We start from the raw sequence: 57671 nt of genomic DNA, 5'->3' as shown, positions 1-57671 counted from the left end.
TTTTTATTAGAATGGTGGACACTTGCTTTTTACCATTTGGAAAGATTACTCATTTGGGTTTGAGCGTCTGGGTAAAATAACGACTGTACAATAAAATAAATAAGGCATCACATGCACAATTCAGAATGGGATTCACCACAACAAGCAACGCCATCTTCCCCGTTTTTTCCAGCGGAGCCTACGACGCCACCCGCACGGAATCCATTACTTGGACGGATTCATCATTTTCAATTTCATGGTAGTGCCTCAGAGTATTTTGGCATTTGGATTGTTAATATTTTGTTGATGATCATGACCTTTGGGTTGTATGCACCGTGGGCAAAAGTGCGTCGTTTGCGCTATTTTTATGGCAATACCGAATTAATCAAACGTCGTTTTGATTTCACGGGTATCCCACATAAAATTTTATTAGGACGTTTAATTGCCATCGGAATTTATGTTGTGATCTCGGTGATTTCCAATTATTCAGTCAAAGCCATGGTTATTGGCGTGGTGGTTTTATATTTGGCTGTGCCATGGTTGATTCGAGCGACCATCCGTTTTAAGGCGCGAAATAGTAAATTTGGCAATGCGCGTTTTTATTTTTCAGGCAGTAACAAAGAAGCCTATTGGGTATTTTTAAAATGTATCGTGATTAATCTGTTTACATTGGGCTTATTTTTTCCTGTGTTGGTGTGGATGTATAAGCGTTATTGCTTAGACCATTTATATGCAGGACAGCTTAAATTTAAGCTGAAAGCAGATTGGCCAGCGTATATGCGCGCGATGTATATACCTATTTTATTGTTCTTTGGCATTTTGCTTGCAGTCGGGATAATGTTGGCTTTGGCAGGACAGTTGAGTCGTAATCCTGCGCAGTTGGTTTGGTTATTTCTAGCAGTTTATCTTTTGGGGGTGTTTTTAATTTGGCCACTAATGTCGGCGCGAATTTTTATCACTACATGGAACAATACCAGTATCAGTCGTAGTGAATTTCAGACCGATTGTGGGCAGTGGCACTATACTTGGATTGTGGTGACCAATTGGATTGTGAAAGTCCTGAGTTTGGGTTTAATGACCCCATGGGCAGCTATTCGTTTATATCGCTATCAGGTTGAGTCTTTAAGTCTACATTTAAAAAATGATCCAGATTTGATGATCAATCAACTGCAAGCTGAACATAGCGCACTAGCAGAAGAAATCAGTGATATTTTTGATATTGATGTATCGCTGTAAGCTAGGAGATGAAGATGGCGGCGCAGATCGTGGATGTGGTGTTTTATGATGGTGTGGTGTCTAAACCATGGGCAGCCAAAATCTCTCCTATAGATGCTCAGTCGGTACTTATCCGCTATGGTGAAAATTTACAGCAACAACGACGTTATCATTATCAAGACATGATGTTGGTGGGCGCACTAGGTAAAATTCAACCTGTCATTGAACTCAAAGATGATGCGCGTATTGAATTTTCCCAAGCCTTGCCTGAATGGTTTCAACTGCGAAATAAACAGGTGCAGCATTCTATTTGGAAATTGGAACGTACGCCAAGCCTAATTGTATTTAGTCTGGTTTTTGTGTTGTTGATGGTATTTGCCACAGTGCAATGGGGCATCCCAAGTGCATCCAAATACGTTGCTTTTCAGTTGCCTGCGAATACCTTAAAGCAAATTGGTGATGAAGCAGAGCGTTATATCTTAGACATGACAGCGCCAAGCCAACTGCCCGCAGCGCGTCAGCAGAAAATTCTAACAGATTATCGACAGCTTATTGCAGGAGATAMACCTGCCAAAGTGCTGTTTCGACAAGGTGATCGCTTAGGCGCGAATGCTCTGGCAATTCCGAATAACACCATTATTTTGACCGATGAATTGGTGGAATTGGCACAGAATGATCAGGAAATCATTGGCGTGTTGGCACATGAGCAAGGACATTTGGCCGAAAGACACAGCTTGCAACAGGCTTTATCGAGCTTAGGGTTTAGTATTATTTTGCTCGCGATTACAGGAGATGGTACAGATTTAGTTTCGACCTTGCCTGTTGCGCTCGTAGGGGCAAATTATTCACGTAATTTTGAATCTGAAGCAGATCATTATGCTTTAAATACGATGCACGCTCAGGGCATTCCAACCATTCATTTTGCACATTTTTTGGAGCGTTTGGCAGAAGATGCAGGTGAAGACATCGCCAAAAGCCCTTTGGATTTTTTGCAAAGCCATCCTGCAACACAAAAACGTATTCAAGCGGTTAAGGATTTTGAACAGACGCAGCGTTTAGCGCCTTAACATGAAACAGTTAGTAGCGTTGCCAAACTGCGCTCAATACTGTTTGTCCCATACAACTTAAATGATCAAGCACGACTTGTTCAAGGTAACTTAAATCTGTTTCAGTATTTTTTACTTGAATTTTAACCACAAGCTCATCTGTTTGAGGCGTAAGCAGAATTGTGGCACTTGGCATCATAATTTGGTATTGGGTTGCGTTTTCTGCAACATCAAATTTATGTTTCCAGTGGTTGAGTAGACGCTTGGCAATACGGCTTGCTTGCGTTGTTTGAATATGGGCAGAACTGTTTATCATCTGTTGAAACCAGCATTTTGTTCAAATGAGTAATGGTGTTCACCATAACAAAGCTAGACTGAAAGAACAGTGGAATGCTGCAACAGAGCGTTGCGGAGATAGAATTATTAAATTGGATGATCCAACTGAATCATCGAACTGAATGATCCAATCGTAACAGAATCCACCACATCAAGCAGTCTTTGCTATAATGCGCCACAATCCCAATATTCAGCTAGGTTCTCCCATGTCCAAGCCTTATTTAATTGCGCCGTCTATTTTATCTGCAGATTTTGCTCGTCTAGGCGAAGAAGTGGAAAATGTACTTCAGGCAGGTGCCGATGTGGTGCATTTTGATGTGATGGATAATCACTATGTACCGAATTTAACTTTCGGTGCAGGTGTATGTAAGGCATTGAAAAACTATGGTATTACTGCACCAATTGATGTGCACTTAATGGTAAAACCTGTAGACCGCATGATTGGTGATTTTCTAGAAGCGGGCGCAGACATTATCACGTTCCATCCTGAAGCTTCAGAGCATATTGACCGTTCATTGCAACTGATTAAATCGGGTGGGGCAAAAGCGGGTTTGGTCTTTAACCCTGCTACACCGCTGCATTATTTAGATTATGTACTTGATAAAGTTGATCAGATTTTACTCATGAGTGTGAACCCAGGTTTTGGTGGGCAAAAATTCATTCCAATGACTTTAGAGAAATTACGTCAGGCACGTCAAATCATTGATGCTTCAGGTCGTGATATCCGTTTAGAAGTCGATGGGGGTGTGGGACCTGCCAATATTCGTGAAATTGCAGAAGCGGGCGCAGATATGTTTGTTGCAGGCTCAGCAATTTTTGGCAAGCCAGACTATAAAACGGTGATTGATGAAATGCGTGCTGAATTGGCAAAAGTTGGCGCAGTCGAAGTATAAATTTCTACAATCACAAGTGCTTATGCTGTGGATAACTTTGTAGATAACCGTATGGATATCTATGTTGATAACACTATGGATAAACAGATTAATTTATAAACATTGGTACATCAGTGGTTTATGAATTATACAAAATAAGTATAAAAAGGATTCAATCGAATCCTTTTTGTTTATTTTAAATACACTGAATTTATTGAGTATTTACTCAGTTAATTATAAAAATAAGTTGCTTAATATATAACTTGATTGTTTTAGTTGGCTTTCAAATCGCACGGATTCATTCTGTTTTTCAATGTAGAACATATTGTGTATAAGTGGAGCATGAATTATATTGAGTGAATTGTAGATTGTGGATTGCACTTGGCAAAAATGTTCAATTCTTGCGCAGGTTTGAGTCTAGATCTTTCATACTCAGGAATTCATTTAGTGCTGACTCAACCCTACAAACAAATGTGGTTTGTTGTCCTGATGGCATTTGTCATGGGGTGGAGTGGTATTGTCAGTGCTGCGGTCAAACCTGCACATGATTGGATGATGTCAAATCAGGCAGCAGGGTCTGAGATTCGACATTCTGCAACCGCAGCGAGTGAAATGACATCTTTACCAGATTGTCATACCACAGCTTTACAAACGCATCCTGAAACCAAGCAGCATTTATCTGGGCATGATCCCAATGCCAACCAGCACCTCAGTCAGCACACATCTGCAACTGAACCCAATTTAAATGCGGCAGATTGTTATGGCTCGGCTGATTTTTCTGCTACTGACATGAATTGTCAAGACTGTGTGCAGTTGCATTGTCAAAACTTAAACAGTGTGTTGCATGTGCAAGTCCCTGAACTGATTCAACCTGTAGCACTCTCATCTGTCAATATTCTATTGCCTGCTTATCACGCTCAACATTTACTTGGGCATTGGCAGCAAATTTTACGTCCACCCAAAGCTTAATCCTGAATTCAAAACACTTTTACGTTTTATTTTAAGGATTAAGTCATGTCTAAATTTTATCAGCCTGCGCTGTTTTTAACAGTCTGTGCATTGTGTTCGAGTTCTGCATTTGCTGCGGTCAAGGAATATCACCTGACCATTGCAGAACAAACGGTCAATATCACGGGAAAACCTGTTCAACGTATTACAGTCAATGGACAATTTCCCGCGCCTGCACTCGAATTTGAAGAAGGCGATGAGGCGGTAATTCACGTTAATAATCAATTAAAAAATCAGGACTCATCTATTCACTGGCATGGTTTATTGTTGCCCGGTTTGATGGATGGTGTGCCTGGATTTAATGGTTTTCAAGGGATTAAGCCACAAGGACATTTTGTTTATCAATTTAAAGTACGTCAAAGTGGTACCTATTGGTATCACGCACATTCCAAAGGTCAGGAACAAGATGGTCTATACGGCTCTTTGGTGATTCATCCTAAAGCCAAGCCAGCCGTAAACGCACATGAATACACAGATCGTGATTATGTGGTGATGCTGTCAGATTTTCATGAAAAATCTAGCAATCAAATTCAGAAAGATTTAAAAATTTCAGCCGAGTTTTATCAAAATCAGCGTGAAACCTTAGGTGATGTTTGGCGTCAAGTACAGCGTGATGGGTTAAAAGCCACATGGTCAGACCGCAAAATGTGGAATCAGATGCGCATGCTGAAAACCGACCTTTCCGATGTCACAGGCTATACTTTTTTAATGAATGGCAAGACACCTGAACAGAACTGGACAGGTGTATTTAAGCCAAATGAAAAAGTGCGTTTACGTTTTATCAATGCCTCTGCCATGTCGTTTTATGATGTGCGGATTCCAAACTTAAAAATGACAGTGGTCAGTGCCGATGGTCAGCCAGTCAAACCTGTTACTGTGGATGAATTTCGTATCGGCACTGCAGAAACCTACGATGTGATTGTTGAACCTCAAGCAGCGCATTATCAAATTGAAGCGGAATCAATAGACCGCTCAGGTTTTGCTGTGGGTAGCTTGCAGAGTGAACTTCATTCTGCAACATCAAATCTACAGCTACCGGCAGCGCGTCCACGTGCTTTACTCACCATGCAAGATATGGGGCATGCCACAGAGCATTCAGGTGATGATCATTCCAAAATGAATCATGCGGCAATGTCGGAAATGGATCATTCGAAAATGAATCATGCTGCGATGTCTGAGATGGATCACTCCAAGATGAATCATGGGGCAATGCCTGAGATGGATCATTCCAAGATGAATCATGCAGCGATGTCTGAAATGGAGCATTCGAAAATGAATCATGCATCAATGTCTGAGATGGATCATTCAAAAATGAATCATGCGGCGATATCTGAAATGGATCACTCTAAAATGAACCATGCAACGATGTCTGAAAACGCGAATACCCAACATCGCATGCCTTCAGCAGAACACAAAAATGTAGTGGTATATGGATGGGCAAATGCTTCTACACCTGCGGGGCATAAGGCCTTGAATTATGAGGATTTGAAATCGCTGCAGCCACAAGCAGATACACGTGAACCCACCAGTGAATTGGTCGTGCGTTTAGGCGGTACGATGGAGCGTTACATCTGGACAATCAACGGCAAGAAATTTAGTGATGCCACACCGCTCAAGGTGAAATATGGTGAGCGTATTCGGATCAAATTTATCAATGACAGCATGATGGCGCATCCAATGCATTTACATGGCATGTTTATGCAGTTGGAAAATGGTCAAACGGCAGCAGAAATGCCGAATAAACACACATTAATTGTKCCGCCAGGTCAAACTGTAACTGCACTGCTTACTGCAGATGAATTAGGTGAATGGGCAATACATTGTCATTTGCTCTATCACATGAGCGCGGGAATGATGAATAAATTGATTGTAGCGCAGGTGAGTGAAAATGAACCGCTTTCAACCACAGCAATTCAAGCCACTCAAACCTCTTCAGCGACAGCGCAAAAAGGAGCAACACATGCACAACATTAATCTTTTTGCGAAAACGGTTTTAAGTATTTCTGTCTGCTGCATCAGTACAGTTGGGCTGGCAGCGACAGAGGAACATAGTGCACATGCTAGTTCCGCAGAGGTTGCAACAATCGCTGCTCAGGAAGATACTCAATCGCATCAATCGCATCAATCGCATCAATCGCATCAATCGCATCAATCGCATCAATCGCATCAATCGCATCAATCGCATCAATCGCATCAATCGCATCAATCCGCCTCGCCCGTACAAGAGTTGCAGTCACATGATCATCGTAAAGAACATGGTGCGCAAATATATACGGTGAGCACTTTAGATACACAATGGCAAGTGAACGACCATGCCGAGGGAGTACTCAAATCTGAATTACAAACTCGTATTGGAACTGATGAAAACAAGTTGTTTGTGAAAATTCATAGCGATAAGCACGAATCACAAGCGACTGAATATGATGCCAAGTTGTTATACAGTCGTATGATTTCAGATTTCTGGGATGTGCAAGCAGGTGTGCGTTATCGACATGAAGTGAATCAGCAAGCGCATCAAACAGACCGAGAAAATAAGTTTGACGCTGTGCTTGGCTTACATGGTTTAGCTCCATATTTTTTTGAAACCGATGCTTATTTTTATTTGGGTGAGGATCAATATGCGGCTTTGAGTTTGGAAGCCACACGGGATCTGTTATTGACTCAGAAATTGATTGCACAGCCTTATTTAGATGTAGATGTTATTCTGCAGGATGATGCCAAATATGCGAAAAAAACAGGACTCAACCGCGCGGCTGTGGGTGTGGAAATGCGTTATGAAATCAGCAAGAACATCATGCCGTATATCAGTGCAGGTTATGAATATACGAAAGGCGATCAACACACTGCTTGGCAGTCTGCAACCGATTCCGAGCAGAGCGGCTTATATGCGATAGGCTTGCGTTTCAGGTTTTAATGATTAGGGGTATTTATCAATGATTAAGTCAATGGATCGTTGCTGCTTCTAAATAGAATAGATTGTCCCTAAATACATAGGCTTGGTTTATACTGAGCCTATTGTATTTTTGGGTGTGGCGTATGTCTTCATCAACTCAAGATCCTCAATCGAATCAAGATAAAAACTTAGAAAACCAAAATCTAAACAATACTGGCTGTGGTTGTGATACGCAAAAAAATGTAAACCAGCCTTGTGCAACTGCGCCTACACACTCCAAGTCATGTGGCGATACAGGCTGTGGTTCGTCTTGCGATACAGAAAAAAGCTGTGCTGATCAAAATAGCTGTACATCTGCAACGACTGCCAAGACAGATAAATCAACAGTCGTAGGTTCTGAACTTTTGAGTCCGTGGGTGAGTGCGTACCATATTCCTAAAATGGATTGCGGTGCTGAAGAACAAATGGTGCGAATTGCTTTGGCAGACCATAATGATATTGCTGCCTTATCTTTTGATTTGCCTGCACGACTTTTAAAGGTTTATCACAACAATCAATCTGCCACAGAAATCACCCATAAATTAGAAGCATTGGGTTTGGGTGCTGTGTTACAACAAACTGAAGCCAATACACAAACCGAATTGCCTGTATCTAACAGCGCTGCACAACTAAAAGTGCTGTATGCCTTGCTTGGCATTAATGCTGCTATGTTTTTGGTGGAATTGATTGCAGGTTTAATTGCATCTTCTACAGGGTTAATTGCCGACTCCTTAGATATGTTTGCCGATGCCGCCGTGTATGGTTTGGCACTATTTGTGGTGGGACAATCGGCTAAAAAGCAACTTAAAGCTGCACATCTTTCAGGTTGGGTGCAATTGGCTTTGGCCGCATTGGTGATTGTGGATGTACTGCGTCGTTTCGTCTTGGGCAGCGAACCAGAATCTATGTTGATGATGCTCATTGGCGCTGCTGCATTGGTAGCGAATGTCACTTGTTTATGGCTGATTTCAGGGCATAAGGATGGTGGAACCCACATGCAGGCTAGTTATATTTTTTCGGCCAATGACGTAATTGTGAATTTAGGCGTGATTATCGCGGGCGGTTTAGTGATGCTCACAGGCTCGAATTATCCAGACCTGATCATTGGCTTAATTGTGGCCATGTTTGTGTTGAATGGTGCGCGCAAAATTTTAAGTTTAAAATAGGTACGGGTACAGTATCGCTGTGCGGTAGCTTAAATTGCAACAGGAGGAACGACCTCCCTTGTTTGGGTTTTTGGAAATAGTCAAAGCGACTAAATACTCGACAAGAAAAATCTTCAGGACGGCCTGATTTCATGATATTGAAGGAGGGCGTTATGGCCTGGATGATGTTGATATTGGCGGGKATTTTTGAAGTGGTTTGGGCATATTCCATGAAGTTGTCTGACGGCTTTAGTAAATTAACGCCCAGTATCGTGACTATCTTTTTTATGATTTTAAGTTTTGCGCTTTTGGCCTATGCCATGCGTACTTTGCCATTAGGCACGGCTTATACGATTTGGACAGGTATAGGCGCAGTCGGTTCATTTTTAGTGGGTGTTTTTGTGTTAGGCGAACCTGCCAGTGCTATGCGTATGTTGGCAGCTGTTCTGATTATTTCAGGTTTGGTCCTCATGAAGGTATCGTCAAGTTAGTTATTTTGGCTTTATTTAATCAATTGTTTCAACACGGCATATTCAGAGGAGTGGGGCATGCAATTGCTATTTACTGAAATGGACACGCCTGTGGGTGTGCTTAAATTGGTGGCTCACGATCACGCATTGGTTGCGGTAATGTGGGATAACGAAGATCATAAACGGGTACGTTTAGCCAGTTTAGTTCGACAAGATGATCATCCAATTTTGCTCAAAACTCAGCAGCAACTCCAAGAGTATTTTGCAGGTCAGCGTCAGCAATTTGATGTGCCTCTTGATTTTGAAGGCACTGAATTTCAGAAGAAAGTCTGGCAGGCGTTATTAAGCATTCCTTTTGGAGAAACTCGTAGTTATAAGCAAATTGCAGAACAAGTCGGTAGTGTGAATGCGATGCGCGCCGTAGGTGCGGCAAATGGTAAAAACCCAATTTCGATTATTGCGCCGTGTCATCGGGTGGTGGGTGCAAGCGGAAAACTGGTGGGCTTTGCAGGCGGTTTGGATAATAAAGCGATTTTGTTAAAGTTAGAATCATCAACTTAAAAATTTTAAATAACTGAGATTCAATAAAAATTTTTGATCTAAATAAAATAGAGCAGAGGAAATGTTAAAAACATTATTGTTACAGTTTTGGTGGCTTATTCTGCTTGTTGCAGGTGTAGGACTGTTCAAAATTTTCAAACCTTTTCTAAAGGGAAAGGCGGGGGAACTCGCAGTAAGTATGCATGTGAAGTTGTATTTAGATGAACATTATATTTTGTTGAATGATGTAACTCTGCCTGATGAGTCCGCAGGAACAACTCAAATAGATCATATTTTATTGAGTCCTTTTGGAGTTTTTGTGATCGAAACAAAAAACTATAAAGGCTGGATTTTTGGTGGAGAACGCCAAAAAGTATGGACACAAAAAATTTATAAAAAGAGCTATAAGTTTCAGAATCCTGTCTATCAGAACTATAAGCATATAAAAGTTTTGGAATCAGTATTGAGCGATATTGTCGAGCCTGAATATCTGCATTCTGTGATTGTATTTATGCCAGACTGTGAATTTAAGACTTCCTTGCCTAACAATGTTTTTAAAGGCAGTGCATGGGTTGAGTATGTCAAAGGTTTTCGGAATGAAGTTATTTCACCGATGAAACTGAAACGTATCCAACTGAGAGTTGAAAAAGAATTACTTGATAAGTCTTGGAAAACCAATCGTCAGCATGTTGAAAATTTAAAGCAAAGGCACGAACGTTAAAAGTTGCAATAAAAAACCCTGATACAGTGTGATCAGGGTATGAAAGAGTTGAACGTTAAATACTAAAACCTTTTCGGAATTTTCTGTCCATTCGGTACAGGCGTTTCCGCATTTTTAAGCACACCAAACAACCAAGTTTCAGCATGTTGTACCGCTTGTTTCAGTTGATCGCCTAATGCCAAGCGCCCTGCAATAAAACTTGCCAATGAACAACCTGAACCGTGATATTCACCTTCAAGACGTGGACAGCGGGTTTCTGAAACTATTTCATTGTCAATATACAGCACATTACGAATATGATCAGGCGTATCTTCATGTCCACCTTTGACCAAAACAGCCTGTGCCCCCATTGCAAATAATTTAGCTGTTGCACGTTCTAAATCATCTTCACCCGTTAAAGCGCGTAATTCCACAGTATTTGGCGTGATTAACGTCGCCAGTGGAATTAACTCGACAAATGCCTGAACCAAAGTCGCTTGATCACCTAAAGACCCTCCGCTGTTGGCAACCAAAACAGGGTCAAGCACATATAAATAATCAGGATGTGCACGTAAAAAATTTGCCAGTGCTGCAATAWTATCCGTGGTGCCTAACATGCCCGACTTTACGACTTTAATGGGCAAATCATTCACCACTGCATTGGCTTGTGCCAATAACAATTCTTTAGAAGTGGCTTCAAAGCCAAACACTTGCTGAGAGTTTTGAATAGTCAGTGCTGTGCAGGCAATTGCTGCATGTGCACCGCTATTGCCAATGGCTTCAATATCAGCCTGTAAGCCAGCGCCACCCGAAGGGTCTAAACCAGAAAAACAAAGTACTGTTGGTCGCACACACATATCCTTAATTGCTTCTATTTACGTTAGTATAGGCAACTTTGGAATAACTCTCGATAGTCATTTAGACACATAGGCTGACATTGTGATAAAGAACCTTTTAATTGACTTGGATGGCACGCTGACTGACCCGAAAGAGGGCATTACCGCTTCTGCGCGTTATGGTTTGGCTAAGGTTGGACATCCTATTTCAGATACGGAAAATATTGATTGGATTATCGGGCCGCCCTTAAAAGCCTCTTTGGCAAAATTACTTCATGTGGATGTGCATGACGTATTGGCAGAGCAAGCCTTAGCAGGCTATCGAGAGCGTTTTGCTGCAACAGGCTTATTTGAAAATCATGTCTTTGAAGATGTTGCTGTAACATTGGCAGATTTAAAACAGCAAGGCTATCGACTGTTTTTAGCAACAGCCAAACCTGAAATTTATGCACGCCAAATTTTAGATCACTTCGATTTATTGCAATATTTTGAATATCCCTACGGTAGCGAACTAAATGGTGAGCGTACCAATAAAGCGGATTTAATTGCCTATATTTTGCAGCAAGAACAATTGCAACCTGAACAATGTTTAATGATTGGAGATCGTGAACACGATATTTTAGGTGCACGAGCCAATGGAGTCGATTGTGTTGCAGTCGAATACGGCTATGGTTCGGCTCAGGAGTTAGACTTGGCTGCACCAAAACATAGAATTCAGTGTTTTGCGCAAATTTTGTCGGTGCTTGAACAGTTATCTTGATGAGTGAGATGCTTACATCTGTTTGCATTTCTAGCGCAGTGTTATTGCAAAGATCGTGCTTCAATATTTAATTTGAATATTTAATTTTAATATTGAAAGAGGGTATGTGATGAAGATATTTAGTCAATCTATTGCAGTAGTAGCGGTTTCAATACTGATGACTGCATGTGCCAATCATGCTGCTACATCCACAACACCTACTGCGCAGGTCGAAATGTACACATCATTGCAACATCGACAGTGTGAGCCAGATTCAGGTTTAACCCTTACGGAAATTGTTCAGCGTTTACAGCAAGCACAGATTCAGGTGAAGCGGGCCAGTGTAGGTTCAGATGGGCGGATGTATGCACAGGTCTGTGGTGGTGCAGATGGAAAAATTGCTATTGTCACGATTCCTCAATCTCAGCAGAAACAAGCAGCGGCATTGGGCTTTCAGCCTTACTCACAAATACGTTGAATTAAAGCATAAGTGCTGTTTTTAGTTGTCACCCATAAAAAAACCTCAGTTCTTTGCACTGAGGTTTTTTTACAACCGAATCAGGTTGAGATGTCAGGATACTTGGCGTTTCAAATTTTAGAACTGTGGTTTTACCACGACTAAAATTACAATCGCTAATAGCAGCACAGTCGGCATTTCATTGAAGAATCGCCAGAACTTGTGTGATTTATAATGCGCATTGCCAATCAGTTTTTGGCGGTAATAGCCACAAACTAAATGGTAAATCACCAATAAACCGACCAATGCTACTTTCAGGTAAAACCATAACGCATCGTGGTAATTGCGGGTCGCATCGCCCCAATCTACCAAAAAGTGTGCCGTGATGAGGGTGGCAATCATAGACGGCCACATAATCCCTCGGTACAACTTGCGCTCCATGATTTCAAAACGCTGATGGCTCAGTGTATCTTCACTCATGGCATGGTAAACATATAAACGTGGTAAGTAGAACAATGCAGCGAACCAGCAAACCACGGCAATAATATGTAATGCTTTTACCCATAAAAAAGCATCAGAAGGTGCATCCATCGACTATCCTATAGGAGATTATTCATCCCACTTCTTGAAAATAAGGCAGGCATTTACACCGCCAAAACCAAAACTGTTACTCATCACAGTATTCAATTTTGTGTCGCGTTTTTCAAGTACGATATCAAATGCTTTCGCGCCTTCATCAAGTTCAGTGACGTTGATGTTTGGTGCAATGAAGTCATTTTGCATCATCAAGACAGAATAAATTGCTTCTTGAACGCCTGCAGCACCCAAGCTGTGACCAGTCATTGACTTCGTTGAGCTAAGAGCAGGCACTTTACCTTCACCAAACGCACGTTCCATGGCTTTCAATTCAGTCACGTCGCCTGCTGGAGTAGAAGTACCATGTGTGTTCACATAGTCAATTGCGTCTACACCGTGTTGTTTCGCTTCGTCTAAAGCCATCAAGATACAACGTGTTGCACCTTCACCGCTTGGTGCAACCATGTCTGCACCGTCAGAGTTTGCAGCATACGCAACCACTTCAGCTAAAATATTTGCACCACGTGCTTGTGCGTGTTCAAGTGATTCAAGAACCACGAAACCACCACCACCTGCAATGACGAAACCATCACGGTCTGCAGAGTACGGACGAGATGCTGTTTCTGGTGTGTCGTTGTATTTAGAACACAAAGCACCCATCGCATCAAACAATAAKCTTTGTGACCAGTGATCTTCTTCACCGCCACCTGCAAGCATTAAATCTTGTTTACCCAATTGAATTAGGTTGTAGGCATAACCAATTGCATCGGCAGAAGTTGCGCATGCACTGGTAATTGAGTGCGCGATACCTTGTAATTTGAATGCAACGCCCAAGTTTGCCGTAATGGTGTTCGACATGTTACGTGGTACGAAGAACGGGCCAATTTTACGTGCGCCTTTTTCTTCAAGTAGCTCAATCATTTCTGCAACAGATGCAGTTGAGTTACCGCCTGAACCACCCGCGATACCGTAACGTGGGTTGCCTGCTAAATCTTCTTGCTTTAAGCCCGCATGTTCAATGGCATCTACTGCAGCGTTGTAAGCGTACATCGCACACACGCCCATAAAGCGTTTTAATTTACGGTCAATGTGGTTAAAGTTTTGTTCTGCTGCTGCACTTACGTGGCTTTTGAAATTAAGTTCAGCATAAGTTGGGTTGGAACGTGTCCCAGAAATACCGTTTTGTAAAGAATGAGTCACAGCTTCTAAAGTATTACCAATGCACGAGTTAATGCCCATGCCGGTGATTACAACACGTTTCATCTACAGATCCCTTTTATGGTGATAATGTTGAGCCGAACACCGTGACTGCCAAGCAATCGCTGATACGGTATGACTCATGTCTTACAATTGCGTTCATAATAGCAGAAAGAATTTTGAATTCTTATGGCAAATATGATGCCACTTTGCAGGGAAGATCAAACCGCAGCGAAGCGGTAAATGAGATGCAGGAAGCCAACCAAAAGATACACAATCATATTGAGATAAACTTAGACTACACCTAGTATCTACCCATAAATCATAGAAATTAAAAATGAGGAGTAAGAATGTCAGATTCCAACAATAAACAATCAAGCGGATTCTTCTCGAATGCGATTGGAGTGGCTAAAAAGCTCAGCAGAACAGGCATCCATGTTTTGCAGCAAGTTGCACCAAGTGCTGTAGCGCAGGATGAGCACAGTGCAAAATCAGGTCAAATTATTGAAGGTCAGGCGCGTAGCTTTAGTGCTTTTCAAGCACGTCAATATGACAATCCTCAACACATGCTCAGACAGCATGTGCCACAAGTTTCACGTCAGCTTTTAGGTCGTCACTATAACCGCGTCAATCAGGTGGCGAGTTTTGTGTCGCCCGATTTTTCAGACAAAATTTCAGATTATTTATTTGATCAGTTGAATAGTTTTACTTCCAATATTAGCTCAGTTGATGATGTGCTTGATCAGGCTGGTGTACGTGATTTAGAAGAATTGACTCAAGATGTGGACCGTTCTAAGCGAATTAGTCAAGCACTCGCAGAACAAAATAAATGGATTGCATCACTGCAAGGTGCATTGACAGGTGCAACAGGAGTAATTGGTTCAACCATTGATGTGCCTGCATCTATTGTGATGTCTTTGCGTACCATTTATCAGGTGGGGCGTGCCTACGGTTTTGAACTGAACAAAGACACCGAGCAAGAAATTGTTCAGTTTATTTTTAAACAAATTGATTTTGGTGTCATTGCAGAAAAGCAAGCAGTGCTGATGGGGTTAAAAACCTTAACTAATATGCTACAAACTCATGATGTGCATCAATTACAAAATATGCTCGGTTCAAGCAATGATTATGAGGCTTTAAAGAAATACTTCTTGAATGAGCAAGGTCAAGTCAAATGGCCTTGGTTGAATCATGTACCTAAGTTTTCCATGTTGAATAAACTCACGCCTGTGGCAACTGCATCGGTGAGTGCCGTATACAGTTGGAAATTGGTGGACGATGTACATCACAAAGCGCAGCAAGTGTTTTCCAATGCCCGTAGCTATTTAATACAGCATAAAGACAGCAATTTATCGGCTATTCATGCGTATGAAAAATCATTGGAATTGCTGGCACAGGCTGCGCCTAAACTCTTGGAGCAATTGAAGGGCAATGAAGCCAAACATACGGAGCAAGATAGATTAGTAGAGGGGCAAGAGAGCGCAGAATCTGCGCCGTCAGATGCTTTAGAGCAAACCGTATCAGACCATGAAAGTATCAGAACGGTAAAAGTGCAAAAAAAATCGGACAAAGTGGAAACAACTGCAGCACAGCGTGATGAAAATATTCAGCAGGGTCTAGAAGAGTTGGCAGATCAAATGCTAGAGCCACATGCTGAAGTTGCACCACAAAAACCTGCTATACCTGCTGAAGAAATTGATGAATATATGCAGGAAGATGCTTTAGAGCCTGTGAAAGATTCAAGCCAAGTGGCTGAAACTGTTTCTGAAAATTCAGTAAAATCAAGCACAGAAACAGCAAAGCAGGTTACAAAAAAGCCGAGAACTCGTACAAGTACTCGCAAGCCAAAAGCTGAATAAAAACAAGTGATAAGTAGAAATATGGTTGGTATTTTAACTGCCTATGAAATATTGACCATTTTTCTATCTTCGCTTACAATTGCATGCCCTCAAAAAGTAGTATGTTTTGGGGCTTTTTATTAACGGGAGAATTGCCACATGGCAACAACAAATCAGTTGATCCGTAAGGGTCGTACGACTTTGGTTGAAAAATCAAAAGTTCCTGCGTTGAAGGCTTGTCCACAACGTCGTGGTGTTTGTACACGTGTTTACACAACTACACCTAAAAAACCTAACTCAGCAATGCGTAAAGTTTGCCGTGTTCGCTTAACTTCAGGTTTTGAAGTTTCTAGCTACATCGGTGGTGAAGGTCACAACCTACAAGAGCACAGTGTTGTTCTTATCCGTGGTGGTCGTGTTAAAGACTTACCAGGTGTACGTTACCATACCGTTCGTGGTTCTTTAGACTGTGCTGGCGTGAAAGATCGTAACCAGGCACGTTCTAAATACGGTGCTAAACGTCCTAAGAAATAATCTTTTGAAGATTAACCGCTTAGTTCATAGAACTGCAATCCTTTATCGTCTCGCTTGTCTGATTTCTGCATTTAATTTTGTGAAATTCAAGCGACGTGTAGTAAGGCCAGCGAAATGCACACGACACTTTGTGCTACGGCTGGATCACCCTGAAGTGTCATATTTATAGGTAGTTTAAAATGCCAAGACGTCGCGTAGTCGCTGCTCGTGAAATCCTTCCGGATCCTAAATTCAGCAGCCAAACAATCGCTAAATTCATGAACCACGTAATGCAAGATGGTAAAAAATCTATTGCTGAAAGTATCGTTTACGGTGCTTTAGACCGCGTTCAAGAAAAATCTAAAGTAGACCCAGTTGAATTTTTTGAAGCTACGCTTGAAAAAGTTCGTCCAATGGTCGAAGTAAAAGCACGCCGTGTTGGTGGTGCTACTTATCAAGTTCCTATGGAAGTACGCCCATCCCGTCGTACTGCTCTAGCGATGCGTTGGTTGGTAGATGCTGCTGCTAAGCGTTCTGAAAAAACTATGGCGTTACGTCTTGCTGGCGAGTTGCTTGATGCATCTGAAGGTAAAGGCGCGGCGATCAAAAAACGTGAAGATGTGCACCGTATGGCTGAAGCCAACAAAGCCTTCTCTCACTACCGTTTCTAAGCGGATAAAACAGGCCCTAATCAGGAGGGTGATGAATCGGTTGTCACTGAATTGTCATCAAATCGCTTTAAGTTGCTAGGCAGCTTAAAGCGTCCTGTTTTAAACAACAAAATTTAGGAATGCTAGAAATCATGGCACGTCAAACCCCAATTTCTCGTTACCGTAACATTGGTATCTCTGCGCACATCGATGCGGGTAAAACAACTACTTCAGAACGTATTTTGTTCTATACAGGTGAAAGTCACAAACTTGGTGAAACTCACGAAGGTTCAGCAACAACTGACTGGATGGAACAAGAGCAAGAACGTGGTATTACTATTACCTCAGCAGCTGTAACATGCTTCTGGAAAGGTATGGGTAACCAGTTTGATCAACACCGTATTAACGTAATTGACACCCCAGGACACGTTGACTTCACCATCGAAGTTGAACGTTCTATGCGTGTTCTTGACGGTGCGTGTATGGTTTACTGTGCTGTAGGTGGTGTACAACCTCAGTCTGAAACTGTATGGCGTCAAGCAAACAAATATAAAGTACCTCGTTTAGCGTTCGTGAACAAAATGGACCGTACGGGTGCAAACTTCTTCCGCGTAGTTGAACAAATGAAAACTCGCTTGGGTGCAAACCCAGTGCCTATCGTTGTTCCAATAGGTGCAGAAGATACATTCACAGGTGTTGTTGACTTAATCGAAATGAAGTCAATCATCTGGGACGAAGCTTCACAAGGTATGAAGTTTGAATACGGTGACATTCCAGCTGACCTTCAAGCAACTGCTGAAGAATGGCGTACTAACATGGTTGAAGCTGCTGCAGAAGCATCAGAAGAACTCATGGACAAGTACCTAGAAAGTGGCGAACTTTCTAAAGAAGAAATCATTGCTGGTTTACGTCAACGTACATTAGCGGGTGAAATTCAACCTGCAATGTGTGGTTCTGCATTCAAAAACAAAGGTGTTCAACGTATGTTGGACGCAGTCATTGAATTCTTACCTGCACCAACTGACGTTGAAGCGATCAAAGGTATCTTAGACGACAAAGACGAAACTGAAGGTTCTCGTGAAGCGTCTGACGAAGCTCCTTTCGCAGCGTTAGCGTTCAAAATCATGAACGACAAATTCGTTGGTAACTTAACGTTCGTACGTGTTTATTCTGGTGTTCTTAAAGCGGGTAGCCCGGTTTACAACCCAGTGAAAATGAAGCGTGAGCGTATTGGTCGTATCGTACAGATGCACGCAAATGACCGTCACGACATCGAAGAAATTCGTGCAGGTGACATCGCAGCGTGTGTAGGTCTTAAAGATACAACCACTGGTGATACATTATGTGACGAAAACCACGTAATTACACTAGAGCGTATGGAATTCCCAGAGCCAGTAATTGCATTAGCTGTTGAACCTAAAACTAAAGCTGACCAAGAAAAAATGTCAGTTGCTTTAGGTCGCTTGGCGAAAGAAGACCCATCATTCCGCGTTCGTACAGATGAAGAATCTGGTCAAACGATCATTGCGGGTATGGGTGAACTTCACCTTGACATCATCGTTGACCGTATGAAGCGTGAATTCAACGTTGAAGCAAACATTGGTAAACCAATGGTTGCATACCGCGAAACGATCAAAAAGACGATTGAACAAGAAGGTAAATTCGTTCGTCAAACTGGTGGTAAAGGTAAATTCGGTCACGTATTCGTACGTTTAGAGCCGCTTGATCCTGAAGCTGGTAAAGACTACGAATTCGCTGAAGAAGTTGTAGGTGGTGTAGTACCTAAAGAATTCTTCGGTGCAGTAGACAAAGGTATCCAAGAACGTATGAAGAATGGTGTCTTGGCTGGTTACCCAGTTGTAGGCATTAAAGCGACATTATTCGACGGTTCTTACCACGATGTCGACTCTGACGAATTATCGTTCAAAATGGCGGGTTCTTACGCGTTCCGTGACGGTTTCATGAAAGCAGATCCTGTTCTTCTTGAGCCAATCATGAAAGTTGAAGTAGAAACTCCAGAAGACTACATGGGCGATATCATGGGTGACTTAAACCGTCGTCGTGGTATGGTTCAAGGTATGGACGACTTACCTGGTGGTACTAAAGCAATTCGTGCAGAAGTTCCACTTGCAGAGATGTTTGGTTACGCAACACACATGCGTTCTATGTCTCAAGGTCGTGCGACTTACTCTATGGAATTTGCTAAATATGCTGAAACTCCACGTAACGTGGCAGAGGGCATCATTGCTAAATTCCAGTCTGGTGGTAAAAAAGGTGACGACGAGTAATCTTTCGATTACTATAAGCGCAAACTAATTTATAGTTAAAAAACCTAATGCTCATGGAGTGATCCTCCATGAGTTGTTTTAAAAAGGAAGATCTCATGGCTAAGGCTAAGTTTGAACGTAATAAGCCACACGTTAACGTGGGCACAATCGGTCACGTTGACCATGGTAAAACAACTTTAACAGCTGCAATTGCAACTGTATGTGCAAAAAAATTCGGTGGTGAAGCGAAAGACTACGCTGCAATCGACTCTGCACCAGAAGAAAAAGCACGTGGTATTACAATTAATACTTCACACGTAGAATACGACTCTCCAACTCGTCACTACGCGCACGTAGACTGCCCAGGCCACGCCGACTATGTTAAAAACATGATCACTGGTGCTGCTCAGATGGATGGTGCGATCCTTGTATGTGCTGCGACTGACGGTCCAATGCCACAAACTCGTGAACACATCCTTCTTTCTCGTCAGGTAGGTGTACCTTACATCATCGTATTCTTAAACAAATGCGACCTTGTAGACGACGAAGAGCTTCTTGAACTGGTTGAAATGGAAGTTCGTGAACTTCTTTCTACTTACGACTTCCCAGGTGATGACACTCCTGTAATCCGTGGTTCAGCACTTGCTGCACTTAACGGTGAAGCTGGTCAATACGGTGAAGATGCTGTAGTTGCTCTTGTTGAAGCGCTTGACACTTACATCCCAGAGCCAGTACGTGCAATTGACCAAGCATTCTTAATGCCAATTGAAGACGTATTCTCAATTTCTGGTCGTGGTACAGTGGTAACTGGCCGTGTAGAAACTGGTATCGTGAAAGTAGGCGAAGAAGTTGAAATCGTAGGTATCAAAGACACAGTTAAAACAACTGTAACTGGCGTAGAAATGTTCCGTAAACTTCTAGACGAAGGTCGTGCGGGCGAGAACTGTGGTGTTCTTTTACGTGGTACTAAGCGTGAAGACGTACAACGTGGTCAAGTACTTGCTAAGCCAGGTACAATCAAGCCACACACCAAATTCGATGCGGAAGTATACGTACTTTCTAAAGAAGAAGGTGGTCGTCACACTCCATTCCTTAACGGTTACCGTCCACAATTCTATTTCCGTACAACTGACGTAACTGGTGCAATCCAGTTGAAAGAAGGCGTTGAAATGGTAATGCCTGGTGACAACGTTGAAATGTCAGTAGAATTAATCCACCCAATCGCAATGGACGCTGGTTTACGCTTCGCGATCCGTGAAGGTGGTCGTACTGTAGGTGCGGGTGTTGTTGCTAAAGTAACAGCATAATCACTTTATAGTGTGAAAAAGTGCTCCGTTTGGGGCGCTTTTTTTATGGCTGTATTTTGCGTGCTAGTTTCCAGATGGATGAAAGCTTGCTGTATTGATGGTTGAAATAACGCTCTTTGAACCTTGAATCAATCTACAAAATATTTTATGACCTTCTTTTGCTATGGTGTTAATAGCTTATTTTTTCTCGTAAATAAAAAAATAATTTCACTTATCTTTATTTTTTGTTGCTCATGTCCTGAACTGACAATTGGCTGTCCTTAAGTGCAGTTAAATAACGCACAGAAAACCGTAATATGAAATCATACCGATAAATAAAAAAAAGTGGGTTACAGCGTGAGTAACGTCATGGATGTATCCTCAGGAGTAAGTAACATGAATGCTAAGTTGAGTGTAAGTGAACGTGCTGGTGCGAGTTTTCCTGTCCGTCGTATGAATTTCAACTTTGATGCTGTACCTGAATATTGGATGAGTGGTAATGCAGGCTTAACTCATTTTATGACTGCTTTATCTGCATTATTCCCTGCAGGTGAGAAGTTTTTTATAGATAGTGTACGTGCGGTGCGTTATCACCCAATGCTGAAAGACAATGCAGATTTACAGAAAGAAATCAGTGCATTTATTGGACAAGAAGCCATGCACACGCATGAGCATGTTAGTTTTAATGCCGCTGCACAGAAATTTGGACATGATGTAGATACTTTAGATCGTTATACAGATATCGTGATTCAAACCAGTCGAAAATTTATAGCAAAGTTAGCTAAACCGATTGGTATTACGCAGGAAATGGTAGATTTAACTTCAACTACTGCGCTAGAACATTTCACAGCAACGATTGCTTCACAATTATTGACCAATTCACATATTCAAGAATTAATGACTGATGACACCATGAAAGCTATGTGGTTGTGGCATGCCATTGAAGAAAATGAGCATAAAGCTGTGGCTTATGATGTGTTTGAAGGTGTGTTTGGCAAAGGTGTGAAAGCCTATGCACTCCGGACAAGTTCTTTGGTTATCTCGATGCTGACTTTGTTTTTAGTTCAAAACTATTTTCTATTGCGTTTGTTAAAACAAGACAAGCAATTGAATCTAAAAAATTTACGTATGATTTATCGTTATGCTTATAGCCCATCAAAAGGGATTATTACCGGCATGGGCAAAGAAATGTTGTTCTATTTCAAGCCGAATTTTCATCCTAACGATTTTGACACCACAACTTTATTAAATACTTGGAAAGCTAAATTAGGCTTTTAAACTTTTCCCTTTGGTCTGGCAACGTAAGTTGCCTTTTTTTTTGCTCGATTTTTTTGTAGTGAAATCTATAATGCCTACATCTTAGAACAGCACAAGATCATTCTTATGATTCGTTTAATGCAGACCCATGATGTCGCTGATGTGGTTGCGATTGAAAATTTGGTACAAAGTCATCCGTGGAGTACCAAACAATTTGCCGAAGCGGTGGACAGTTACCACAGTACCGTGATTGAACACGCAGGGAAAGTGGTGGGTTTTTGTATTTTACAACCTGTGTTGGATGAAGCAAATTTGTTGTTGATGGCGGTACACCCAAGCCAGCAAGGCAAAGGTTTAGGTTATCAACTGCTAGATCATTCTATTGCGGGATTGAAGAACCAACCTGTGCAGATTTTTTTAGAAGTGCGTGAAAGTAATTTAGCCGCGATAGCCCTGTACGAAAAGTCAGGTTTTCATCAAATTGATTTACGTAAAAATTATTATCCTAAAACGGATGGGACACGCGAGCATGCCATTATTATGGTGAAATCTTGTAGTGATGATTTTGCCAGTTTGTTTAAGTAAATCTGATGAAGGTAAAAACTGGTCTTGTGCGAATTCGGTTTATTTGATGATGGAGTTATTCCAACCTAAGGGCAGCGTGGTCATTAAGGAGTTTCCCAACTGCTGCACCTCATCGTTATTTAGGCTGCGGTTAATACGGCGCCATTGACCATCAAGCAGTAGCTCAAGGGGCACATATTGTGATTTATAATTCATTTTATTGGAATGTGGTACCCAATAGCCTAAGTAAACATATTGCAGTCCCAAATGCTGTGCCTGTTCAATTTGTTTTAATACCGCAAATGTTCCGAGTGAGCGACGACTTTCGTCTGGGTCAAAAAAGGTATAGACCGCAGAAATACCATCATCTAAATAATCACAGGTCGATACCGCAATTAGGCGATCTGCTTGCCAAACTTCTAAAAAGAAGCTGCTGGTACAACTGTGGATTAAAAATTTTTCAAATTGGTCACGGCTGGCAGGGAACATATCGCCATCGGCATGTCGTTCATTGATATAGCGTTCATACAGTGCATAATGCAAATCGCCAGCATCTTGTGGCTTTGTAATTTTGATCTGTAAATCGTGATTGCGTTTCCAAGCTTTCTTTTGGGTGCTATTCATTTTAAATTCAGCGACAGGAATACGCGAAGAAAGGCATTGACGGCATAAATGACATTCAGGACGATAGACAAAATCGCCACTGCGACGAAAACCGACCCGAGAAAGTTCAGACAAGGTTAGCACATCAATTTTATGTGCAGGGTCTAAAAAAACCATTCGCGCAGATTTTTCAGGTAAGTAGCTGCAATCGTGCGGCGGAGTAATGTAATACTGCAAATCATTTAGCAGGGATTTTGGGTGATATGAATTCATTGTCAAGATCCCTCTCTGTTATTGTCATTCAAGTAGGCGCGCATATTGCGCTATTGTTTTACTTGAAAATACACTGTCCTGATATTTTTTCCAATTGATTGCAGGTTGTTTTACAACATCTTGTAACGATTTAAGATAGTCTTGGCGAGAAAGTGTACATGCTCCGAGACTGATTAAATGGTCATTGACCAATTGGCAGTCAATCCAAGGCAATTGTTGTTCTTGTCCGAGCAGCATCAAACTATAAAATGCCATTTTGGAGACATCGGTACGATGGCTAAACATGGACTCGCCAAAACAGCCTTTACCAATGCTGACACCATATAAACCACCGACCAAAAGATCTTGCTCCCAAACTTCTACACTATAGCCATAACCTGCTGCAAAAAGCTGACAATAACCTTGAATGATCTCTTCAGAAATCCAAGTTTCATTGGCGTAGCTACGGGGCAAGGCACAATTGCGAATCACTTGTTCAAAGGCATGATTAATAGTAATGCGATAATCTATTTTTTTCATGTTGCGGATTAAAGACTTACTCGGCTGATAATGTTGCGGAATAATTACGCAACGTGGCTCAGGACTCCACCAACAAATAGGATCACCTTCTGAAAACCATGGAAATAAGCCATGTGTATAGGCTTCATATAAGGTTGAAGGGGAAAGGTCTGCACCTACACAAATCAAGCCTTCACCCTCAGGATCAACTTCAATGGGATCGGGGAAAATGAATTGTGAAGCCGGGAGCGTGTGCATATCAATTGCCGTATGAAGTTTTACGATGAACTTGATTTCATCATACCTAAAAATGTCGTGATAAAAAAACCGCTCAAGGAGAGCGGTCTTTAAACTTGGACACTAAATTATTCACCAAGTGCATCTAAATATTTTTCTGCATCCAGTGCTGCCATACAGCCTGAACCTGCAGAAGTAATCGCTTGGCGATAAATGGAATCGGCTACATCACCCGCAGCAAATACGCCAGCCACAGAAGTTTGTGTCGCATTGCCTGCAGTGCCGCTTTGTACTTGGATATAACCATCACGCAAGTTTAATTGACCTTCAAACATGCCTGTATTTGGTTTGTGACCAATTGCAATGAATAAGCCAGACACATCAACATCTTGAGTAGAGCCATCAGTGGTTGATTTTAAACGTACTGAAGTTACGCCTGTGTTGTCGCCCAAGACTTCATCAACTTGGTTATTCCAAAGAATACTGATTTTGCCTTCTTTTTCTTTGGCAAATAAATGATCTTGCAAGATTTTTTCAGAGCGAAGTGAATCACGACGATGCACCAATGTCACGTGTGATGCAATGTTAGACAGGTATAATGCTTCTTCAACAGCCGTGTTACCACCACCAACGACCATCACTTTTTGGTTTTTGTAGAAGAAACCATCACAGGTAGCACAAGCACTTACGCCTTGACCCATAAATGCTGCTTCAGATTCTAAACCTAAATATTGTGCAGTCGCACCTGTGCAAATGATTAAAGCATCACAGGTAAATTCTTCCATATCGCCTTTGAGTACAAATGGGCGCACATTCAGGTTCACTTCATTGATATGGTCATACACGATTTCTGTGCCAAAGCGTTCTGCATGCGCTTGCATACGTTCCATTAACGCTGGGCCTGTTAAACCTTCAGGATCACCCGGCCAGTTATCAACTTCCGTAGTTGTGGTGAGCTGACCACCCAATTGTAAGCCTGCAATTAAAGTCGGTTTTAAGTTGGCACGTGCAGCATATACTGCGGCACTATAACCTGCAGGGCCTGAACCTAAAATAATTAAACGTGAGTGACGAGCGCTCATGCACAGCATCCTTTTTTTATTTAGAAATTTATGGAATTATACGTGAAACAGGATGAGTTTGCTGTGTGATTAAAGTTGATATTACTGATCATGTAAATCGATTTGAGCTATATAGAAAAAGTTAACAACACACTTCAATAATCTTGCATCTTTTTCTAGGCAACACATGCATAATAGAAGGTCTGTTATAATTTATAGCTTGCTGTGTGGTGAAGCTTGCATCGTGAAATGCAACTTAAATGACACAGCTAAATGAAATACAGACGCTCCGAATCAGGTGGCTTTTTAAGACCATCGAACAAACAAAAAACATTGATGAAGAATTGGCGACAGGACAATATATGACTGCGGTGTCGGGTGCTTATGCACATCGCTTAATAGCGACATTATTTTTGGTCTCTTTTGGAATATATCTGTTCCTTGCAACGGTGACCTATACTCCATTTGACCCAGGTTGGATGCACATTTCCAGTGACACCCAACAGGTTTCAAATGCGAGTGGAATCGCAGGTGCGTGGATTGCCGATTTACTGTTTGGCTTTTTAGGTTGGGCGAGTCTGCTTCTTCCTGCTTATTTTTTTATTGAAGCCTTACAAGTCTGGTGGCCACGTAGTTTTTTAAACCGTCCATTTCGTTATGCTGCACAATTCTTCATTTTATTGGCAACAGCAAGTTTGCTGTATTTATTTTGGCAAGTACCTGCCGATACGTTAGACAATGCCTCAGGCGGCATCATTGGTTTTGAACTTGGGAAAAGTTTATCGCAAATTTTAACCATTTATGGAGCAACACTTTTTTTAGTCGTCTTTTGGATTTTCTTATTTACCCTCGCATTTGGGGTGAAGTGGAACAGAACGTGGGCAACTTTAAAAGCTACACCTGCTTATCTGCAAGATTTGTTCTATCGCAATGTACCTGAAGCAGAATCTGACTTTGACCGTTCTACACCACAGGTGAAAAAGACCGTTGTCGCTGCTGCACCTGTGGTTGCTGTTGAAGTGGCATCAACTGATTTAGAAGCAGCAAGTGAACCCGTGGTTGCACAGGCGAAAGAAGCTGAAACAACTGCGCCACATCCTGCGGCAGAGCGTATGTTTAATCACATGCAGCAACGTGAAGAAGAAGAGCAACAGGCGCAGCAACAGCTATTGGTGCAAGATGAAATTGATGATGTTGAGTTAGAAAAAACCATCGAAAAGGCGCATCGCTTAGAACAAGATAGCCAGCGTATTGTTGCGACAGGCGAAGTGTGGCGTGCTTTACAAGAAAATACCGACAGTCAGCATAACCAAGACATTCATGCATTATTACGTGCTTCTGAAGAACCAGAGCCACATCTACAATCGAATCCTTTTGATGATGTGCGTCCTGGATCTGCTGCATCTCAAGCCACTGCAAAATCTTCGTTAGATTGGGATGATGATCAAATTTTTGATGAATTGCTCGCAGCAGTTCCGCAAGGCAAAGCTGCAAGTGATTTACACAGCCCATTCCAAAACAGCGGGGCAATGGATACTTTAGATGAGTCTGTGACCCAGCAAGAAACAGTGCATCCGCACTCGAATCCTACGGCTCACAATTTTAACGATGATCTCAGCAGATTTGAGTCAGATTTTAACCCGCCATCGTCAAGTGCTTCGAATACGCAAAATCATGCTGTACGCCAAGAGCGCCATTTGCAGCATGATTTAGACAGTTTAGATGACTTGTTGGTGGATGATCTTTTGGGTGATGAGTTACAGCAAGATGCATTTCAAGATCAAGCGCCTGTAGCGCGTAGTACCAGTAGCTATGCACAAAGTTCTGCTTTTGTTCAGGCACCTATTCAGACGGCAGCCACTGCCGCAGTGATGGCAAACGCAGCGACTGCTACACAGGCTGAACAAGCAGAAAAAGTGGCGTTATCCAAAGAAGCATTTATCGAAGCTTGGCAGGAAACCGCAGGCAAACCACTAGACGAAGATGACTTTGATTTTGATGCGCCCTTGACCGATGCACATGGTCGTCCGATGTCCCGCGCCATGCAGGTTGCAGAAAAACGTCGTGATCTTTCTCCGCTTCCAGGTTTGGATTTGCTCGATAAAGTCGATCCAAACAAAAAAGTGAACTTCACTGCAGAACAATTATCGCGCTTGTCGGAATTGCTGGAAATTAAATTACAGGAATTTAATGTCAAAGMCAAAGTGGTTGAAGCACAGCCTGGCCCTGTTGTGACCCGTTTTGAGCTGGATTTGGCACCCGGGGTCAAAGCGTCGAAAGTGACCAATATTTCCCGTGACTTAGCGCGTTCAATGTCAATGGCATCGGTACGTGTGGTCGAAGTGATTCCGGGCAAGCCGTATATTGGTATTGAGGTACCGAATAGTTCCCGTGAAATGGTACGTTTGATTGAGTTATTACAAACGCCTGCTTTTGAAGATCCAAACGGCATTTTATCTATGGCGATGGGGAAAGATATTTCAGGCAATCCCGTGATTACTGAATTGGGCAAAGCACCGCACATGCTCGTAGCAGGGACGACGGGTTCAGGTAAATCGGTGGCAGTGAACTCGATGATTTTGTCGATGTTGCTGAAATATAAGCCTGATCAATTGCGTCTAATTTTGATTGACCCGAAACAACTGGAGCTCGCTAACTATAACGATATTCCACATTTGTTGACGMCTGTGGTGACTGACATGAAAGATGCGGTCAGCGMTTTAAATTGGTGTGTCAATGAAATGGAACGTCGCTATAAGTTGATGTCTTTCTTGAAAATTCGTAAATTAAGCGACTATAACCGTAAGGTTGAAGAATCTATTGCCAATGGTGAAGATTTAATTGATCCAACTTGGAAACCTAGCGATTCTGCAACGCAGGAACGTGCACCGCGCTTAACGCCATTGCCATCTATTGTCATTGTGGCAGATGAGTTTGCCGACATGATTATGCAAGTAGGAAAGAAAGCGGAAGAAATGATTACCCGTTTAGCACAAAAATCACGTGCAGCAGGGATTCACTTACTTTTGGCAACTCAGCGTCCATCGGTAGATGTGATCACTGGTCTAATTAAAGCCAACATTCCAACTCGTGTGGCTTTACGTGTAAACTCAAAAATTGACTCACGAACTATTTTGGATGCAGGTGGCGCAGAAGATCTGCTCGGTCATGGTGACATGCTGTTTTTAGGGCCAGGTAAAATTGAACCAGAACGTGTACATGGTGCATTTATTTCGGATGATGAAGTCAACCGTATTTGTGATGCATGGCGTGAGCGTGGTGATCCTGACTATGTTGATGAAATCTTGACACCATTTGATGAAGAACCGTCTTCACGTGGTTTTGAAGATGGTGAGGGCAGTCCAGACCGTGATGTGCTATATGATCAGTGTGTGGCGTTTGTGCTAGAAACACGTAAAGTATCGACCTCATCTTTACAGCGGAAATTCAGCTTGGGCTATAACCGTGCAGCGCGTATTGTTGATCAGATGCAAGAGCAAGGTATTGTGAGCGAGCAGGGTGCAAATGGGAAACGTGAAATTTTAGTGTAAAGCTTCATTTTCTGTTTGATCTTGAATCAAGTACTGTAATAAAAAAATCCCGCAATTCAATATTGTGGGATTTTTTTAATTCAAGCGCTTTGGCTGAGTTTAGCCAGAGATTGTATTTAAACAGTTTAAGCAAACTTGGCTAAAACTGCTAAAAAACCATCTTTTTGACGTGGAAATTCAGCAATCACATCGTGAATACGTTGACCTTCAGGATTGGTGGCATTCACATCACGACCATCGGCAACAAATTGTGTCAATAGACGTTCATAGTCGCTTGGACGCATGTGTTTAAATGCGTGATAGAGTACGTGAAAATCTGCATTGACACCTGCAGGTGGTAACTGATTTAAGTAAGCAAACACACGTTCATCCGACCATGCTTCGTTAAAGGTTGCAGGTTGAGATAATGCCATAGCAATCTCCTTTATATTCTTTTGAAAAAATAGGGCAAAATAACTTGTGTTATTTTGCCCTGATTCAATTTGCTTGACTAATCAGTATTCAGATTATCGCTCTTCAGGCAAATTGATATTCATTTCTAGCATTTCAATATTGGCTTCTGAACGTACTGACATTTGAATGTGTTGTTCATCTACCCCACGCACGTAGCGGTTCACCACTTGCATGATTTCTTTCTTCATCTGATCAATTTTTTCTTGGCTTAAGCGTTTACCAAGACCTTGTTCAGAAGCAACAATCACTTTTAAGCGATCTTTTGCTGTTTGTGCGCTAGATGGCTTATCTTCACCGCTAAATAATTTGCTCCAAAATCCTGCCATGTCTACGCTCCAAATAATCGTGCTAACCAGCCCTTAGGTTTCGCTTCAATATGGCGAAACGGACGTTCTTCACCTAAGAATCGTGCAACCAAGTCATCATAAGCCTGACCTGCAGCAGCATCGCTATACAGAATGACAGGTTTACCTTCGTTTGATGCTTGAAGTACGCTCTTACATTCAGGAATTACGCCTAAAGTAGGTACACGTAAAATATCTTTAGAAATGTCATCAATCGTCAGCATTTCTTGTTTATCGGCACGTTCTGGGTTGTAACGTGTAATACACAGGTGCTTACGGATACGGCCTTCGTTTTGTTCTACTTTTTTAGTTTTGCTGTCTAGCATACCAATAATACGGTCAGAGTCACGTACTGAAGAAATTTCAGGGTTAGTCACAATAATCGCTTCATCGGCATGATACATCGCTAAAATAGCGCCGCGCTCAATCCCAGCAGGTGAGTCACAAATAATGTAATCAAACTCTTGTGCAAGCTCATCCATAATACGTGCCACGCCTTCATCGGTCAGGGCATCTTTATCACGGGTTTGTGAGGCTGGAAGAATATAAAGGTTTTCAATATCTTTATCGCGAATTAATGCTTGTTGTAAACGCGCTTCATTATTTAAAACATTCACAAAATCATAAACAACGCGACGTTCACAACCCATAATTAAGTCAAGGTTACGTAAACCCACGTCAAAATCGATAACAACAGTTTTGTGACCACGTAGGGCTAAACCTGTTGCAAAAGATGCACTTGTAGTGGTTTTACCTACGCCACCTTTGCCTGATGTTACGACAACAATTTTCGCCACCGAATCCACTCCTGTTATGGTTTAAATTCCCCTATATTTTTTGGGGATTTTTGGTGATTATTTATACATTAAAATTGTAGAGCTTCAAATACAAGCTCTTGGTTATCATTTAAGTAAATATGCACAGGTTTTTTGGTCACATGCTGTGGAATGTCATCCGCAACGCAATATGTGCCTGCAATAGATACCAATTCTGCTTCTAGGGAATGACAGAAAATTCGTGCTGCAATATTCCCGCCCGCGCCGGCAATGACTCTACCACGTACACTACCATAAATATGTATATTTCCTGAAGCAATCACTTCGGAACCGCTGTTAATGCCTGCGATTAAAATGATGTCGCCCTGATGCTGTACCAGACATTGACCTGTACGCAAAATTTCATCATGATACGACGTAATATGTGCCACCGCAGGTGTAGTTTCAGCGACTTGATTTTCAGTCTGTTGTTCTGCGGCAGGCTCAGGTTTAACTTCCACCACTTGTTCTTTGGTCGCTTTCACTTCTTGAAGTGGGCGGTCTTGTGAAATCACAGGAAATTGAATGGCACGTGCCTGATCGCCCAATAGTCCTTCAGTCACCGCAATTGGCTGTGCCTCTAAACTAATGAGTAATTGAATCAGTGCAATCAGTTCCTGTTCGACTGAACTTTCAATCACCACCAAAACGCCTGGTGGAAATGATTTTTGCAGCATTGGGTTTAGTTGCTGGCGGATCGCATCATGATCATTGGTGTCTAAGCTAATGCGAATTGCATTGACCAATCTGCCTTTTATCCGTATATCAGCCATAATAATTCCTTACCACTTCTAACCTTGCTGGTTGTTGAAGTCATTTTATAAATAGAGCAAATCCTAGAACAAATTGGGTAAATTCTCTAGTTCAGTTACTAAAAATATTTCACATTGTTTTAGCTAAAATTATTAAAAGACCTTTATGAAATATCGTGTTGTTGTCCTTCATTTAAAATTTGTTGCCATTGTTTAACTTTTACTTGTTTGCGAATCGCTTCTAAAGTTTCAAATATTGCCGATTCTACTAATTTATCAATATGTTGATTATGTTCAATTTCAATCTGACTAATTTTTTCAGCAATCATTAGATAAGTTGGATTTTGTACTTGTTGATTTTGCTGTGCAAAAGGTCCAATTAAACCTTGGGTGATATTTTCGCCCAATCGCTGTCCGATACTTTGAATTTGCTGTTCAATACGTCCACCGACCAATGGAATCAGGCGCAGTAATTGTGTCAGTTCAGGCGTATCTTCAATGGCTTGATTCACCACCAGTCCGACATTTTTCGCAATCATGTGACGCTGCATGTGTAATTCTTTGCCTAAGGATTCCTGCAAAATATCGGCTAGAGCAATCGCGAGTAATTGACGATGATGCTCGACCAAGTCATCAATAAATTGTTTGTGAGTAGTACTAGTGGTCAATTCACGTTGCACTCCATTGAGTACCGTGAGCACCACACGGCTACTGAGTTCTTCCATGAGCAAGTTGTAGTAAAAGTTGCCGCGTTTATACCAACTGTCTGGAATGACTTTATAGCCGTGACTATGCAGGTTGTAACCAATCGCGATGGCACGTAATAAACGTAAAAAACGCAATTGCGGAATGATCGCAAGAATTTCATACCAGTGAATAAACGGGAAAAACCACCAACGCTGATGATGTTTGAAAATAATTGCAATACCCCAACGTACGCATAACTCTACAATTAAAAACGTGGTAAACCAGCCTTCGGTAATTCCCACCCATGGGCGCAATTCTGCTCGATAAAATTGTAAAATTTCAGGCAGACGAATAAAGTCAAATAACCACTCACCAAAATCACTCATTAAAATGGCGTTGGCACTTAAGCAGAACAAGTTAAAGATGATTAAACCCATCAAAAACAAGTCATAGACCAAGGCAATTTTCCATCCCCATGAATCTTTACGCAGGGGATGAAAAGAGGATTTGATGACAGGTTCTTCTGACTTTTTCATGTTGTACCTGAATGGTTATGCAGTCGGGGCTGCAAGTTTTTGTTGCATGCTTTCAATCAGTTGGTCTTTTTCTAGCCAAAGTTCATGCACCCATTGCTGAAAACGTTCACGATATTCAGCATCATCTTCATAATTGCCGCCCAAGACCCAGTCTGGAATGTTGATTTTTCGTAAATTTACCGCAATGCGAGGAACTTCTCCGAGCCAGAACTCGCTGTAGCCTGGCACACCATCTGGGTAAACAATGGTCATATCCACCAAAGCATCAATTTGATCGCCCAAAATATTTAATGCCAACGCTAAACCGCCAGCTTTTGGCTTTAATAAATGTTGATAAGGCGATTGTTGTTGATCATGTTTTTCTTTAGTAAAGCGAGTGCCTTCTAAATAATTTAGCAAGGTAAAGGGCTGACTTAATAATTGTTGGCAGGCTTTACGTGCCTCTTGCATATCACGATCTTTCAGTGCTGGTTTTTTTTCAATTTGTGCTTTGCTGTGACGCTTCATCATTGGGAAGCCTAAAATTTTAAAGGCTTGACCCACAAAGGGAATAAAGATCAGCTCCCACTTGGTAAAAAAGCGGGTCAAAGGCATGCGGGTTAAACCAAAATATTGATTTACTGTGGTATCGACCCAACTTTGATGGTTACAGGTCATAAGATAACGACCTTGCATGCTCAGCTGCAAATTTTCATCAATGCTGATGTCCCATTGGGTATTGGGTAACACATGATCAATCAGCCAGTTATTTACACTGAGCCAACTGTTGGTAATTTGAATATTGGCTTCATCGACCTTACTTGACTGCTTGAACAGTTTGGTTAAGCCTAAAGCCAACACAGGAGGGCCGTGAAAAAATGTACTGCCAGTAATGACTGTACCCACCGTGAGTCCTTTTGTGATTTTTTTTAATAAAGGCTGTTTTTTTGCTTGCGATGACATATAAATCAATCCTGAAGATAAATCGTCCAATGCGTCACGTATTTGTAGATTACTCCACTATAAATGTTGTTTTTAAAATAAAAAAGTGTAGAAGTGAAAGTGTGTAGAAATTGTGATGAAGTTATACCCAGATTTGTACATGATCATGTATATTTGTAAGTAAAAGTTTTTTTATTAACAAAAAATCAATGGTCTAAGTATATTTTTTCATTCAATATTCAGCCTGTACAACAAAACACAAGTAAGGAGGCATGCCATGCGTGCATTAGCAATATCGACAGCAGTTGTAGGGGCAATGGTATTAACAGGTTGTCAATCGACTGGTAACAACCTTGGTGGTATGGAATATGACAAAACAGCGTTAGGCACAGTAATTGGCGCTGCTGCAGGTTATGGGGTCTCTAAAAGTAACGCAAACACAAGTGCACAAAACAACCGTGCTGCAGCGATTGGTGCTGTAGTGGGTGCTGGTGCGGGTGTTTATCTTGACAATAAAGAAAAACAACTTCGCCAACAAATGGCAGGTACAGGCGTAGAAGTAAACCGTAATGCTGATGGTTCTGTTGGCCTGATCATGCCAGGTAACATCACGTTTGATACGAACAAATCAAACATCAAACCAAACTTCTATTCTACCTTGGACAAAGTAGCGCAAACGCTCACCCAAGATAACAAGAGCGGCATTTTAGTGACTGGTTATACCGATAATACGGGTAATGACTCCATCAATATTCCATTGTCACAAGCACGTGCACAATCGGTTGCAAGCTACTTGGCTAGCCGTKGTGTATCAACTTCGCGTATTAATGTACAAGGTCAGGGTGCTGCAAACCCAATCGCATCGAACGCAACTGCACAAGGMCGTGAGCAAAACCGTCGTGTAGAAATCAGCATTTATGCGATCCAATAATCTGGCATTGTATAAACTGTAAAGAACCGCCTTCGGGCGGTTTTTTCATGTCAAAAATTTAGTGTTGTCTAGTTGCATACTCAGCAAATAGACAATGACGTTGAAAGCAGCATTTTAGATTAGTCATCTTAGTCTGAGATGACTATAATCAAGCTCGAACCGAAATAGAGGAAATACTATGTCACTGGCAAGTCAGTTAAACGACAAGCAACTTGAAGCGATGAAATACACTCAAGGACCCTTGTTAGTGCTTGCAGGGGCGGGTTCCGGTAAAACTTCGGTGATTACCCGAAAAATTGCCTATTTGGTTAAGCATTGCGGGATTCCTGCGCATCGTATTACAGCGATGACTTTTACCAATAAAGCAGCACGAGAAATGAAAGAGCGTGTGACCAAATTGTTGTCACGTGAAGAAGCTAAAGGATTATCGGTTTCGACTTTCCACACCTTTGGTCTGAACTTATTACGTTTTGAATTAAAACACACGCCGTTAAAAGCCAACTTCTCTATTTTAGATGCCGATGACTGCAAACGTATTTTGATGGATTTAATGCACCGCGATAATTTGTCGGGTGCAGAAAGCAAAGAATTGATTGCCAAAGCCATGAAGATGATTTCAGACTGGAAAAATGATCTGATTGCACCAGAGCAGGCGCATACCACCTGCGAAACGCCAGAAGACATCCAATTTGCACATTTATATCAACTTTATGAACGTAATTTACGTGCCTATAACGCGGTAGATTTTGATGATTTAATTGTAATGCCGACACGACTTTTGCAAGAAAATGCCGAAGTGCGTGACAAGTGGCAAAACCGTGTTCGTTATTTATTGGTCGATGAGTATCAGGATACCAATACCGCACAATATATCTTGGTGAAATTACTTGTAGGTGTGATGGGGCAGTTTACTGCGGTAGGTGATGACGACCAATCGATTTACGCGTGGCGCGGTGCGAAGCCTGAAAATATGGCCTTACTGAAAGACGATTTTCCAAATTTAAAAGTGATTAAACTTGAGCAAAACTATCGCTCGACTAGTCGTATTTTAAAAGCAGCCAACACTGTTATTGGTAATAATCCACATATTTTTGATAAAAAACTCTGGTCAGATAAAGGTCATGGTGAAGTGATTCGGGTGATCACTTGCCGAAACGATGATGATGAATCAGAACGCGTGGTGAAAGACTTACTCACCCATAAGTTAATGAACGGTAAAAGCTGGAAAGATTATGCGATTTTGTATCGTGGTAACTTTCAGGCGCGCATTTTGGAAACCCAATTACGCCAAATGCAAATTCCGTACAAGCTTTCAGGTGGTCAATCGTTCTTTGCGCGCGCTGAAATCAAAGACATCATGAGTTATTTGCGTTTGATTATTAACCCTGAAGATGACAGCGCATTCTTACGCATTATTAACACGCCTAAACGTGCGATTGGCCCTGTGACTTTGGAAAAACTAGGGCTGTTTGCACAGGAAAACCATTTGTCGTTATTGGCCGCCGCAGGTGATCAGCGCCTGACGATGGCAATTCCGAAAAAAGCCACGACACAGTTGGCAGAGTTTGCAGATTTTATTGGTAATTTTACCCGTAATTTATTGGAAGATGATGAGCCTGTGCCAATCATCCGTCAAATGATGCTCGAAGCAGGTTATATCGACTACATTAAAGAGCAAGCAGCCACCCCTGCGCAGGAAAAAACCAAGCTAGATAATATTGAAGTGCTGTATAGCAGCATCCAAAGTTTGATTAACCGTGCTGAAGATGTCGATGAAAAGAATATTGAAAGCGTGATTCGTAAAATGGTGCTGCTCGATATGCTCGAACAGCAACAGGAAGAAGAAGACACTGATAAAGTCAATTTATTGACCCTGCATGCGTCCAAAGGCTTGGAATTTCCGTACGTGTATTTGATTGGTTTGGAAGAAGAGCTTTTACCGCATAAAAACTCGATTGTGGCAGATACTGTCGAGGAAGAACGCCGTTTGATGTACGTGGGGATTACTCGTGCACGTCAGGGCTTAACCATTACTTTGGCAGAACAGCGCAAAGCGGGCGGGCAAATGAAACAAATGACCCCAAGTCGTTTTTTGGATGAATTACCACAAGATGAATTGGAATGGCTCGGACGTAAGAAAAAGTTAGCGGGTGATGTCGATCCGAAATTACAGGCACAGCATTATTTGGAAAATTTACGTGCCCTGATTAAGCGCTGAAAAAATTCAGCGGTGTTGATGCAAGTACAGCATCAAATGGCACATCGAAAAACGAAAGCACATTGAAAATTTAAAAGCAGGATAAATTTCATGAAAGTTCAAGTTAAAGTCTTAGATTCACGTTTAGGTACAGAATGGCCAATGCCAACTTATGCAACCGCAGGTTCGGCAGGTTTGGACTTACGTGCTTGTGTAGACAGCAGCATCGTGATTGAGCCAGGTCAAACTGTATTGGTCAAAACAGGTTTAGCGATTTATATTCAAGATACAGGTTTTGCAGGCATGATTTTGCCGCGTTCAGGCTTGGGTCACAAACATGGCATCGTGTTAGGTAACTTGGTGGGTTTGATTGATTCAGATTATCAGGGTGAGTTGATGGTTTCGGTTTGGAACCGTAGCCAAACTGCATTTAGTCTAGAACCTGGTGAGCGTTTAGCGCAATACGTTTTGGTACCTGTGGTGCAGGCTGAGTTTGAACAGGTGGATGAATTTGTGGCCACTGAACGCGGTGCAGGTGGTTTTGGGCATACGGGTAAAAACTGAGTTTACTGAGGTTTTAGCCTAAATCGTTTGGTAAGGTTTTACCTGAAACTTTACCAACAATTCTTGAAAAGTAACGAAAGATGTACTAATAATGACAAGTAAATCACTAGCTCTGATGAGACCATTGCACATCTATTAAAAAATCTAATTAGAATTTTCAAAATATCTCGAGCCAAGATTTATTCACTTTATGTTGGCTCATCTTTGTAGTTGTAAGCCTATGAACAATCCACAAACACTTTTTCCACAGCATATTTTTCGCGCTTACGACATACGTGGCAAAGAAACTGTGCTGACTGTGAAATTGATAAACGCGATTGCACAAGGATTGGTGCAACAATATCAACAAGAAAAGCAAACTCAAATTAGTATTGGTTATGATGCGCGTTTAAATAGTCCTGCTTATGCTGAAATTGTACGCCAGGTCTTTCTTGCCCATCAATTTCAAGTAAAGATGGTGGGTTGTTGTTCCAGCCCCATGTTGTATTTTATGGCACGACTTACGGCAGGCAATGGCATTATGCTTACGGCCAGTCATAATCCAAAATCAGACAACGGCATTAAATGGATAGTACAGGGCGAACCGCCAAGCCCTGAAATGATTCAACAAGTGGCACACGATGCAGCACCATATTATTTAAATACCGATGTAGCAACATTCCTTGAATTACAACAAGCTGACAATATCTCTCATGAATTTATTGAAGATGCGTGTCAGCAATATCAAAATGCGATATTGCAAGACCTTCATCTGGCACGCACTTATAAAGTTGTGTTGGATGGGATGTATGGCTCGGCTGGGCATTGCGCTGCTTTGGTTTTGCAAAAAATGTGCTGTGAGGTGATTGCTTTACGCTGCGAAGCCAATGGTCATTTTCCAGAGCATGCACCCGATCCATCTCAAGAAAAACACTTACAGCATTTAAAAAATGCGGTGCGTGAACATCAGGCAGACATTGGCATTGCTTTAGATGGCGATGGTGATCGTGTCGTCTTGTTGGATGAACGTGCAAATGTACTTTCTGCAGATCGCTTGTTGTCCTTATTTGCAGAAATGTGCTTAAAAACCCATCCTCAGCATCAAGTGGTGTTTGATGTAAAATGCTCCACCATGGTACGCAATACCGTTCGTGATTTGGGTGGCGAACCGGTGATGATTCGTACAGGTAGCACCTTCTTACGTCGTTATTTGGCTCAGTCACAAGACAAAGCAGTGTTCGGTGGCGAATACGCGGGACATTATGTATTTAATGATGGACGTGGTTTTGGCTATGACGATGGTATTTACGCCGCCTTGCGCGTGCTGGAATATTTAAGCCATAGTTCTTACAGCAGTCTTTCAGCACTGATGCAGAAATATCCTGAGCGTTGCTGCACCGAAGACACTTATATCAGCACACGTAATATTGAACCGAGTATGGTTTTAAATGATGTTGAAAGTTATAGCCATCGCAGTGGGGCAGAATTAAGTAAAATAGATGGTGTAAGACTTGATTTTGAAGATGGATTTGGCATTATTCGAGCATCTAATACAGGCGAATATTTTACGGTGCGTTTTGATGCCGATAATCCATCACGACTGAATGATATTCGCGATACATTTGTTTCCATGTTAAGTGAGCGATATCCTGAAATCGCCCAAGACATTTTAGATGCTCAATAAGGAGAGGCGAATGCCACATCAACAGACTGGTATCGACAAAGCGCAAATTTTGACCGAAGCTTTGCCGTATATTCAACGTTTTGCGGGCAAGACCCTTGTTGTGAAATATGGTGGCAATGCCATGACCGATCCTGAGCTAGAAAGTTCTTTTGCTCGTGATATTGTGTTGTTAAAAACCGTGGGCTTAAACCCAATTGTGGTTCATGGTGGTGGCCCACAAGTGGATTCTATGCTCAAGCAATTGGGACGTGAGTCTGACCGTATTGATGGTATGCGTGTCACCGATCCTGCGACCATGGAAGTTGTAGAGATGGTTTTGGGCGGAAGCGTCAACAAATCTATCGTCAATTTAATTAACCAACATGGCGGTCGTGCGATTGGTTTGACGGGTAAAGATGGTAACTTGATTCGCGCACAGAAATTATTGATGCAAAAAACCACTGAAACAGGCGAAGCACAACAAATTGACCTTGGCTTGGTGGGTGAAGTGGTTGGTGTCAAAACCGATGTGTTGGAAATGTTTACCAGCAGTGACTTTATTCCAGTGATTGCACCTTTGGGTGTCGATGATGCAGGCAATACTTATAACATCAATGCCGATTTAGTCGCAGGTAAAGTTGCCGAAGCATTGGGGGCTGAAAAGTTAATTTTGCTGACCAATATTTCGGGTGTATTAGACGAAAATAAAAAATTGTTAACCGGTTTGACCACTCAGGAAGTGGATCGTTTAATTGATATAGGTGTGATTTACGGTGGCATGATTCCCAAAGTGGGTTGTGCTTTGGATGCAGTCAAGGGTGGTGTAATCAGTGCACATATTGTCGATGGTCGTGTGCCACATGCTACTTTATTGGAAATCTTTACCGATCATGGTGTGGGAACTTTAATTACCAACCGTGTCCAAGTGCGTAAATGAAACTTTAGAAAATGATCCCTAAAAGAGCTTCTCAATTGAAGCTTTTTTTTTGTATAAGACTTTGAGCACAAAACTTAAATTTTGTTGATTAAGCATCCTTGAAATCGCTTTGACGCGATCCTGAAATCTTAAATTTTAGTCAGTGACACCGCAGTCATCATAGTGTCATGTCGCTGTCCTAGTGTAGGAGAAAACATGAGGTATCTATGATGTTACAAAAATTAAATCAGTATCGTCAGCAGTTTAGCTTTCCTATGGTGAAAGTGGGTAAAGCTCAGAAAAAAAATAGTAAAGCCACACAATATGCATTTGAATGGGTTGAAAATTTAAAGCAACTACAAGAAGTTCAGCGTTTTCGTGCAAAACAATTTTCCAAGCAATTTGGCATTGAATTTGAATCGGGTTTAGATCAGGACTTGTACGATTTTGGCTGTGAACACGCCGTACTTAGAGATAAATCTACGGGCGAAATTGTTGCCTATACCCGTTTAAAACTTTGGCAAGGGCATGAGCTTGCGAATAGTTATAGCGCGCACGAGTTCAAAATTATAGATGAGTTAGGCCATCTCTCGAATATTGTCGAAATGGGGCGTACTTGTGTGCATCCATATTATCGTTCAGGGAAAACACTCTCTATTTTATGGCTAAATTTAGTACCTAAAGTGTTATGGGAAATGCGTGCCAAACACCTGATTGGCTGTGTCAGTATTCGTTTAGAAGGCAATGAAGCGCGGGCTTATCATACTCATCAAGTGATTCAACAATTGGCTGAAAATCAGCGCTGCGATATTCAGTCACAGCAGCCGTTTGAGCCTAGTTGCCCGAGTCACAGTTTTAGCCAAGATGAACGAATTCCTAAATTGTTTGATGTTTATCTGAAAATGAATGCCAAGTTGTCTGAACAAGCATTTTACGATCGTGATTTTAACTGTTTGGACTATTTTGTTTTGTTAGATGTGAAACAGATGGCAAAGCATTTTATTCGCCAAAAGAAAGTAAAAGCATCATAACATCGTGATGAAATAGAGATTTCTACAGCACTGCATATTTATAGAATGGTGATGTAGAAATCTATTTATATTTTTCAGATTTGAATTATGTACATGGCTGATGCACAATAATCAGATAATTTCATTATTTGTATAAAGATAAGGCCTTATGTGTCAGTTGCTTGGAATGAATTGTGCGACACCTACCGATATTACCTTTTCATTTCGGGGATTTTCGCAGCGCGCAGGAATCACCTCAGACCATTCTGATGGCTTTGGCATTGCTTTTTTTGAAGATAAAGCTTGCCGTTTATTTGTTGATAACCAATCTGCAGTAGAATCACCCATTGCAGAATTGATCCGCAACTATCCCATCAAATCGCGCAATGTGATTGCCCATATTCGTAAAGCGACACAAGGCAAAATTAATTTAGAAAATTCGCATCCGTTTAGTCGTGAGTTGTGGGGACGCGAGTGGATTTTTGCCCATAATGGTGATTTACATGACTTTCATCCACATTTATCAGGTCGTTTTACCCCTGTGGGTAATACCGACAGTGAACGAGCATTTTGTTATTTGTTAGATCAATTGGTAAATCGTTTTGGTTATGATGAACCTAGCCTGACACAAGTTTTTGATCTATTAGTCGAAATATCTCCTACAATAGCAGAACATGGCACCTTTAATTTTTGTTTATCTAATGGTCAGGCATTATTTAGTTATGCAGTGACCAAATTACATTGGTTGGTACGCGCTTATCCATTTCAACCTGCACAATTAATTGATTTAGATGTTGAGGTCGATTTTAGCCAAGTCACCACAGCAGAGGATTGTGTGGCAGTGATTACCACCGAACCTTTGACTCAAAATGAAACATGGACTGCATTTCAACCAGGTGAAATGATTTTATTTCAACATGGACGCCCAATTAAAAGCCAAATGACACATATTGCGCGATTGGAACGAGAGCGTTTAAATCCTGAACTAAGACGGATGACCAAAGCAGATCAATATTAATTTATACGGGTATTCATGATTAAAAAATATCCGTTTTATTGTCGTATATTTCAAATAAAACAAGAATAAAAATGTATAAGTTGGTTAAATAATAACTTAGTCTTTTGGTAGACTATTTTGGTTTAAATTAATTTAAATCAATATGTTGAGTTGGTTTTTTGTGTTTTTAGTCAATCCCTACCAATTCACTTCATTTTTATTTAAGGTAAATACGTCTACCATTTACAGTGTGATTATTCATTTATTTCTGTAAGGTGGTCGTATGAAGATGAAATGGGTTCCAGAATACAACACTGGTATCGATGTGATTGACGATCAGCATAGACGTATCCTCGATTACATTAATGAAATTGTTGAAATTAGCGATGCCAGTGATCGAGCACGTGTAAAGCAGATTTTAGATAATATTATTGATTACACTCAGTCGCATTTTACCTTTGAAGAATCATTACAAGAAGAAGCTGGTTATAAATACCGCGTACCGCATAAACGTGTTCATGATTTATTCATTAAAAAAATTGAGTCTTATCGTGATCGTTTCGAAATGGGGCAATCCATTGAAAGCGAATTGCATGAAGTCCTATCAAAATGGTTAATTAATCATATTCAACACGATGACGCCGATTATGTAGGGGCTGTGAAAGAGAATATGATGGGCATTATTAAAGAAAATGAGAAGAAGAAAGGTAAAGGCTGGTTCGCACGTTTCTTCTCATAAGTCTGAAGCCATAAAAAATGAAAGAATAAAAATTATAAATTCGCGCAGCAAACTAGAGGAGTTGCTGACACTATCATCAATAGATGGAGTGTTAGCAGCCTCTCAGACAGTTTGCTTTTTTCTTTTTGAGGTTTTGCTTTTCCTTGATGACAAAGGCAAAATAGACCTAGATTTTTATTAGGACAGCGTCATGCAGGACAATGCTATGTCACGATGGTTATCGCCGCTGATGGCATTTGGTTTATCATTCATTATTATTGCTACACTCGCACCAATGACAGGTATTCAAGTTGAGCGTCAGCTCGACTTTTGGTTATTGTGGTTAGCAACCATGCTGATTTTGGCATTACCGATCACTTATTTGGAAATTGCCTTAGCCAAACGCTCAAAAACGACAGCATTACAAGCACTTTCAAGTTTAACTCGTGATGCCGATGCCTCTCAAAAATGGCGTTTGGTGGGCTGGCTTGCAGTGGTGTTCATTCCATTTTTAGCAGGCGGTTTGTTGTCTAATGCTGCGCAAATTTTAAATCAATTTGCCGCTGCGGACTTGGCTAGTCATGTCTTGTTTTTGATTGTGGCTGTTTTAGCACTGGCATTGTCATTATTGCCGCGTCAAATTTTATTGCTATGTACCGCTGTTGCTGTTGTAGCGGCTTTGGTTTTATCGATGGTGATGGGTTCAGAACTTCCTGCATGGCAAGTCACTTCAATTGAGTTTAGCGAATGGGGTAGTGCAACTGTTTTGGCTTTGGTGGCCAGTGGTTTAGGTATGGGCTTGTACTGGCAAACTAGCTTGCAGCAAGCACAGCAACAATCTGCAGCAACCGCAACGGTATTGCCAATTTGGATTGCACAGCTATTGGCCGTCTTTGCTTTCGCATTCTTTGCCGTGCAGGCACAAATTCCAGCTCTTGTTTTGGTGGTGGCAACTGTTGCAGCAGCAGCGGTTTTATTGCAATTGGCACGTGAACAATTAGCACAACGTCAAATGGTGGTTGCGATTCAGTGGATTGTATTGATTGCAGCAACTTTGGTTTGGGCAATGCCTGCCATGAGTCCAGTATTTAATTTTGCCTTGTTGCTTTGGGGCTTAGTCATTTGTTTGATTTACGCTATTTTTGCAGGCTGGATTATGAAAATCAGTCATCTGCGTAAAGCCATGAACTTTAGCAGTGAGGCATTTTATAACATTTGGCGTATTGCGGTACGTGTGGTGTTGCCTGTATCTATCGTAGTTGCAATAGTGGCGTTAATTGGACAGTGGTTCGGATGAGTCAAATGGCACAGGTGTGGGTGGCCTATGCCACACCCGAACAACAATGGCATATGACTGTTGCATTTCAGCAGGGCATGACCGTTTTGGATGCAATTCAGCAAAGTGGAATTGCAACAGCAACGACTTTATCTGAACCGTTGATGGTGGGTATTTTTGGTGTACGAGTTGAGCCGCAGCATGTACTTCAAGCAGGTGATCGGGTTGAGATTTATCGTGCTTTAACCATTAATCCGAAAGATATTCGTCGTAACCGTGCCGCAAAGAACCCTGTGGGACGTTATGCCAAAAGCAATCGCTTGAGACAATTGAAATGATTTCAAGACCCCTCAGATGAATTTCAGTGAGGGGTTTCTTTTTATTCTAAAGCGGCTATAGTGGAGGCGCGTTGAGAATCGCTTCTTTCGATCCTGGTAGACCAGGTTGAGATTCTGGAATCGTTTCCAAGCCTTCAACTTTTTCTACTATACCATTTTGATTGAAAAAGATTTTCAAATGCTGACCATGCGCGGCAGGGATCTTGGCTTTTTTAGCATAAGTTCCTGGGATATAGTTGTAAATGTAGTCCCACCGTAGCGGATTCATCGGATCGGCAATGGTTGGACTGCCCAGCAAAAAGCGAACTTGCTGATGACTCATACCGACTTGGACTTTAGACGCTTGAGCTTGGGTTAAAGGTGTACCCTGTGGAATATCGACTTTATAAACGCCCAAGGTCGAACAGCCTGCGAGCAGTGAAGTGACCAATAACGTCAACATGATTTTTTGCATTTTGCTACACTATCCCAAATTAATTATGATGCATTTGATCTTGATTCAGTGTTAGATCATACTGCATCTTAACTTTGTTGCATATTCCAACTTTAATTTTGTTGAGAGACCTTTTTCATGCCTATTTCAAACCAAGAATTACGCAAAGCTGGACTTAAAGTGACCCTTCCACGAATTAAAATCTTAGAATTATTAGAAAATTCAAAACAACATCATTTAAGTGCAGAAGAAATCTACAAAACTTTACTCGATCAGGGTGAAGATGTGGGTTTAGCAACTGTGTATCGTGTGTTAACACAGTTTGAAGCAGCGGGCATTATTGAGCGTCATAATTTTGAGAACAATCATTCAGTGTTTGAAATTATGCAGGAAGATCACCACGATCATCTCGTTTGCTTAAACTGTAGCAAAGTGGTTGAATTTATTAATGATACCATTGAAAAAGAACAGCATGATGTGGCAGAAAAATTTGGTTTTGAGCTTACAGGTCACTCGCTGAATTTATATGGTTATTGTGATGCGCCAGAATGTCGTGAAGCATTACGCAAAAAATAATTTACTAAACGTATAAAAAATAGGCTTGCGTATGCAAGCCTATTTTTTTGTGTTTAAGCGTTGTTATTGCCCATCGAAAGTAATATTCGAGGTTGCATGTAACAAGCGCTCGCCGCCTTCTTCGGCAAGTTTGATTTGTAGACGTAAATCGTTTGGCGAGTCGGCGTGTTTAAGTGCATCTTTATAACTAATTTGCTTGGCTTTATAGAGGTCGTATAAAGCTTGGTCAAAGGTTTGCATACCCAATTCACGTGAACGCTTCATTAGGTCTTTAATTTCATGCACATCACCTTTACGGATTAAATCTGCAACTAATGGTGAGTTAATTAAAATTTCAATCGCAGCTCGTCGTGAGTTGCCATCAATAGTTGGGATTAACTGCTGCGCCACAATTGCTTTCAGGTTTAGTGATAAATCCATGAACAACTGGTTATGACGGTCTGCCTCAAAGAAGTGAATAATACGGTCAATGGCTTGGTTAGCGTTGTTGGCGTGCAGGGTGGCAAATACCAAATGCCCCGTTTCTGCAAAGGCAATGGCATAATCCATGGTTTCGCGGGAACGAATCTCACCAATTAGAATCACATCAGGCGCTTGACGTAAGGTGTTTTTTAACGCAACTTCAAAGGAGTCAGTATCAATTCCGACTTCACGCTGGGTAATAATACAGCCTGCATGTTCATGCACAAATTCAATCGGGTCTTCAATGGTAATGATATGACCTTTGGAGTTTTGGTTGCGGTAACCAATAATAGACGCCAAAGAAGTCGATTTACCTGTACCCGTTGCACCTACAAAAATGATGATGCCACGTTTGGTCATCGCCAAATCTTTGAGAATAGGTGGCAGTTTCAAGTCATCCATGGCCGGAATTTTGGTTTCAATCCGACGCAGTACCATGCCCGGCTCATCACGTTGTTGGAATGCGCTGACACGAAAACGTGCTGTTTTTTCACGGTTGGTGATCGCAAAGTTACATTCACGGGTTTCGGCAAATTCCTTGCGCTGTTTTTCACTCATAATTGAGTTAAGTAACTGACCGATAATTTCACCTGTGAGCTTACTTTTTGCCACAGGTACAATTTGTCCATGAATTTTCATGGAAGGTTCAACATTGGCTGTAATAAACAAGTCTGATGCTTGTTGCTGAATCATTAAATTCAGTAAATCATTAAAGTCCATCGCGTATCTCGAATTTTAAACTTATAAGAATGATTCAGGTTGTTTTGCAACCGTTCGAGCTGTTTGTGGGCTAATCACACCGCGCGATACCAAGTTCTTCAAACTCTGGTCGAGGGTCGTCATACCGTAGTTGGCACCTGTCTGAATTGCCGAGTACATTTGAGCTACTTTATTTTCACGAATCAAGTTTCGCACCGCAGGAATACCAATCATGATTTCATGGGCTGCTACACGGCCACCGCCATTTTTCTTGAGCAAGGATTGTGAAATGACGGCTTGTAAAGATTCAGATAACATGGCGCGTACCATGTCTTTTTCTTCGGCAGGGAATACGTCAATCACACGGTCAATGGTTTTTGCTGCAGAGGTGGTGTGTAGCGTACCAAATACCAAGTGACCCGTTTCAGCAGCCGTCAGTGCCAAACGAATGGTTTCTAAGTCACGCATCTCACCTACTAGAATAATGTCAGGGTCTTCACGCAGTGCCGAACGTAATGCTTCGTTAAAGCCATGCGTATCACGGTGTACTTCACGTTGGTTGACCAAACATTTTTTAGATTGGTGTACAAATTCGATTGGGTCTTCGACGGTCAGAATATGGTCGTAGCGATTGTCATTAATAAAGTCAATCATCGCGGCAAGTGTGGTTGATTTACCTGAACCCGTTGGGCCTGTCACCAATACCAAACCACGTGGATATTCACAAATATCTTTAAAGATTTGTCCCATGCCTAAATCTTCAAGGGTCAAAACTTTAGAAGGAATGGTACGGAATACTGCACCTGCACCACGGTTTTGGTTAAATGCGTTCACACGGAAACGAGCCACGCCTGGGACTTCAAAAGAAAAGTCCGTTTCTAGATTTTCTTCATAATCACGACGTTGTTTATCATTCATAATGTCGTACACTAATTTGTGTACTTCTTTATGTTCTAATGCTGGTAAGTTAATTCGACGAACTTCACCATCCACACGAATCAGTGGTGGCATGCCCGCAGATAAGTGTAAATCCGAAGCGCCGTTTTTAGCGGAGAACGCCAATAATTCTGTAATATCCATGAAAGTCCCCGAGATCAATTAAATCTTAATTATTTTGATAGAATAATACGGCTTTCCATCAGCTTAACCAACTGTTAGTTGCTGGACAAGGTAAAAAAAGATGAATGAAATGAGAAATGCATCAATGAATAATCTGCAGCTTATGCGCACTCAGGTTTTGCAACAAATTCAACAGGCATGCCAGTTGGCACAGCGCGAGCCAAATACGGTGCAATTGTTGGCAGTGTCTAAGACTCATCCGAGTGAAGCCTTGCGTGAAATGTATGCGACAGGGCAGCGCGCTTTTGGCGAAAATTATTTGCAAGAAGCTTTGGATAAAATGCAGGCCCTGAGTGATTTAGAAATTGAATGGCACTTTATTGGGCATGTGCAGCGCAATAAAACCAAACATTTGGCAGAAAAATTTGCATGGGTGAATGGGGTAGATCGTTTGATTATTGCCGAGCGTTTATCGAATCAGCGCGATGCTCAACAAGTGCCCCTGAATATTTGTTTACAAGTAAATATTGATGCGCAAGACACGAAGGATGGTTGTCAGCCGAGCGAAGTTGCAGAATTAGTCCGACAGATCAGCCAATTACCGCATTTAAAACTACGCGGTTTGATGGTGATTCCTGCGCCCAATCACCCGCAAGCTTTTCAGGATGCCAAACAATTGTTTGATGCAGTGAAAGCACAACATGCACAACCTGAAGATTGGGATACTTTGAGTATGGGGATGTCGGGCGATTTAAATGCAGCAATTGCAGCAGGTTCAACTATGGTACGGATTGGTACAGCATTGTTTGGTGCACGTGACTATTCCAAGGCTTAATTGCTAGATGAACAAAGAATCTGCCAAGATTTTGCAAACATTATCTTGTACGTTTTGGCTGACATGAAATGCGGAATTTTGCGGCTAGTGCTGAAGGGTGGATTTTCTTAATATGAACTTATCGGGAAACAGGGAGTTTCCTAAATAAGAAGAATAAGAAATAGAACAACACGGAAGTGCTTGGTACGACAGGAGTTATACCAAAAACTGAATCTAGAAAGCCTCGATAGGATGTCGAGGCTTTTTTAGTTTTGTGTCGTAAAGCTGTCAAAGTTTTGGCTTGTTTAGATTATTTTTAATAACCTTCACGATTTTTAGAAAGCGCCACTTCCGTCCAGTAAATAGGTGAAATAGACATTCAAGATTTATTCTCTATCCAGATTCGAATACGTGCTATTAGTAAAAATAACAAAAAACAGAACTGAAAGAAGCCTGTGAAAATGATGATCCAACCGCTATTTCCTGGTGTTTTTCTTGCATCCAACTCAATGACTAAAGTGCAGACGGTGAGGATGATTTCAAAAATTAAAACCGCTTTAAAAACCCAAGGTTTAGGGAAACGTATTAACCATGTGAGAAAAATAATACTTAAACAGGGCAATACAGCAAAGAGAATAATCGTTTTTATATCCATAAAATTAAGTACTTAAAGTGTGGGTGATTTTAAAATCAACCCAATATAACTTCAGGGAAGCCTAAAATCTGAAATCTCACGGTCATCTCAATAATTCTTCAATCGACAAATAATCTTCAGATTTTAGGCAGTATTGGCTTTTAACCCATCACATTGACTTCACTTGCTCCTGCACCCACAGGTTTGACTTGAATTTGCACAGGAATTCGTTCGTGCATTTCCTGAATATGCGAAATCAACACTACTTTACGTCCCTGACTTTGCAGATGGTCTAAGGCATTCATCACCATATGCAAGGAAGTCGGGTCGAGTGTGCCAAAGCCTTCATCAATAAATAGTGATTCCAGTTTCATTGAACCAGATGCCATATTGGCAATTGCCAGTGCCAAAGCCAAAGAAACTAAAAAGGTTTCCCCACCAGATAAAGACAGGACAGGGCGAATTTCACTGTTCATGTCTAAATCAATAATCGCCAAACCCAAACTGTCAGGAATACGATGCAATTGATAACGCGAACTGAGTGGTAGTAATTGCTGATTGGCGTATTCCACCAAAATATCCAAGTGATGTTCTTGGGCAATTTTCTTAAATTTTGTCCCTTCTTTATGCCCAATTAAATCGTAAATACGTCCCCAACGATATTCTTCAGCTTTGATACTTTCAATTTGAGTCTGGTAGGCTGCAAAAATCCCCTGATTGGTGCGATTCAGGCGTAGTTGCGCCTCAATGTCATTATAGTCTTGCTGTTGTTTGACTTTGTCTGTTTGCAGTGCAGAAAGTTGAGTAGTGACTTCGTCAAAACTTAATTGCGGCTGTTGTTTTAAGTGCTTTTGATATTGCTCTTCTAACGTTTGCCAAGCTGTTTTAGCACTTTCTAGAGTGTTTTGCTGTTGCTGTAGCATCTTGCGTATTTGCTGATGTTCAGCATAAGAAATTTGTAAACATTTATCAATGATGCTGGCTTGAAAGTGCGTGTGTGTCGCTTGCCAAGTTGCAATGTGATGCTGACATTCAGTGTGTTGCTGCATGCGCTGTTGAATTTTACTGTCCAAACCATGTTTTTGTAGTTGTAAGTCTTTTAACACCTGTTCTGCTTGGTTGAGTGCAGTTCGTTGTGTGCTAAGTGCAAGACTTAGTTGCTGTTGTTGCTGATCTAAAGCCTGCTGCCATTCTTGATAGGTCTGATATTCACATCCCGCATGAGTTCTTGTAAGCTGCTTAATTTGATCACGCAGCTCACTTCCTGCAGTTTTAATCTGCTGCAGTTGTAGGGTTTTCTCTGCATGTTGCTGTTGTAAAAATAGCAACTTTTCTTGCACTTGCTGCTGTTGTTGAGTCAGTTGTTCAATCGTTTTGCTCAGTTGAACTTGCTGCTGCTGTAAGTGGTGACGTTGTTCTAACAGTTGCAAGGCATGTTGATAGTACTCAATTGGTTGATTGAGCCAAGCGTTTCTTTGCTCCGTATCCAAAAGTGACAAAATAGGCTGTAAACGCTGAGCGAGGTCTTGGCGTTGTTGAATAKCATATTTGAGTTGTTCTGCCTGCTGTGCAGCATTGCGCCATTGTTTCAGGGTATCGTTTGCTTGTTGAATACTCTGCTGCAAGTGTTGAGTGGATTGATGTGTTGTTGCCCAATGTTGCTGTACGCTTTCAATTTGCTTTGCAACAGGCAGCGCCGCATCCACATCTAATGATAAGGATGCTGTAAGCTGTTGTACCAATGTCTGCTGCTGCTCAAGTTGCTGTTGCAGCTCCAGTTTACGTTGTTGTTGTTGCTGATAAATTGCATTGTATTGACTGCAATCACGCTCCAATTGCTGTAACTGTTTTTGAGCATGCTCAAATTCAGTTTTGGCTTGCTGCAATTGCTGATCCTGCAATTGGTTTAAAGCATCACTGAGTAAGTTTTCATGCTGAATAAACGGATGTTCAAGGCTGCCACACACCATACAAGCTTCATTCGGTTTTAATTGGGCGCGTAAATCCTGCACACTTTGATGCTGCAATAAACGCTGTTGTTCAAAAATCTGCTGTAATTGTTGCAAGGCTTGTTCAGCAATTTGCACTTGCTGCTGTTGGGTTTGAATTTGAGTCTGTGTCTGCTGTTGCAAGCTTAAAGTTTCTTGCTGACGCAGTTGTAACTGCTCAAATAAGGTGATCTGTTGTTGCCATTGTTCAAGTGCTTGTTGCATGCGCTCTAAAACATGCATACTCTTTAAAGCATGTTGTAATTGCTGTTGCTCTGCCGTGAGTTGTTGCTCAAGTTGTTCAGGGTGTTGATATTGTTTTTCCCAAACTAAAAGTTGTTGTTGTATATGTTGTTGTTGCTCAATTAAAGCATCTAATGCAGATTGGAATAGCGTAGGGTTTTGCTGACGTAGCTGCTGTTCAAGCTGCAAATAATCTTGCAGACGTTGCAACGTAAGGGCTAAATTATCATCAAAATTTGCCCATGCTGCAGTCTGTTTGAATTGCTGTTGTAAATGTTGCTGTTGTTGTTGCTCGGTTGCAAGTTGAGTCGTCAGTTGCTTCAAATTATTTTGCACAGGCTGAATTTGCTGCTCTGCAAATAATTTTTGTGCAGCATCCAAAGCGGTATATTGTTGAAGTTTGCTAGAAATTTCATGTTGTAACTGTGCCGCAATTTCAAGTTGTGGTTTCAATTGTTCAACATGCTGCTGCCATGCCTCAAGTTCTTTCTCCGCTTGCTGTTGCTGACTCTTCGCTTGCTGTTGTGCGAGTTCTGCTTGTTGCAAGTTTGGTTCAAATTTCAAAAGCTGCTCATTTAGGTTTTTTAGCTCGTTGTCCGCTTGCTGACGTAAGACAAATTGCTCTCGGATGGTTTGAAATTTATCTAAATGTTTGAGCAATTGTTTTTGCGAAGCGAGCTTAAGATCAGCATCGACTTGAACATCGTATATTTCTTTTTTAGCTTGGGTGCTGGCATAGAGTTCATGGCAATCTTTGTGCCATTTCACATCATTTTCATACAGTTTTTCGGTTTGGGTCAACAAAGCTAACTGCTGACTCAGCTCATGTTTTTGGGCTTCTAAACCTTTCAGTGTTTCCTCGCTGAGGAGCACCACATGCCCCATGACATTTTCAAGATCTGTCCTTTTTTGTTTAATTTCACTAAATTTAACGGCTGCACGTTTACTGACTTCGGTAAAAATTTGCGAATTGGTTAAATATTCAAGCAAATCTGCCCGTTCATGGTCTTTGGCTTTTAGAAATGCCCCGACTTCCGATTGTGCCAATAATACTGCGCGTGTGAATTGTTCAAAACTAAGGCCAATCAGTTGTTCTACAATCGGCGTGGCTTCTGAAATTTTTTGATTTAAAACCCGTTGCTCATCTAGACAGGTAATGGCACGTTCAACTTTTAAGTTTCCATCCACTTTATTATGTGCACGGCGAATTTGCCAACGTGCCGAATAGCGTTTTTGATCGAGCGCGATAAATTCAAGTTCTGCAAAGCCAGAAGTCGTACCACGACGTAAAATATGCTTAGAGTCTTTTAAGGAAATTTCTTTGCCTGCGGTATCGGTCAGACTGCCTGTAGCACCTCTTAAACGTGGAATTTCATCATAAAGTGCCAAACACATGGCATCGAGCAAGGTTGATTTACCTGCACCCGTTTTGCCCGTAATTGCAATTAAACCTGCCTGTGCCAGTGGCTCTTCTTCAAAATTGATGACATGGGTGCCTGCCAAAGATGCCAAATTATTTAAACTTAGACGTAAAATTTTCATGGCAAATCCTTAAGCTTTATTCTGATCAAGTTCGTGTTGGGCTTCGGCCAAAAGCTGTAAAAAATCTTGGCTCACTTCTGGGTCTGGTTGATAACCCATTTTTTCCCATAAATCTAAAAATAATTTTTCAGGCGTTGGCGGTTCTAAATCAATTTTTGATTGTTGCAAGTTCGAGTTTTCACTATTTTGAAAGCGTCGTGCAATACGCAGTAAACGATAGCGGTTGGCAGGTAGTGCTTGTTCAATTTGTTGACGTAAATCAATGGGTGGCGGCGCATCGCTGATATATTCAATTTCTAAAAAATGCCGTGCGCAGACTTCTGCAATTTCATCTTTTGGCAATTGATGAAGTTCTGTGATTAATTCAGAAAGTTCGCAGCGAATCCGAAGCAGCTCTACCGTGCGTGGAATAAGCAAGCTTTCATATTGGAAACGCTGTGCATCTGCCTGCAACGGGTCAATTCTGACCTCAAGAACTTGGTGTTTATAATTCAGCTCGCTAAATGATAAGGGAATGGGTGAACCGCTATAACGGATATGCGGCTTTCCCACCTGTTGCGGTTTGTGTAAGTGTCCAAGTGCGACATAGTCAATCACCTCATCAAACACTGCAGTCGATAAGGCTTCTTCATTCCCCACTACAATGGGGCGTTCTGAGTCAGAAGTTTCGCCGCCTTGCATGTGCGCATGTGACATTAAAATTAAGGCTTGATCGGGCTGTTTACGGGCTTTGGCTTCTGCAATGAGTTGTTKATGCAAATAAGCAACTGCAGATTGATTGTCACTGCTATGTTCATTTAAACCTGTAATTTCTGCACTGCGTAAATAGGGCAGGGTCAGACACCAGGCCACAATATTTTGCGCAGCATCATAAATAGGCACTAAGAGTTTATCTAAATCTAATTTTTGCTCAGCTGTTTTGCCAATCACGCCCACGGCTTTGGCGTTGAAGCGATCTAAAAAGGGTTCAACTTGCTCAATGCGATAGCCAGAGTCATGATTACCAGCAATCATTAAGGTTTGCATGTGTGGCGCAAGCGCATGCGCATCGGTAAGGAATTGGTAGAGTTGTTTTTGAGCGCTCGAAGCAGGATTTACTACATCAAAAATATCGCCTGCAATGAGCAGCGCATTTGGCTGTTTGCTTTTAATTTGAGTTAAGAGCCAATTCAAAAATTCAGTATGTTCATATTCACGTTCATGGTGATGGAAAAATTGTCCCAAATGCCAATCAGACGTATGTAAAAAATGAACAGCCATGCGTGTTCCAATCTTGATGTTGAATTATGAGATAACTTAACATAACTGAGCGCAACACTGCGGCAAAAAACCAGTTTTCTGCTTTTAAAGCGACAATTTAGGTCGCAGAAATTTTAAAGAGAAGAGAAAATAAAATCTGTCGCGATCTGTATAGAAAAATAGGAATAGTCAAAGTCTGATGCTAAATAAGCGAGATAAAAAGGTCTTAAAAAATAAAGACCGACGATTCGAGTGATGATGAAATCGTCGGTCAAAGAAAAACTTGCGATACAGTAAAGCTTGGGCTGCTGTTCAAAGCATGACTGTATGCGATTTATTGCTTTAGTAGGTCACCGAAAATATTGTGGATGCCATACACATTAACGGTTGTTGTGACCTTGTAGCCTATATAACGTCAGGCTTTTGTATTCGGTTGACAATTTCATGAAAAAAAAACCAATTTTTTTTATACTAGGCTGAATCTTTTGTCTGAGTCATTTTCATGGTATCGCTAAGCCGTTATTTTCTCTGGTTTTTCTTGTATTGCTTTGTGATGACCTGTATTTGTGGCGTATTGGCTGCATTGTTACCTGCGGGTGTAGGCGGGATTTTAACTGCAGTGCCTTATTTGGTTGCCATGATTTTAGTGCTGTATAAGTTTTTAAAACAACAACGCCGCGCACCGAATGACAAGGAACGCAAGACATTTACTTTGGGATTTAGCCTGATTTTCTGGGGCTATAACTTGGCATTTTTATTATTAGGTTTGGTCATATTCTCTCGCCAAAACCCAAGCATTTGGCAAGATTTTTTACAATATTTACAACAGCCACAATTTATAAGCGTGGTGGTGATCATGTTTTTATTGATTGCAATTCCACTGTATTTGCTGACTTATTGGTTTTATGGCAAACAAGCACAGCGTATGGCAGTGAAAATGTTTGGCTTGCAAAAATAGTTATTAGTCACTGATTTTATTCAAATACATGATCAGTTATGTGATGATGATTTGCTTAGACTTGAACATTTAGTCTAAATCACGTATAGCTAAAACTATATTTTTCATCATGCTGAGATTGGACAATGCATAAACCTTTGGTGCTGGTAACAGGGGCAAGTGGTTTTATTGGTTCACAATTGTTGCCATTTTTATTGCAACAGGATTATCGGGTGGTGGGGTTAACCCGACAGCCTAATCGAGTATCCAAACATCCTCAATTGCGTTGGATTCAGCAGTTGGATGAACTCGACACCGACAAAATTGATTATGTGATTAATTTGGCAGGAGAAAGTATTGGGCAGGGCAGATGGACTGCGGCACGTAAACAAAAATTGCTCGATAGTCGGGTTCAGACCACAGTGCACTTATATCAATATCTTGAAAAGCGCCGTATTTTTCCAAAGTGTATTATTTCAGGTTCGGCTGTAGGGTATTACGGAATTGATCCGCAGGAACAATGGTCAGCAGTATGTACCGAGCACAGTGCGGCACAAGATATTTTTATGTCACAGTTGTGCCAACAATGGGAACAGGCTGCATTAAGCTTCAGTCAGCAAAAAACCAAAATTATGCGCTTGGGCGTGGTGTTTGGACGCGGTGGCGGCATTTTACCGCAAATGTTGTTACCAATTCGTTTAAATGCTGTCGGGCGGATTGGGCATGGACGGCAGCCTGTGGCATGGGTACATATACAAGATGTTTTACAAGTCATTCACTTGTTAATGACGCAAACTGTAGACGCCAAAATTCTGAATGTAGTTGCACCTGAAAAAACCAGTCAACAGGATTTTGCCGAAACTGCAGCTCGGCTTTTAAAACGTCGTCCATTTTTTGTGTTACCTGCTTTTGTCTTACGTGGGCTATTGGGCGAGCAATCACAATTGGTGCTGAATGGGCAATATGTCAAACCCCAAGCCTTAGAGCACGCGGGTTATTGTTTTCAATATCCAAAACTTGAACAGGCGCTAGCGGCTTGTTTAGGTGCATCATCCTCTACTTAAATAGAGGATGATGCTGAACATTATGCATTGATAGCAGTTGAATGTAATTGCTTTGGATCATAAGCAGCAGGATCCACAATTGTCTCTTGCCCAAGCATGAGTTGTCTTAATAACTGCGCTGAAGCAGTGCCCATACATAGGCCATTACGGAAGTGTCCGAAATTCACCCAAACATTATTCAAGTTTGGTACTTTGCCGATATAGGGCACACCTGTAGGCGAGCCTGGACGTAAACCCGCCCATTGTTTCACAATGGGGAATTGTGCCAATTCAGGCACCATTTCAAAACAGGCACTTAAAATATCCTGTTTAATTTGTGGGTCAGGGGAAGTATCAAAACCAACATGACGCATACTTGAACCGCAGAGCACATGCCCATCTTGACGTGGAATCAAGTACATGACCTTGTTCATGCACATGCTGGGTAACCATTGTGCAGGGGTTTTAAACAATACGATTTGCCCTTGCACAGGCTGTATAGGAATCTGTAAACCCAGTTGTGCCGCCCACTGTTGTGACCATGCGCCTGTTGTAAGTACGATATGATCTGCTTGATGTAAACGGCCATCGGCAGATTGAATGGCTTGAATACGATTTTCAATGATCTGAAATTGTTGAATTGGGCAGTGTTCAAAAAATCGCACGCGCGGATGTTGTTTCAAATATTGCGTGAGCGATTGTAATAAGCGCGGATTGCGCACATTGGCAAGCTGTGAAAAATACAGGGCTTGTTGAAATTTGGGATGGATATGCGGGTTAATTTGTTCGAGCTGTTTCCGATTCAGATATTCGGCTTGCTGCATGGTTTCGTGATGACGCTCGGCATAATTTAAACCAATTTCAAAATCATCTTCATCAAAAATCAGCATACCTGTTTCATGGATTTCAAAATTAATGCCTGTGATAGGTTTGAGTTTTTCATTCCATGCTTGGTACTGTGGTTTGGCAAATTTAGCTAAGTCATTGACCGCTTGAGGATAACGCCATGGATACATGGGAGAAAGAATTCCACTCCCTGCCCATGATGCGGCTTGAGCTGCCTGTTGTTGATCAAAAATACTGATAGAGCAACCTTGCTCTACCAGTTCGAGTGCAGACAACAAACCGCTGATGCCTGCACCAATAATTGCGATGTGCATGAAAGCCGCCTATTTTATGCCATATCTTTAAGTTTGAGAGCAGCTTCTTCGGCAAAATACGTCCAAATACCATCTGCACCTGCACGGCGGCAACTCATTAGCGATTCAATAATCACACTGTCCGACAACCAGCCATTTTGAATCGCTGCAGCAAGCATGGCGTATTCACCACTCACTTGATAAACAAAGGTGGGCACACCAAAGTTATCTTTCACTTCACGTACAATGTCTAAATAAGGCATGCCTGGTTTTACAATCACCATGTCTGCACCTTCTTGAATATCCAGTGCAATTTCATGCAGGGCTTCAGCACGGTTGCCAATATCCATTTGATAATTGTATTTGTTGCCGCCTTTTAGGTTACTCGAAGAACCAACGGCATCACGGAACGGACCGTAAAAGCTAGAGGCGTATTTGGCAGAGTAGGCCATGATAGAGGTATAAATATGTCCGTTGCTTTCGAGCGCCTGACGAATCGCCCCAATACGACCATCCATCATATCACTTGGCGCAACGACATCTGCACCCGCTTCGGCATGGCTTAATGCCTGTTTAATTAGACATTCAACGGTTTCATCATTCAATACATAGCCTGTGTCATCAATAATGCCATCTTGACCATGCGTGGTGTATGGGTCGAGTGCACCATCGGTAATCAGAACCATTTCTGGTAATTCTTTTTTCAGCAGACGTAGCGTGTTTTGCACCAAGCCATCTTCACGCCATGCAGCTTCTGCGTTTAGGCTCTTATCTTCTTGTGGCGTGACTGGAAATAAGGCCAGTTTAGATACACCTAGCTGCATTAAACGCTCGGCTTTTTTGAGTAATAAGTCTCCCGATAAACGCTGAATGTTCGGCATGCTTGGAATAACTTGGGTTTGATTTTTTCCTGGTAAAACAAATACAGGATAAATCAAGTGATCTGTGCTTAAGTGAGTTTCGCGAACCATGGCGCGTAATTGATCATTTTTACGGATACGACGCATACGAGTGGCAGGAAATGCAGGGCGATTGAACGTATAGGTCATAAAAATCTCACTGATCGGTATTAAACTAGACAACTATTGTAGCCCCTTAAATTTCATTTGGGCATACATTG

The 57671-nt window shown here is 41.5% G+C and carries 54 protein-coding genes; 34 read left to right on the top strand and 20 right to left on the bottom strand.

Annotated elements, in window-relative coordinates; translation table 11 throughout:
* Positions 1–111 precede the first annotated feature (111 nt).
* Together BJN41_RS07560 and BJN41_RS07555 are read left to right on the top strand one after the other, a co-directional pair.
* Positions 112–1215 carry a YjgN family protein gene (locus BJN41_RS07560; protein WP_070154322.1) on the top strand — a complete coding sequence of 368 codons (1104 nt, stop codon included), beginning with the start codon at positions 112–114 and terminating at the stop codon, positions 1213–1215.
* Positions 1216–1229: 14 nt separating this feature from the next.
* A complete protein-coding gene (locus tag BJN41_RS07555) occupies positions 1230–2261 on the top strand; it encodes a M48 family metallopeptidase (protein WP_070154320.1) in 1032 nt (343 codons plus the stop codon).
* 10 nt (positions 2262–2271) lie between these two features.
* On the opposite strand, the gene BJN41_RS07550 is transcribed toward BJN41_RS07555, so the two are convergent.
* On the bottom strand, positions 2272–2553 hold the full coding sequence (locus BJN41_RS07550) for a DUF2218 domain-containing protein (RefSeq protein WP_026438120.1): 282 nt from the start codon (positions 2551–2553) through the stop codon (positions 2272–2274).
* 229 nt (positions 2554–2782) lie between these two features.
* On the opposite strand from BJN41_RS07550, the gene rpe reads away from it, so the two are divergent.
* The 8 genes from rpe (at position 2783) to BJN41_RS07510 (ending at position 10264) form a co-directional block, all read left to right on the top strand.
* The gene (gene rpe, locus BJN41_RS07545; protein ID WP_004975246.1) at positions 2783–3469 is read left to right on the top strand and encodes a ribulose-phosphate 3-epimerase; all 687 of its coding nucleotides are present in this window, start codon (positions 2783–2785) and stop codon (positions 3467–3469) included.
* 426 nt (positions 3470–3895) lie between these two features.
* Positions 3896–4417, top strand: a complete 522-nt coding sequence (locus tag BJN41_RS07540) for a hypothetical protein (RefSeq protein ID WP_227515224.1) — start codon at positions 3896–3898, stop codon at positions 4415–4417.
* A gap of 45 nt (positions 4418–4462) precedes the next feature.
* A complete protein-coding gene (locus BJN41_RS07535) occupies positions 4463–6430 on the top strand; it encodes a multicopper oxidase domain-containing protein (protein ID WP_070154316.1) in 1968 nt (655 codons plus the stop codon).
* Positions 6417–7370 (top strand): copper resistance protein B, encoded by a 954-nt coding sequence (locus tag BJN41_RS07530; protein ID WP_070154314.1) that lies wholly within the window; start codon positions 6417–6419, stop codon positions 7368–7370. Before BJN41_RS07535 ends, BJN41_RS07530 begins: the two co-directional genes overlap by 14 nt.
* A gap of 122 nt (positions 7371–7492) precedes the next feature.
* Positions 7493–8554: a cation transporter gene (locus tag BJN41_RS07525; RefSeq protein WP_070154313.1), complete on the top strand. Its 1062-nt coding sequence runs from the start codon at positions 7493–7495 to the stop codon at positions 8552–8554.
* Between the two features lie 152 nt (positions 8555–8706).
* Positions 8707–9024, top strand: coding sequence for a DMT family transporter (locus BJN41_RS07520; RefSeq protein WP_070154310.1), 318 nt, complete (start codon positions 8707–8709; stop codon positions 9022–9024).
* A gap of 57 nt (positions 9025–9081) precedes the next feature.
* A complete protein-coding gene (locus BJN41_RS07515) occupies positions 9082–9564 on the top strand; it encodes a methylated-DNA--[protein]-cysteine S-methyltransferase (RefSeq protein ID WP_070154308.1) in 483 nt (160 codons plus the stop codon).
* A 61-nt stretch (positions 9565–9625) separates the two neighbouring features.
* Positions 9626–10264: a nuclease-related domain-containing protein gene (locus tag BJN41_RS07510; RefSeq protein WP_070154306.1), complete on the top strand. Its 639-nt coding sequence runs from the start codon at positions 9626–9628 to the stop codon at positions 10262–10264.
* Between the two features lie 62 nt (positions 10265–10326).
* Here BJN41_RS07510 and BJN41_RS07505 read toward each other — a convergent pair whose 3' ends face one another.
* Positions 10327–11094: a hydroxymethylpyrimidine/phosphomethylpyrimidine kinase gene (locus BJN41_RS07505; protein ID WP_070154351.1), complete on the bottom strand. Its 768-nt coding sequence runs from the start codon at positions 11092–11094 to the stop codon at positions 10327–10329.
* A gap of 88 nt (positions 11095–11182) precedes the next feature.
* Here BJN41_RS07505 and BJN41_RS07500 point away from each other — a divergent pair, with 88 nt between their 5' ends.
* Together BJN41_RS07500 and BJN41_RS07495 are read left to right on the top strand one after the other, a co-directional pair.
* Positions 11183–11839, top strand: a complete 657-nt coding sequence (locus tag BJN41_RS07500; protein ID WP_070154305.1) for an HAD-IA family hydrolase — start codon at positions 11183–11185, stop codon at positions 11837–11839.
* A 109-nt stretch (positions 11840–11948) separates the two neighbouring features.
* Complete coding sequence (locus tag BJN41_RS07495) at positions 11949–12296, top strand: hypothetical protein (RefSeq protein ID WP_004975264.1); 348 nt, start codon at positions 11949–11951, stop codon at positions 12294–12296.
* Between the two features lie 117 nt (positions 12297–12413).
* Here BJN41_RS07495 and hemJ read toward each other — a convergent pair whose 3' ends face one another.
* Entirely contained in the window at positions 12414–12866 is a 453-nt protein-coding gene (gene hemJ / locus BJN41_RS07490) for a protoporphyrinogen oxidase HemJ (RefSeq protein WP_004975266.1), read from the bottom strand.
* 18 nt (positions 12867–12884) lie between these two features.
* Positions 12885–14114, bottom strand: a complete 1230-nt coding sequence (locus tag BJN41_RS07485; RefSeq protein ID WP_070154303.1) for a beta-ketoacyl synthase N-terminal-like domain-containing protein — start codon at positions 14112–14114, stop codon at positions 12885–12887.
* Between the two features lie 284 nt (positions 14115–14398).
* On the opposite strand from BJN41_RS07485, the gene BJN41_RS07480 reads away from it, so the two are divergent.
* The 7 genes from BJN41_RS07480 to rimI all read left to right on the top strand — a co-directional run bounded on the left by BJN41_RS07480 (position 14399) and on the right by rimI (position 22444).
* On the top strand, positions 14399–15907 hold the full coding sequence (locus BJN41_RS07480; protein ID WP_070154301.1) for an EcsC family protein: 1509 nt from the start codon (positions 14399–14401) through the stop codon (positions 15905–15907).
* A 138-nt stretch (positions 15908–16045) separates the two neighbouring features.
* Complete coding sequence (gene rpsL / locus BJN41_RS07475; protein ID WP_019837219.1) at positions 16046–16420, top strand: 30S ribosomal protein S12; 375 nt, start codon at positions 16046–16048, stop codon at positions 16418–16420.
* 179 nt (positions 16421–16599) lie between these two features.
* Positions 16600–17070, top strand: coding sequence for a 30S ribosomal protein S7 (gene rpsG, locus BJN41_RS07470; protein WP_004975277.1), 471 nt, complete (start codon positions 16600–16602; stop codon positions 17068–17070).
* 131 nt (positions 17071–17201) lie between these two features.
* Positions 17202–19337, top strand: coding sequence for an elongation factor G (gene fusA, locus BJN41_RS07465; RefSeq protein WP_070154299.1), 2136 nt, complete (start codon positions 17202–17204; stop codon positions 19335–19337).
* A gap of 95 nt (positions 19338–19432) precedes the next feature.
* The gene (gene tuf / locus BJN41_RS07460) at positions 19433–20623 is read left to right on the top strand and encodes an elongation factor Tu (protein ID WP_070154349.1); all 1191 of its coding nucleotides are present in this window, start codon (positions 19433–19435) and stop codon (positions 20621–20623) included.
* Between the two features lie 375 nt (positions 20624–20998).
* Complete coding sequence (locus tag BJN41_RS07455) at positions 20999–21880, top strand: metal-dependent hydrolase (protein WP_070154298.1); 882 nt, start codon at positions 20999–21001, stop codon at positions 21878–21880.
* Positions 21881–21985: 105 nt separating this feature from the next.
* On the top strand, positions 21986–22444 hold the full coding sequence (gene rimI / locus BJN41_RS07450) for a ribosomal protein S18-alanine N-acetyltransferase (protein ID WP_019838271.1): 459 nt from the start codon (positions 21986–21988) through the stop codon (positions 22442–22444).
* 39 nt (positions 22445–22483) lie between these two features.
* Here the strand turns inward: rimI and BJN41_RS07445 are convergent, their stop codons facing one another.
* The 3 genes from BJN41_RS07445 to trxB all read right to left on the bottom strand — a co-directional run bounded on the left by BJN41_RS07445 (position 22484) and on the right by trxB (position 25116).
* Positions 22484–23299 carry an arginyltransferase gene (locus BJN41_RS07445; protein WP_070154296.1) on the bottom strand — a complete coding sequence of 272 codons (816 nt, stop codon included), beginning with the start codon at positions 23297–23299 and terminating at the stop codon, positions 22484–22486.
* A 24-nt stretch (positions 23300–23323) separates the two neighbouring features.
* Positions 23324–24055 carry a leucyl/phenylalanyl-tRNA--protein transferase gene (aat, locus tag BJN41_RS07440; protein ID WP_070154294.1) on the bottom strand — a complete coding sequence of 244 codons (732 nt, stop codon included), beginning with the start codon at positions 24053–24055 and terminating at the stop codon, positions 23324–23326.
* A 107-nt stretch (positions 24056–24162) separates the two neighbouring features.
* Positions 24163–25116 carry a thioredoxin-disulfide reductase gene (trxB, locus tag BJN41_RS07435; protein WP_070154293.1) on the bottom strand — a complete coding sequence of 318 codons (954 nt, stop codon included), beginning with the start codon at positions 25114–25116 and terminating at the stop codon, positions 24163–24165.
* Between the two features lie 341 nt (positions 25117–25457).
* Here trxB and BJN41_RS07430 point away from each other — a divergent pair, with 341 nt between their 5' ends.
* A complete protein-coding gene (locus BJN41_RS07430) occupies positions 25458–28646 on the top strand; it encodes a DNA translocase FtsK (protein WP_070154348.1) in 3189 nt (1062 codons plus the stop codon).
* A gap of 125 nt (positions 28647–28771) precedes the next feature.
* On the opposite strand, the gene BJN41_RS07425 is transcribed toward BJN41_RS07430, so the two are convergent.
* The 6 genes from BJN41_RS07425 to BJN41_RS07400 form a co-directional block, all read right to left on the bottom strand.
* Entirely contained in the window at positions 28772–29059 is a 288-nt protein-coding gene (locus tag BJN41_RS07425; RefSeq protein ID WP_004975291.1) for a PA4642 family protein, read from the bottom strand.
* A 93-nt stretch (positions 29060–29152) separates the two neighbouring features.
* Complete coding sequence (gene minE, locus BJN41_RS07420; protein WP_004975292.1) at positions 29153–29425, bottom strand: cell division topological specificity factor MinE; 273 nt, start codon at positions 29423–29425, stop codon at positions 29153–29155.
* A gap of 2 nt (positions 29426–29427) precedes the next feature.
* The gene (minD, locus tag BJN41_RS07415) at positions 29428–30240 is read right to left on the bottom strand and encodes a septum site-determining protein MinD (protein ID WP_004975294.1); all 813 of its coding nucleotides are present in this window, start codon (positions 30238–30240) and stop codon (positions 29428–29430) included.
* A 68-nt stretch (positions 30241–30308) separates the two neighbouring features.
* Entirely contained in the window at positions 30309–31031 is a 723-nt protein-coding gene (gene minC / locus BJN41_RS07410) for a septum site-determining protein MinC (RefSeq protein WP_070154291.1), read from the bottom strand.
* A gap of 143 nt (positions 31032–31174) precedes the next feature.
* The gene (locus tag BJN41_RS07405) at positions 31175–32233 is read right to left on the bottom strand and encodes a hypothetical protein (RefSeq protein WP_070154289.1); all 1059 of its coding nucleotides are present in this window, start codon (positions 32231–32233) and stop codon (positions 31175–31177) included.
* Between the two features lie 15 nt (positions 32234–32248).
* Positions 32249–33175 carry an acyltransferase gene (locus BJN41_RS07400; RefSeq protein WP_070154287.1) on the bottom strand — a complete coding sequence of 309 codons (927 nt, stop codon included), beginning with the start codon at positions 33173–33175 and terminating at the stop codon, positions 32249–32251.
* 256 nt (positions 33176–33431) lie between these two features.
* Here BJN41_RS07400 and BJN41_RS07395 point away from each other — a divergent pair, with 256 nt between their 5' ends.
* The 10 genes from BJN41_RS07395 (at position 33432) to BJN41_RS07350 (ending at position 43743) form a co-directional block, all read left to right on the top strand.
* Positions 33432–34085: an OmpA family protein gene (locus BJN41_RS07395; protein ID WP_070154285.1), complete on the top strand. Its 654-nt coding sequence runs from the start codon at positions 33432–33434 to the stop codon at positions 34083–34085.
* A gap of 178 nt (positions 34086–34263) precedes the next feature.
* Complete coding sequence (locus BJN41_RS07390) at positions 34264–36303, top strand: UvrD-helicase domain-containing protein (RefSeq protein WP_019838281.1); 2040 nt, start codon at positions 34264–34266, stop codon at positions 36301–36303.
* 90 nt (positions 36304–36393) lie between these two features.
* Positions 36394–36846 (top strand): dUTP diphosphatase, encoded by a 453-nt coding sequence (gene dut, locus BJN41_RS07385; protein WP_070154283.1) that lies wholly within the window; start codon positions 36394–36396, stop codon positions 36844–36846.
* A gap of 220 nt (positions 36847–37066) precedes the next feature.
* The gene (locus BJN41_RS07380) at positions 37067–38509 is read left to right on the top strand and encodes a phosphomannomutase/phosphoglucomutase (protein WP_070154281.1); all 1443 of its coding nucleotides are present in this window, start codon (positions 37067–37069) and stop codon (positions 38507–38509) included.
* A gap of 10 nt (positions 38510–38519) precedes the next feature.
* The gene (gene argB, locus BJN41_RS07375) at positions 38520–39425 is read left to right on the top strand and encodes an acetylglutamate kinase (protein WP_019838284.1); all 906 of its coding nucleotides are present in this window, start codon (positions 38520–38522) and stop codon (positions 39423–39425) included.
* Between the two features lie 209 nt (positions 39426–39634).
* Positions 39635–40435, top strand: coding sequence for a GNAT family N-acetyltransferase (locus BJN41_RS07370; RefSeq protein WP_070154347.1), 801 nt, complete (start codon positions 39635–39637; stop codon positions 40433–40435).
* Between the two features lie 148 nt (positions 40436–40583).
* Complete coding sequence (locus tag BJN41_RS07365; RefSeq protein ID WP_070154279.1) at positions 40584–41432, top strand: class II glutamine amidotransferase; 849 nt, start codon at positions 40584–40586, stop codon at positions 41430–41432.
* A gap of 262 nt (positions 41433–41694) precedes the next feature.
* On the top strand, positions 41695–42150 hold the full coding sequence (locus tag BJN41_RS07360; RefSeq protein ID WP_026438250.1) for a bacteriohemerythrin: 456 nt from the start codon (positions 41695–41697) through the stop codon (positions 42148–42150).
* 190 nt (positions 42151–42340) lie between these two features.
* Positions 42341–43426, top strand: a complete 1086-nt coding sequence (locus BJN41_RS07355; protein ID WP_070154277.1) for a hypothetical protein — start codon at positions 42341–42343, stop codon at positions 43424–43426.
* On the top strand, positions 43423–43743 hold the full coding sequence (locus BJN41_RS07350) for an RnfH family protein (RefSeq protein ID WP_070154276.1): 321 nt from the start codon (positions 43423–43425) through the stop codon (positions 43741–43743). The genes BJN41_RS07355 and BJN41_RS07350 overlap by 4 nt, the downstream gene beginning before the upstream one ends.
* A 55-nt stretch (positions 43744–43798) precedes the next feature.
* Here the strand turns inward: BJN41_RS07350 and BJN41_RS07345 are convergent, their stop codons facing one another.
* Positions 43799–44197, bottom strand: coding sequence for an outer membrane protein assembly factor BamE (locus tag BJN41_RS07345; RefSeq protein ID WP_004975323.1), 399 nt, complete (start codon positions 44195–44197; stop codon positions 43799–43801).
* A 117-nt stretch (positions 44198–44314) separates the two neighbouring features.
* Between BJN41_RS07345 and fur the strand changes: the two genes are divergently transcribed.
* Positions 44315–44752, top strand: coding sequence for a ferric iron uptake transcriptional regulator (gene fur, locus BJN41_RS07340; RefSeq protein ID WP_019838290.1), 438 nt, complete (start codon positions 44315–44317; stop codon positions 44750–44752).
* Positions 44753–44815: 63 nt separating this feature from the next.
* On the opposite strand, the gene BJN41_RS07335 is transcribed toward fur, so the two are convergent.
* Complete coding sequence (locus tag BJN41_RS07335; protein WP_019838291.1) at positions 44816–45934, bottom strand: PilT/PilU family type 4a pilus ATPase; 1119 nt, start codon at positions 45932–45934, stop codon at positions 44816–44818.
* Positions 45935–45955: 21 nt separating this feature from the next.
* Positions 45956–46993: a type IV pilus twitching motility protein PilT gene (locus BJN41_RS07330; RefSeq protein WP_019838292.1), complete on the bottom strand. Its 1038-nt coding sequence runs from the start codon at positions 46991–46993 to the stop codon at positions 45956–45958.
* Positions 46994–47117: 124 nt separating this feature from the next.
* Between BJN41_RS07330 and BJN41_RS07325 the strand changes: the two genes are divergently transcribed.
* Entirely contained in the window at positions 47118–47807 is a 690-nt protein-coding gene (locus BJN41_RS07325) for a YggS family pyridoxal phosphate-dependent enzyme (RefSeq protein WP_019838293.1), read from the top strand.
* A 774-nt stretch (positions 47808–48581) separates the two neighbouring features.
* Here the strand turns inward: BJN41_RS07325 and BJN41_RS07315 are convergent.
* The gene (locus BJN41_RS07315; protein WP_070154274.1) at positions 48582–52193 is read right to left on the bottom strand and encodes an AAA family ATPase; all 3612 of its coding nucleotides are present in this window, start codon (positions 52191–52193) and stop codon (positions 48582–48584) included.
* Between the two features lie 9 nt (positions 52194–52202).
* A complete protein-coding gene (locus tag BJN41_RS07310; protein WP_070154272.1) occupies positions 52203–53453 on the bottom strand; it encodes an exonuclease SbcCD subunit D in 1251 nt (416 codons plus the stop codon).
* 481 nt (positions 53454–53934) lie between these two features.
* Here BJN41_RS07310 and BJN41_RS07305 point away from each other — a divergent pair, with 481 nt between their 5' ends.
* Positions 53935–54390, top strand: a complete 456-nt coding sequence (locus BJN41_RS07305; protein ID WP_070154271.1) for an ABZJ_00895 family protein — start codon at positions 53935–53937, stop codon at positions 54388–54390.
* Positions 54391–54515: 125 nt separating this feature from the next.
* Positions 54516–55433, top strand: a complete 918-nt coding sequence (locus BJN41_RS07300; RefSeq protein ID WP_070154270.1) for a TIGR01777 family oxidoreductase — start codon at positions 54516–54518, stop codon at positions 55431–55433.
* A gap of 20 nt (positions 55434–55453) precedes the next feature.
* On the opposite strand, the gene BJN41_RS07295 is transcribed toward BJN41_RS07300, so the two are convergent.
* Together BJN41_RS07295 and hemB are read right to left on the bottom strand one after the other, a co-directional pair.
* Positions 55454–56572 (bottom strand): NAD(P)/FAD-dependent oxidoreductase, encoded by a 1119-nt coding sequence (locus BJN41_RS07295; protein ID WP_070154268.1) that lies wholly within the window; start codon positions 56570–56572, stop codon positions 55454–55456.
* A gap of 14 nt (positions 56573–56586) precedes the next feature.
* On the bottom strand, positions 56587–57600 hold the full coding sequence (gene hemB, locus BJN41_RS07290; RefSeq protein WP_070154266.1) for a porphobilinogen synthase: 1014 nt from the start codon (positions 57598–57600) through the stop codon (positions 56587–56589).
* Positions 57601–57671: the final 71 nt, after the last annotated feature.

This window comes from Acinetobacter towneri, assembly GCF_001758345.1.
In the GTDB taxonomy this organism is placed as follows: domain Bacteria; phylum Pseudomonadota; class Gammaproteobacteria; order Pseudomonadales; family Moraxellaceae; genus Acinetobacter; species Acinetobacter towneri_A.
The sequence above is the reverse complement of the archived record's forward strand: the minus strand, read 5'-3'. Positions and strand labels throughout refer to the sequence as shown.

Bases quoted from the DNA above. Each gene is read 5' to 3' on its own strand.
- fur (WP_019838290.1), top strand. From the start codon at position 44,315: ATGCCTATTTCAAACCAAGAATTACGCAAAGCTGGACTTAAAGTGACC.
- tuf (WP_070154349.1), top strand. From the start codon at position 19,433: ATGGCTAAGGCTAAGTTTGAACGTAATAAGCCACACGTTAACGTGGGC.
- BJN41_RS07370 (WP_070154347.1), top strand. From the start codon at position 39,635: ATGTTACAAAAATTAAATCAGTATCGTCAGCAGTTTAGCTTTCCTATG.
- BJN41_RS07560 (WP_070154322.1), top strand. From the start codon at position 112: ATGCACAATTCAGAATGGGATTCACCACAACAAGCAACGCCATCTTCC.
- minC (WP_070154291.1), bottom strand. From the start codon at position 31,031: ATGGCTGATATACGGATAAAAGGCAGATTGGTCAATGCAATTCGCATT.
- BJN41_RS07530 (WP_070154314.1), top strand. From the start codon at position 6,417: ATGCACAACATTAATCTTTTTGCGAAAACGGTTTTAAGTATTTCTGTC.
- trxB (WP_070154293.1), bottom strand. From the start codon at position 25,116: ATGAGCGCTCGTCACTCACGTTTAATTATTTTAGGTTCAGGCCCTGCA.
- BJN41_RS07300 (WP_070154270.1), top strand. From the start codon at position 54,516: ATGCATAAACCTTTGGTGCTGGTAACAGGGGCAAGTGGTTTTATTGGT.
- BJN41_RS07455 (WP_070154298.1), top strand. From the start codon at position 20,999: ATGAATGCTAAGTTGAGTGTAAGTGAACGTGCTGGTGCGAGTTTTCCT.
- BJN41_RS07355 (WP_070154277.1), top strand. From the start codon at position 42,341: ATGCAGGACAATGCTATGTCACGATGGTTATCGCCGCTGATGGCATTT.
- minE (WP_004975292.1), bottom strand. From the start codon at position 29,425: ATGGCAGGATTTTGGAGCAAATTATTTAGCGGTGAAGATAAGCCATCT.
- BJN41_RS07390 (WP_019838281.1), top strand. From the start codon at position 34,264: ATGTCACTGGCAAGTCAGTTAAACGACAAGCAACTTGAAGCGATGAAA.
- BJN41_RS07305 (WP_070154271.1), top strand. From the start codon at position 53,935: ATGGTATCGCTAAGCCGTTATTTTCTCTGGTTTTTCTTGTATTGCTTT.
- BJN41_RS07345 (WP_004975323.1), bottom strand. From the start codon at position 44,197: ATGCAAAAAATCATGTTGACGTTATTGGTCACTTCACTGCTCGCAGGC.
- BJN41_RS07400 (WP_070154287.1), bottom strand. From the start codon at position 33,175: ATGTCATCGCAAGCAAAAAAACAGCCTTTATTAAAAAAAATCACAAAA.
- hemB (WP_070154266.1), bottom strand. From the start codon at position 57,600: ATGACCTATACGTTCAATCGCCCTGCATTTCCTGCCACTCGTATGCGT.
- BJN41_RS07380 (WP_070154281.1), top strand. From the start codon at position 37,067: ATGAACAATCCACAAACACTTTTTCCACAGCATATTTTTCGCGCTTAC.
- BJN41_RS07365 (WP_070154279.1), top strand. From the start codon at position 40,584: ATGTGTCAGTTGCTTGGAATGAATTGTGCGACACCTACCGATATTACC.
- BJN41_RS07515 (WP_070154308.1), top strand. From the start codon at position 9,082: ATGCAATTGCTATTTACTGAAATGGACACGCCTGTGGGTGTGCTTAAA.
- BJN41_RS07445 (WP_070154296.1), bottom strand. From the start codon at position 23,299: ATGAATTCATATCACCCAAAATCCCTGCTAAATGATTTGCAGTATTAC.
- argB (WP_019838284.1), top strand. From the start codon at position 38,520: ATGCCACATCAACAGACTGGTATCGACAAAGCGCAAATTTTGACCGAA.
- BJN41_RS07295 (WP_070154268.1), bottom strand. From the start codon at position 56,572: ATGCACATCGCAATTATTGGTGCAGGCATCAGCGGTTTGTTGTCTGCA.
- rpe (WP_004975246.1), top strand. From the start codon at position 2,783: ATGTCCAAGCCTTATTTAATTGCGCCGTCTATTTTATCTGCAGATTTT.
- BJN41_RS07405 (WP_070154289.1), bottom strand. From the start codon at position 32,233: ATGAAAAAGTCAGAAGAACCTGTCATCAAATCCTCTTTTCATCCCCTG.
- BJN41_RS07360 (WP_026438250.1), top strand. From the start codon at position 41,695: ATGAAGATGAAATGGGTTCCAGAATACAACACTGGTATCGATGTGATT.
- rimI (WP_019838271.1), top strand. From the start codon at position 21,986: ATGATTCGTTTAATGCAGACCCATGATGTCGCTGATGTGGTTGCGATT.
- fusA (WP_070154299.1), top strand. From the start codon at position 17,202: ATGGCACGTCAAACCCCAATTTCTCGTTACCGTAACATTGGTATCTCT.
- dut (WP_070154283.1), top strand. From the start codon at position 36,394: ATGAAAGTTCAAGTTAAAGTCTTAGATTCACGTTTAGGTACAGAATGG.
- BJN41_RS07335 (WP_019838291.1), bottom strand. From the start codon at position 45,934: ATGGACTTTAATGATTTACTGAATTTAATGATTCAGCAACAAGCATCA.
- aat (WP_070154294.1), bottom strand. From the start codon at position 24,055: ATGCACACGCTCCCGGCTTCACAATTCATTTTCCCCGATCCCATTGAA.
- BJN41_RS07495 (WP_004975264.1), top strand. From the start codon at position 11,949: ATGAAGATATTTAGTCAATCTATTGCAGTAGTAGCGGTTTCAATACTG.
- BJN41_RS07425 (WP_004975291.1), bottom strand. From the start codon at position 29,059: ATGGCATTATCTCAACCTGCAACCTTTAACGAAGCATGGTCGGATGAA.
- BJN41_RS07525 (WP_070154313.1), top strand. From the start codon at position 7,493: ATGTCTTCATCAACTCAAGATCCTCAATCGAATCAAGATAAAAACTTA.
- BJN41_RS07480 (WP_070154301.1), top strand. From the start codon at position 14,399: ATGTCAGATTCCAACAATAAACAATCAAGCGGATTCTTCTCGAATGCG.
- rpsL (WP_019837219.1), top strand. From the start codon at position 16,046: ATGGCAACAACAAATCAGTTGATCCGTAAGGGTCGTACGACTTTGGTT.
- rpsG (WP_004975277.1), top strand. From the start codon at position 16,600: ATGCCAAGACGTCGCGTAGTCGCTGCTCGTGAAATCCTTCCGGATCCT.
- BJN41_RS07350 (WP_070154276.1), top strand. From the start codon at position 43,423: ATGAGTCAAATGGCACAGGTGTGGGTGGCCTATGCCACACCCGAACAA.
- BJN41_RS07330 (WP_019838292.1), bottom strand. From the start codon at position 46,993: ATGGATATTACAGAATTATTGGCGTTCTCCGCTAAAAACGGCGCTTCG.
- hemJ (WP_004975266.1), bottom strand. From the start codon at position 12,866: ATGGATGCACCTTCTGATGCTTTTTTATGGGTAAAAGCATTACATATT.
- BJN41_RS07510 (WP_070154306.1), top strand. From the start codon at position 9,626: ATGTTAAAAACATTATTGTTACAGTTTTGGTGGCTTATTCTGCTTGTT.
- BJN41_RS07325 (WP_019838293.1), top strand. From the start codon at position 47,118: ATGAATAATCTGCAGCTTATGCGCACTCAGGTTTTGCAACAAATTCAA.